Raw genomic sequence first — 57671 nt, 5'->3', positions numbered from 1 at the left:
ATCTGGTCTTTAATTTAAGAAATAGAAACCCTATAGTTACTTATGAGAATTTTCACGATAAAAAGAAATCTTTATCTCATGGTTGCCTAAAAATAGTAGCAAATACTATTTTTTTGTTTCTGATCATCTAATAGGAGGTGAAGTGAATGAAAAAACAGCAAGTAATCTATTCATTGCTTTTTGTGTGTTTCATTTTATTTGGCACAACGAGTCAAATACGTGCAGCAACAACAGAGACCGTGACGCTCTCCGTTCATAAGCTCCTATTTGAAGATGGACAACTACCAGACTTGCAGACAAATGGGGGAGTACTGTCACAAGAAGATTTACCTGCTTATCGTGGCCTAAATGGTGTAACATTCTCTCTTTATGACGTTACTGACCACTATTATTCTTATGTGAAAAAAGGTTTAACGAAAGAACAAGTACGATCTAAGATAGCTAAACAAAATCCCACGCAGTATTTGACATCAGGTGTTACTGAGACGCAGCACGCTGAATCGGGAATAGTGAATTTCAATGTTCCAAAGTACAAAGCAAGTGGTTCCTATCAAGGAGAGTACGCTGTTTATTTACTTATTGAAAGCCATGCACCAGCAACCGTTAAAGAAAGAGCAGCGCCACTTGTTGTAACTTTGCCGGTCTACCAAAACGATCAAGAAGAATCAACGATCCATCTATACCCTAAAAATGAAGAAATCGCATATACAAAACCACCTTTCGAAAAACAAGTGTTGGATAAAAAGAACAGTTATGCCTATGGAGATCAGGTTTCTTATCAAATTACTACAACGATACCTGTAGACAGCTGGAATTATTCCACCTATCAAATCAGTGACCATGCAGACAAAGGCTTAGTCATGAAAGAAGGGTCTCTTCATGTGCAAGTTGGTGAACAAAAAACGATCGATTATCAGAGTTCAGTTGAAAAAAACGGGTTCACCATCCAGATTTCTCCAAAAACTCTAGCGGAATTTTCAGGAGAAAAAATGACGATCACTTATGAGATGTCATTGGGAAATGCTCAAATCGAACAAACTGATTTTACGAATACGGCGACGTTGACCCCTGGAAATCATCCAGCGATCAAAACGAAAACAACTGTCAAAAGTGGCAGACAAACATTTACTAAAGTTGATTTGAAGAACCGTAAAAAGACGTTAGCAGGGGCAGAATTTATTGTTCAAAATCAAAAAGGTCAAAGTTTGAGTCGTCTTGATGAGAAAAACAAATGGCTTGAGGTAGATAAAACACAACCAGTTGCTTCCTTAGAAAAGCAAGTAGTGATTTTAACATCAGATACAAAAGGAAATTTTAGTATAAACGGATTACCTGATGGAACGTATCAGTTGCATGAGATCAAAGCACCAACGGGATACCAACGTGCAGAAACCCCCGTTGTTTTTAACATTGATGCGATGTTCCCAAGTTCTGAGCCTTTATCGGTGATCAATCAAAAAAAGAATGTTCGATGGTTCCCTAAAACAAACGATAGCCAACAAAAAGGTCTGATTGTTTTAGGTATCCTTCTCATTTTTTTAGCAGGCGGCGTGATGGTTTTTAAATGGAAAGAAAAACGAAGGAGAAATAAATGAAAAGAACAGGTAAGGGAAGATTCAACATAGTTTTGGGGCTATTCGTTGTATTGATACCATTTCTTTTAGCAAGTACGGGAGCTGACGTATCTGCTGATGACACAACTAGCAAAGACACAACGGTCACATTGCATAAATTAGGGTATGACAAAGATCAATATCCTGATCAAGCAATTGAGAATACAGGTGACTCATTAGCAGATGACGGAACAGTTAAAGCAGGAACACCAATCAAAGGCGTGGTTTTTACTGCCTATGATCGAACAGACATTTATTGGACTGCTTATAAAGCTGCAGATGGGGATGCAGCTGCAAAAATGAAAGCAGGACAGAGTGCAGTCTTAAAAGCCAAGGTTGAACAGACAGAAGCGGGAACGGATTTTCCAGCAACAGATGAGGCGGGGCTTTCAACTGCTGATCTGGCTAACTTAGGCGGAACCAATAGCGACAATGCTGTTTATTTAGTCAAGGAAACAAAAACACCGGAGGGAGTAAGCAATCAAAAATCTGGTGATTTCGTGATTGGGTTACCAATTTTTAAGGATGAAGATATTTTAGATAAAAATATCGATATTTATCCTAAAAATATGTTTACTACAAGTACACTAGAATTTACAAAATATGGGATCGCTGTGGATTCGAAAGATGAAACAAAATTGACTCCTGCTTCACCATTAGCGGGTGCGATGTTTGTCTTAAAGGAAGAAAATGGCGATTATCTAAGCAATCAAAACAAGTTCGATGGGACAACTGCTGCGGATGCACAAAAATTCACATCAGATAAGTCGGGGGAAGTCAGCGTACCAGATATTTCATTAACGAGCGGAAAAACATATGAGTTTTACGAAGTGGACTCAACGATTTCAAAGAGCGCAAATGCAGATAAATACCATTACCTTGCAAATCGGGCACCTATCAAAGTAACGGCGAAACGAGGAGCCGCAGACAGCAAGATGGTGTTGACTTATACGTATATAGAACAAGATTCAAAAACAGAAACTACAGTCATTGGTACTCCAGATAAAGATGGAAAGTATGCATATACGTCAGCAACAGGAGCTAAAACGAATGAAGCAAAAGCATACAACACGGAAGTACCAGAACCAGATAAAACTGTAGATGACAGTGATGTGGATATTGATGAGAATTTGACTTATAAGATCAGTCAGCTTGTTCCGAATGATATTGCAGACTATCAGGAGTTCTCTTTGGTCGACACGTATGATCCACAGTTAGCGCTACTAGCGTCAGACAAAGATATTTTAGCAACCGTCACGATCGCTGGAAAGCCAGTATCAGATGTAGCGGGTACTTTTATTGATGATGCGACGCACAATCAATTTACAGTAAACTTTACACCAGCTGAACTAGAAAAATATGCGGGAAAAACGATTCAATTCACCGTGAAAATGAAAGTGAAACCTGGTGCAAAACTGGCTGCAGGGATTGATAATAAAGTAACATTCAACAATGACTTTACACCGAAAGAACACAAAGCAACTGTTAAAACATACGGCAAACAATTCGTTAAGACGGAGTGGCTGTCAGGGAAGCAATTAGGTGCCGCAGAATTTATTGTTCAAAGAGGAAACAGCTATTTGCAATATGTATCCAAAGGGCAACCCGTTGCCAAAATAACCGGCTATACCGATACTTCAAAAGATGATCTAGTCTGGGTGACTGATAAAGATCAAGCAACCAAATTGATCTCAGATGATAATGGTCAGTTTGGCGTACAAGGATTAGCACAAGCTGAAGCAGGACAACCAATCGATTATCAGTTGATTGAAACCAAAGCGCCTGAAGGACATGTCATCTTAAAAGATGCAGTGGTATTCAATGCGGATAACGGCACTGAAAAACTTGCCCAAAAAGTAGTGAACCATTCGAAAGGGATCTTACCCCATACAGGAGGAAAAGGAATCATCATCTTTATTGCTACTGGCTGTATGCTGATCCTAGTGTCAATCATCTATTTCAAAAAAAGAAATGGACAAACTGTTTAAGTCTAGGCATTCATTGAATGATCATATCAAATAATAATGAATCGTTAACAAATGGATCATTGGAGAAATCAACTGAGATGGTCAATGTTAAAAGAAGATCGTGGGACAAAAGTAAGAAACACTTTGGTCCCATACTTTAAAAACGAATAAACGGTGGGAGCAGAAGCAACTCCTCGGAAATAAGCCAAAATTCACAAAAATTTGAAAAAGCAATTTTCATTAATTTCTTCTTATTTCTCGGAGTTAAACACTTCTGTTCCAACCTCATTTGTTTTTTACAACATCGTACCAAGCACATAATAAAAATTCTTTTCGAAGAAGTCCGTGTCCTTTTATTGGTAATGCGCTAAGGAAGAATGGCAAGATCCTACCAGCAATTTAGCAAAAATTTGCACGGTTTTTTCGGCTACATACCAAAAAAAGGAGGCTTTCAAAATGAAAAAGCCGCCAAGAAAGCGTAAGACTGTTCGAGTAATGGATATCCTTATGCTTTTATTTTTAACAATTGGTGTTTTGTTACTCGCCTATCCTTTTGTTAGTGATGCGTTGAATAATTTCTTAGATCAGCAACTGATCACCGTATATCAACATCAAGCAAACAAAGAAAACCAAGCTGTAGTTCAAAAAGTGATCAAAAAAATGAATGAGAAAAACGCTGAACTAGTTAAAAACAAGGCGGAGCCTGGAATGGATCAGTACGATCAGGCTATCCAAAAAAAAGAAAAACGCAAAGTAGATAAAACCTACTATCAAGAACACACAATTGCTGTGTTGGAGATACCTAAAATCAATCTTTCATTACCGATTTTTGATGAAACGAATGAATACTTTTTACAAAAAGGGACCTCGTTACTAGAAGGAACAAGTTATCCTACAGGTGGCAAAAACACACATGCGGTTTTATCTGGCCATAGAGGGCTTTCTACTGCCAGGTTATTTACTGATTTACCAAAATTAGCAATCGGTGATACTTTCTACATTGAGATCAATAAGCAACACCATACGTATAAAGTCGATAATATACAGACGATTGAACCAACGAACACAGAACCTTTGAAAATACAAGCAAATAAAGACTTAGTCACTTTGATGACATGTACACCTTATATGATCAACACGCATCGCTTACTTGTGAGAGGGCATCGAGTCCCTTACAAAGAAACGAATGAAACAACGAAAATGAAGCGAATCTCCTTCATACAAGCGCATTTGATCTACTTATGGGGGCTGCTAGGGATCATAGGCAGCTGTTTGATTATCTGGATACTTTGGCATTGGACTATTTTAGGTATGTGGGAAAAACGGCAGTATGCTCTGCGGTTTTCATTGATTGACCGAGTCGGCTTACCTTTAAACGAAGTACTGATCACAGTCTATGATTCCCACAAAAAGAAGATCATTACTAGAACGCAAGAAGAAATATCGGATGTAACCAATCAGAATGGATTTATTGACTTAGGAGAATTACCTGGGAAATACTATCAGGTGAAAATTTCTCTTTCTCCTACACATTCATTTTTTGTAAAAATACGTCCTAAAAGCAGAACAGAGAACTATTTTATTTTTCGTAAAAATCGATACATCCGAATGATTGGGACAAAGGATCGCCAGTTGGATAGCCCGATCATTCAAATTAGGAGAAAGGATAAGTCATGAAAAAAGCAAGTAACTTTATTATTCTATTATTGATGATCATTCATACGATTATCCCTAGTAGTGCATTTGCCGAACAGACAGCAGAAACGTATCAAACCTATTATGAGAGGCATCCCGGTCAGGAAGATGACTTTTTAGGCGCAGCACAGCATTTCAATGTATTTGCCCGCAATGTCCATATAACAACAGATATAAATGGAAATGTCGCTGCACAAAATTTATATTCTACGCAGCAATCCTTTGATATTTGGCGTGGGCGAGAAAAAATGGATCTGATCAAAAATGATGATGACTATATCCAAAATATTTTGGCGGCTGATGGGACCCCTGCACCTATGGGAACTGGAATCCCAGCGAATACGGGAAACAATCAGACAACTTATTTGGCATTAGGAGAGGGCATTGATTACCAGGCGGTTGGAACCGACGGCAAACCAACGATCAATGGGGTAAAAAATGATCAAACAACTGCAAAACAAATTGTTCAAGATCAAAATGGACAAACGTTTATTGATTTTGACAGCGAGTTTACTCATTTGAGAAGTGCCAATGATGAGTTAGCAAAAAATGCGCAATCTGCGGATATCGTGGTGGAAAGTGATGATCAATTTCTCAAGGGTACTAAAGGAAAAGATGCAGTCTATACAGCTAGTGGGGATTTGAACAATCGAGTGATCGATGTATCGCAAATTGATAAAGAAGCTGTTGTTATCAAATTGAACGCAGCAGTTTTAGCGGATACTTACACACTGGATATCGTAGGCCTAGAGGCTGCAAATGCCAGTGATACAAATAAAGAAGTATTCATTGTCGTTGATGGCGAAGGTAGTGACAGTGTTACTATCAATGGAAAAATCAAACTGTATTATAAAGCAGGAGAAAATCCTGCAGATGTTACAGGTAATACATTCGTTGATAATCAAGGAAATACGGAACAGGAACGTCTAGAAACTGAGTTGATGGATTTTGCAGATAGTACGGTTTTATGGTCTTTTACAAATACGACCCAAGTGTCTGGAAAACTTTCAATTGGTAAGATGAAAAATATCGAACTCCATTCCCCGTGGATCGGCAGTATACTGGCACCAGATGCTACTGTAGACGGGACAGGGGTCAATATTCAAGGATCTGTAATCGCAGATACCTATCTGGGATCAGGCTCGTTATACCGATGGGATTGGCAAGGAGAATTCTCACCGAACAAAACCAATGGGGAAAAAGTAATGGTCGAAAAGTATGATGGCCATACAAAAGAAAAACTCACAGATGAAAAACTCATGGATACGTTGACTTATACAGTAACGAATTTAGCAAGTAAGCAAACAACTGAGCTGACAGAGAAAAATAACTGGGAGGCTTCTTTTGTACCAGGCGATTATCAAATCGTTGAAACAAATGCGCCTGAAGGGTATGCAGTAGATGCGACCCCGATCAACTTTACCATCGACCAAAAAATGCAAGTGACAAGTGGTAGTCAACTCGTTGATAGCGTTGAGCCAACCTCGAGTGGCCTTTATCTAAAAGACAATCAGCTTGTTTTTCGGCAATTCGATGAACCAAAACAGGCAACTGTCAAAAAGAACATCCACCTATTGAAATATGACCAAACAACAAAAAAAGAAGTGGCAGATCTATCAGGCTTAACGTTTAAACTAACGAGCTACCAAGATGAAGCCAGACAACAAGTAAAAGAGCAGATCCCTTTAACAAAAGACTATCAAGCTGAACTAGAACCAGGATTTTATGGTGTCCAAGAAGAAACAGCGCCAACAGGATATGCACTAGAAAATAGTGAATATTATTTTACTATTGATTCAACTGGAGCAGTGAAAGGGGCCGATTCTTCAGCAATCGCCACGTGGAGTGATGGTTATTTGATACAATCTCCTGGATCAGCAGATACGTTATATCAATCAGCGGACCAACTCTATTTCCAGAAGTTTGACCAAAAACAAAAGCAGGCGAAGGAATTCAATTTACAATTATTGAAATATGACAAGTCTACAAAAAAACAAGTTAGTGATCTCTCTGGACTAAGCTTCCAATTGACGCAGTACCAAGCCGGAGAACACAAGCAGGTAATTGAGCAACAAATGATCACAGGTAATCAAATCAGTGACTTTACGATCAAGTTAAACCCAGGTTATGATTATACGATCAAAGAAGTCACAGCACCAGATGGGTATGAACTAAGTAATAGTAATTTTGATTTCAAGATTACCGAAGATGGGCAATTGTCCTCTGAAAAATCGGTGGGGGTACCACAGTGGAATCCATCTTTTGAGACAAAAGCAGAAACGAATCAAGATCTTTTATATCAAGATGGCAAGCAACTGTATTACCAAAAATTTGATAAAAAAATAGCACAAACTGTGACGAAAAAAATCAAATTATTGAAATATGATAAAACTACTCGTACACCGATTGGAACACTGACTGGCTTGAAGTTTACGATTACTCAGTATAGTGATGAGAAGTATACAAAAACCAGTCGAGTAATCGATGTAGCGCAGGATTACACTGCTGAATTGACTCCAGGACATTACAGTATCACGGAAACTAGTGCACCAACTGGTTTTTCCGTCGAACATACGCCTTATTATTTTACGATTAAAGCAGATGGAGGAGTGAAGGTGCTTCATGGTAGTTTGAAAGAATGGTCTGCTGGCTATCTTGTAGTAGCAAATACAAATGAAGACCAACTTTATCAAAACAAAGATCATCTATATTTTGAAAAGTTCGATACAACGCAAATGGATCAGCTACAACTTCATCTGTTGAAATATGATGGGCAAACACAAAAAATAATCAAAAATATCAGTAAATTAAAATTTCAAGTAACGCAATATCAACAAGCTGATCCTACGAAAGTAGTTAAGGTCCAACAGCTCTCTGGAGAAAAAGCCAGCGACTTTACAATGACGGTAAAAGAAAGCAGCATTTATAAGATCCAAGAAATCAGTGCGCCAGAAGGCTACCAGTTAGACGACAGTACCTTTGAATTTACAGTAGATGCAAATGGAACGTTCCACTTGAAGGGCGGTCAAGCGGCTCCTCAATGGCAATCAAAGGATGAAGCAGTTGCTTCTGCAAAGGTGGACCAGTTGTATCAGCAAAAGAGTGAAGCTTATTTTCAAAAAATGGATAAGAAAAAAGCAGTGCCTATCTTGCCGCAAACGGGTGGACATGGAACGCTTGGATTTTATCTGAGTGCAAGTCTTTTCATCGTATTGGCTGGGATTCTCTATAAAAAAAGAGCAAAAAATTAAACAAGCAAAACAGGGTTAGGCAAAAGTGATTTACTTTTGTCTAACCCTGTTTTGCTTGCTTAAATGCTAAGAACTCTTTTTCAGTTTATTTCTTGGTGCTTAACGATTCTTTTGTCCTGTTTAGTTTTATCCTTTTTGTAAGATACGAGATAAAAATTCTTTTGTTCGTTCCTCTTTCGGATGAACAAAGATGTCTTCTGAAGTTCCTTCTTCTGCAATCACACCTTTATCCATAAAGATCACCCGATCAGAAACATCTTTGGCAAATTCCATTTCGTGGGTCACGATGATCATCGTCAAACCGGTATGAGCCAAATCCTTGATCGTGCTTAATACTTCACCGACCATTTCAGGATCAAGAGCAGAGGTTGGTTCATCAAAGAGCATGACATCGGGATTCATCGATAACGCACGGGCGATCGCTACCCGTTGCTTTTGTCCACCAGATAGTTGTGAAGGTTTTGCTTCGATATAACGCTCCATACCAACTTTCTCTAAGTTTTCAAGAGCAACTTTTCGAGCTTCCTCTTTGCTTCGTTTCAACACAGTTGTTTGTCCAGAGATACAATTTTCTAAAACATTCATATTGTTAAAAAGATTGAATGATTGGAATACCATTCCAACGTTTGTTCGATACTTAGGTAAATTATATTTAGGTGATAGAATATTGTCACCGTTATAGACGATTTCGCCACCAGTTGGTTTTTCTAATAGATTGATACAACGCAGCAAAGTAGATTTACCAGAACCGGAAGAACCGATGATCGTGACAACTTCCCCTTTATTGATCGTCATACTGATATCTTTTAATACTTCGTTTTCACCAAAGCTTTTTCTTAAATGGTTGATTTCAATGATTTTTTCGCTCATGATGCTTCCTCCTTATTCCTGCAAGTTTGAATTGTCGATTTCTTCGATCTTTGTATAGGCTGAAGGGCCATCGATTTTCTTCTCAACAAAGCGCAGGATTCTTGTGATAGTGAAAGTCATGATCAAGTAAATGATACCAACGATCGTAAATGTTTGGAAGAACTGGAAGTTCGCACCAGCAGCTGAATTTCCTTGGAAGAACAAGTCAGCAACTCCGATAACACTCAAGACAGCTGTATCTTTGATATTGATAACAAATTCATTTCCTGTGGCTGGCAAGATATTACGCAAGACTTGTGGAACAACTACTTTACGCATCGTTTGACCATGTGTCATCCCGATAGCTTGTGCTGCTTCAAATTGTCCAGGATCGACTGCGAAGATCCCCCCACGAACGATTTCAGTCATATACGCACCTGTGTTGATCGAAACGATGAATAGGGCAGCGATCGTTCGATCCAGTGAGATCCCAAAGGCTAATGCTAAGCCATAGAAGACGACCATTGCTTGAACCATCATTGGAGTTCCACGGAAGACTTCTATATAAATAGAAAGTAATAGGTTTGCTAATTTCTGGAAGAAACGAGTAACTGCATTGTCTGACTCAGGAATCGAACGGAAGACACCGATCAATAAACCAAGAGTTGTACCAACGATCGTACCGATCAAGGCAATGAATAACGTTAGTCCTGCACCGCGCAAGAACATGTTTCCATATTGATCCCAGATCGTTTTGAAATCATTTAACAGACCTGAGTCTTCTTCGTCGTCTTCAGTAGAAGCTGGTTGATCTTTAATTGCTTGATCCATGATAGTTGTACGTTCTTTACTTGAGATTCCACCAAGTATTTGATTCACTTTTTGGATGTCAGGGTCGCCTTTGCGCATCCCAACTGCAATTTGAACATCCTCAGGCTTCGTTTGGAAGCCATTTTCGCCTTTTAGTTCAAGCATTTTTAAATCTTTATTGACGCTTGTTGCAGTTACTCCTTCAGGTCGTTCACTGATATAGCCATCGATCATACCAGAAGTTAACGCTGTACGCATTGCAGAAAAGTTGTCCATTGCCTGTTGTTTATCTACTCCAGGGATCTGATCGATCACATCATAATGGAAAGTATTTAGTTGAGCAGTGATCTTTGCTCCAGAAAGATCAGCTAAACTTTTGGCATTTGCATATTTTCCGTCTTTTTGTACCACGACAACAAGTTGAGATTCATAATAAGGATCGGTAAAGTCGATTTCTTTTTTACGTTCCGCAGTAGGACTCATACCGGCGATGATCGCATCGATTTTACCAGATTGAAGGGCAGGGGCTAAACCATCCCATTTTGTTTGGATAATGACTAATTTTTTTCCTAGACCATCTGCTACTTTTTTGGCGATTTGAACATCATAACCACCAGCATAGCTTTTTTGACCTTGGATCGGTAATCCATTGTTCGCATCGGTTTGCTGTGACCAGTTGAACGGTGCATAACCTGCTTCCATACCTACACGAAATTCATCGTTCGGTGTTTTTTCATCTGCACTTACTAAGTTTCCGATACTGAAAAATGAAAAGATAAATGCAAATAATAGGGTGAGTGTAACTGAACTTTTTTTCATATTCTTTCTCCTTTTCTTTTCACACGCATGAATCAGGATCTTCCAAATAGAAAACCATGAGCCACTTCGTTAGAAAGAACCGCTGAATGGGGAACTTTCTAATCTGTTACGCATAATTTTTGCACGAGCGGTCAAATAAATGCGTTGCAATAGCTTATCAGGAGGAAATAAAAAACGACCACTTCGAGGATATGAAGGGGCCGCTAAATTTCATAGAGTGATAAACCTCTCACAAAACATAGCGCAACTTAGCATCACTGCTAAGACAGTCCATAAGCTCTTAACTTATGTCCCAACGTAAACTTTAAGCAAAAAAGAGTACATTTCGGCGATCCTCCCTAGTCCTGCTTCGACATGTTTGCTTCACTCCACAGGGTTAATGATTCTCGCGACCTCTACCTCATTGATTGAGGTAACTCGTATTCAGTTATTTATACAAAAACAGTTTACGATAGCCAAGATGCTTTGTCAATCCATAACTTGTCTTTTTCATAAAAACACTGACTAAACATAGAAAATTTTCATTCGTTTTCATTTTTACCATGATTTTTTGGCGTTTTCCCTTTGATTTTAAAAGAATAAATATTCACTCTAAATCGAAATTGGTCAAAAAAAAAACCTTCCGCAAAAAAATCTTACAGAAGGTAAAAAAGCAGTGGTATTCAGAAAAAAACTTTGTTTGCCACCATGATCGTTACTGGCTAAAGAAACCAGCAGCAACGATCAAGCCGCTTTGTTCACAACCTTTGGCTCGCGGCCTAAGATTGCTTGTAGAATAACTGTTACACCATATATTGCTAATACTAAATAGATCAAACTTGAATATTGTGTGATGCCCCAACCCCAAGTTCGGTAAACAACTAAAGTAATGGCTAAAACGATAGCGGCTAGTACATTGAAAAATGCAAAAGCCCAAAGATTCCCGTTTTCTTTACGTACAAGATAAAAAATCGAGAAATAAATACTTAATGCTAACCAAGCGATACAAGCTAAAATAACGCCCCAATAAATAATGAATGGTACCATGTCAATTCACCTCACTTTGATCTTGTCTGTTTGGTCTAACGAATAAATCTCAGGTTAGTCCCAATGAATACAGCAGTATTGTAGCACGTTTTCATTTTTTTGTCAGTTAAGATTGTGATTTATTTCTCAAAAAATGAAATCGTTTGAAAGTGTATTTCTGCCAGAAGAAATAGGAACAAAAGTGTGCGTGGGGCATATTTTCGATTATAATAGAACTGAGGTGACAAAATATGAAAAAGGTAACTGTAGCAGAAGCAGCACAAGCAATCAACGAAAGTAAAAGCATCACCTTTTTGACCGGTGCAGGAGTCTCAACACCTTCAGGAATCCCAGATTATCGCTCTTTGAAGGGAATCTATCAAGGAATTGAGCAACCCGAGTATTTATTAAGTCACGAAGCAATGGTTCACGAACCGCAGAAATTCTATTCATTTGTTAAAAAAATTTACCATCCGAATGCACAGCCCAATGTCATTCACACAGAAATCGCACGATTAGAAAAACATAAAAAAGTCTGGACGGTGTCCCAAAATATTGATGGGTTACATGAAAAAGCCGGCAGTCAACAACTTGTCAATTTTCATGGAACACTTTATCATTGTTATTGTAGAAAATGTGGAAAAGAAGTCGCTTGGCAAAGCTATTTGCATAGTGATACGCACGAAAACTGCGGTGGTCAAGTCCGCCCAGCCATTGTTTTATATGGCGAAGGATTTCAAGAAGAAGTATTGGAACAGGCTACATTTGCGGTTAGCCAAGCTGAGCTGGTAGTGATCGTAGGAACGAGTTTCCAAGTACATCCTTTCTGTGATCTGATCCAATTTCGCGCCCCACGCGCAAAAATCTTAGTCATCAATCAGAGTCCGATCTATCTGGATCAGGAATATGACTTTGTCCAGACCGATGGGGTGACGGTGTTCGATAAAATAAAAGAATTAGGAGCAAATTATGACGATTAAATCTGAGAAAGAAAAAATGATAGCAGGCGAATTATACTTTGCGAATGACCCCGAGTTAGTAGCAGATCGCCAATTTGCAAGAAGCCAAAGCCAAATCATCAATCAAGCTGAAACAACAGAACTACGCGCGCAACTCTTGAAAGAAACATTCGGAAAGACGGGCGAAAAAATTTATATAGAACCGATGATCAATTTTGATTATGGGTATAATATTTTTGTCGGCGAAAACTTTTATGCGAACTTTAACTGTACTTTTTTAGATGTAAGTACAATTGAAATCGGAGATAATTGTATGTTTGCCCCAAATGTCCAACTGTATACGGCCACTCATCCGCTTCATCCAGTAAAACGAAATAGTGGACTTGAATATGCAAAGCCGATCAAAATCGGAAACAATGTCTGGCTAGGTGGCGGAGTGATTATCACTCCCGGTGTAACATTAGGGGATAACGTGGTTGTTGGTGCAGGTTCCGTCGTGACCAAATCATTTCCAGATAATGTGGTCATCGCAGGCAACCCCGCACGTATCATCAAAATGGTCGAGGAGGAACAACCGCAAGAAACCCTCGAATCATTGAGACAAACAATCGATAGTCTGGACCAGCAACTGGTGAAACTGTTAGAAAAACGGATGCTGACTGTGACAAAAATCGGTCGAGTCAAAAAAGCAACGAATCATGCGATTTATGACGAAACACGGGAAAAGCAAGTTCTAGATAAAGTAGCAAAATGGGTGGATGATTCTGACTACACGGAAACCATTGTTGCGACCTACCAAGATTTGATGAAACATTCTCGTGATTACCAAAAACAAATGGATAAGGAGAATTCAGATGATTGATGGAGAAACCCGAAGAAAGCAAATCCTTCATACCTTATTGAATGAAGAAAAGCCAGTCAGTGCCAGTAATTTTGCCAAGCGATTTGGTGTCAGTCGGCAGATCATCGTCGGGGATATCGCACTTCTCAGAGCTGCGGGAGAAACTGTTGTCGCAACTGCTAGAGGTTACATTTTAGAAACAAGTGAGTCTACGACTGGTTTAGTTAGTAAAATCGCCGTCCAACACGGACGCGAGCAAACTGAAGAAGAGTTGCGCCTGATTGTTGAAAATGGCGGGGAAGTGCTCGATGTGGTGGTTGAACATCCTCTATATGGAGAACTAACAGGAATGTTACACATCCAAACTGAAAAAGATATCCACTCATTTATGAAACGTTATCAAAAAAGTAATGCTTCTTTGTTATCTGAACTAACAGGTGGTATTCATTTACATACCATCCGCTATCCTGACACGATCACTTTGAAACAAATCAAGCAAAAGTTATTGGAAGCAGGTATTCTATACGAAGGCTAGGTAACAGAATTAGCGAAACAACCAGGACTATGTCCGAAAAAAACTAAATAGCATAGCAGATAACTGGGCGAAAAAAACGATTATACGTTTCCCCAGTTATTTTATTTACCAGAAAAATGGAAACCGCTTCATCAATCTAGTTGATATAAACTAAAAGTTAATGATGGAATAGACTAGAACATTCTGTTTCTCATAAAAAGTTAGGAGTGGAAGAGCATGAATGTAGAACTAGGATTACTTTATAAAAGTCCAAGAAGTGAGTTTAGGAATGATGGTATATTTCCTTTGGTTGAGTCAACAAAAGACTATATCGATGCAATTGTACAAGCCATAGTAGTAAACAAGCAAAAACTTACTGAAAAAGATTTTAGGACACAATTTTTCAATAACCGATTTACTGAACTGGCAAATGCAAAGGATTTGAGTTTATGGAATGAATTTCAACAAGTAAGTCAAAATAGTGCTGTGTTTTCATTGGAAAATATTTTGGCAGAGATCGACTTTGAAGAGGGCGGATTCTCAGAGAAGGACTTGTTCAACCGTTTAGAGGACCCAATCAGTAAACTGGCAATTGAAGTCGTCAAACAAACAGCAACTGTTCAGATGCTCTGTTCCTATGATTATGATCCTCGAGTAGCTTTGTCTGAGCGTATTTATACACGTAAGGTAGTCAAACTGATTGAGAAATTTGATAGTTGGGAGGAGGACGTACGTGAGCAACATAAAATTTATATAAAAGAGAGTAAAGAAATTCCCATCTACGATCTATATAGGGAAAAAGAGGCTTTGAAAGAAAAGATTGTATTATTTGATGCTCAGTCAACTTGTTCCCATCAGTTACCTTGGCAAAAGCAAGAAACCGTGGAAAATAATCAAACAATATATCGCATAAAAGAACCTACCTTTAACGAAAAAACACGTAAACTACTTTGTACAACTAACCCACGACTAGCTGTTGAAGGCGCAGAAAAAATTTCTGATTATACAAAGGTACTTGTTCAGTTTATGAAAGAAAATGAACAAGCGTTAACTAATCCTTTGTTTCGACAAGATTTTTTTGAAAATTTTTCTTTGTATATCTCTTTTAAAGAAAAAAATTTATCGTTGGAAAAGGAATTTCAGCAAGTAAGTAGGGCATTTAAAGAATTTCATTTTGAACATATTTTTCAAAAAATCGATTTTAGCCAAGGAACACTTGAACCCGCAACTTTAACGAAATTATTGAATCACGAAATGAAACGGTTGGCAGTAGAAGTGGCAAAAAAAGACCCTAATGTTGCCCTCTTTTATCGGTATGATCAACAGCTATTCAAACATCTTGCATTTGAAGTTTTCTCGGATGATCAACATGACTATTCTTCAGAGGACCTAGTGGAATTTTTAGATGGATGGAAGGATTTAGTGCGCGAAGAAGAAGAAGGGTTTAGTGCGGATCGGGAAACAAAACTACATGATCTATATCACAGTCGACATGAAATTGAAAAGCAAGTCTTTTTTTTGGATAATAAAAACCAGTTCGTTCGAGCACCATGGGAAAGAGAATTTGATTGGGAAGAATGCTCAAAGCGCTCGCTAACAGAGGCAAGTCTTGCGAAGGTGGATTATCAGGTGTCTAGTTACTCCGAAGAAAAACTGAAACAATTGGTGGATTACATAACGAGGAAAAAAAATTATTTAGTGGATAGGATTTCTGAACAACGTGATGAGGTAGAAAAATCAAGTTTGGTACAAACGATGAATGAATTACAGGAACTACAAGAAAAACTCGTAAATGAACGCGTATTACGGAATAAGAAGGAGCTAGATAAAGTTTTAGCTAAGTTGGATACATATTCTCACACGGAACTTCAGAGCAATATACTTTTGATGAAGGAAAAACTAAATGCAGAATCAGCGAATCCCTACACAAAAGAGGTAATGATAGAGCAATTGAAAACTGCCTTGGAAAAGCTTCAAGTAGAAGCAATATTTTGTCAAAATATAGAGCAGTTAATCAGGAATAGTAGGGACTATTCCCTGAGGCATACTTGTGAATTGATTACGTATGTAGAGGAAAAAACAACCAAATTAGCGAGCCAATCCTTAACTGAAGGGGACTTAATCATCGACCGAGTGAACTATTGGCAGAAGATGCAAGAACAAATGAAGATAGTTATAAGAGTAAAAGAAGAAATTGAACCCATAAAAAAGCTCGTAAACCAAGCTATGCCTAAGAAAAATACTCTTCAAAACGCAGCTCTAAAGGTGGGAGAAGGTATAAGTAAAATAGCCAATCAAGTACCTGAAGCTGATAAATTCTTAGTGTATAACGAATGGAACAAGATAGAATCTGCTATTCGTACTATAATGGAACACTACACGGGTATAGACTTAAATAAGAAAGTAAAACAGTTACTGAGGGATAGTAGAGGCTATGAACTAAATGATGTTTACAGATTTTTTATACAAGTTAGGGATAAAGTAAGTCGATTAGCGAAGCAACCCTCGAATGAAGGAACTTCTATAACAGATCAAGTGAGTTACTGGCAAGGTATGCAAGAGCAAGTGGAAATAATTCTGAGAGTAAAAGAAGAAATAGCACCCATAAGTTGCCTCATAAGTCAAGACTCTCCTGATGAGAGGGAGCTTCAAAACGCACTTCTAAAAATAAAAGAAGCAATAAAGAGAATGAACCGATTGCCCGCAGCCTATCGACCGTTAGTGGATAAAGAGTGGCAAACAATCGAAATTTCTGTCAATCAAGCTATATCGTGGGCTCATTATAAGAAGAATGCTCAAAAAAAACAATCGCTATTTACTAGACTGAGAAAGCTGATATGTAGAAAAAGCCCTCATTCTGCTCAACTGGATAACCACAGCTTGCCTGTTGATCAAAGTGCGTCAAGCACTATCCACAAGGAAGATTTTTCAAAAGAACCATCACTATTTAGTAGGCTGCAAAAGTTGACAAGGGGAGAAAACTCTCGTTCACCTCAAACAAATAAACAAAGATCAGGTGAAAAGGGAGAACGTTGCTGAAATACAGTGATGCTTTACCATCGAGTATATCTTTTTGAGAATTATTTGGGGTGGTTGGTACATAACGGATAGATAGTGGAAATATTAAAAAAGAATATGGAGCAAAAGTAAGAAATACTTTTACCTCACATTCTAAGTATAAACAAATGGCCCAACGGCGAAAACTCGGAAATAAGCCAAGACTCACACAAATTTGAAAAGAAATTTCTGTGAGTCTCTTCTTATTCTTCGAGTCGAGCACTTTTGTCCCGATTTCTTTTTGGGGGCTACTTGTTGAAGTCCATCATATTCGCTTATTCGATCACCAATACGCCTTCTTTAAGGGCGAATGGATTTTGATCATTGATATGGTCATAGAACATGACACCGTTGATATGGTCGATCTCATGTTGGACAACGATCGATTCATAATTTTTCAAACGAATCTTGTGTTTTTCGCCATTCATATCATAGTAAGAAACAGTGATCTTAGCATGTCGGACGACATAGCCTGGAACTTCACGATCGACAGATAGACACCCTTCGCCTTCACCCAAGCAAGCATCTTGTACAGAATGGCTCAAAATTTTTGGATTATACATCACAGTACTCAATGTTGGTTCAGTTGCTTCTGGATCAGGACTTGGTACGTGAACAGCAATAATGCGCTTGGAAATATCAAGTTGGGGCGCTGCTAAACCAACACCACCACGTAGATTTAATTCTTCTGCCTTCACAGGATCTTGGCTGTTTTTTAAAAATTCAAGCATTTCTTTTCCTAGTGAGATATCTTCTTCACTTAATGGGAGGGAAACTTCCTCGGCGATTTCGCGCAACGTTGGGTTTCCTTCACGAATGATATTATCCATTGTAATCATGGAATATGTACCCCTTTCTTCTAAAACGATTCATCAGTCTGTTTTCGGATTATAGTTTAACATAAATTTTAAAAAGTAGTAGTAGGATTGTTTGATAAACTAAATTTTCTTAATGATTCTTCACTTGATTTCTAACGTATATTCAGGTAAAGTATAGCTGTGTGCTCAAGGCATACCGCCTGTCACTTGGTTAAGCGAATCACCAACGTTTTACTCAGTCACAGGGGAATAATCGAAAGAGGTGAAAGAAATGGCAATTTCAAAAGAACGTAAAAATGAAATCATCACAGACTATGCACGCCATGAAGGAGATACTGGTTCTCCAGAAGTACAAATCGCTGTATTAACTGAAGAAATCAACCACTTGAACGAACATGCACGTGTGCATAAAAAAGATCATCATTCATACCGCGGCCTAATGAAAAAAGTTGGTCACCGTCGTAACTTGTTAGCTTACTTACGTAAAACTGACGTTCAACGTTACCGCGAATTGATCAAACGTTTAGGTCTACGTCGTTAATTTTAACAAAAAGAGTGGGGTTCAAACGAATCTCACTTTTTTTACTGTGATACCTCAATCAACCATTTCGTGAAAAAGCATGATGGACTCCTACTAACCAAATGAAAGCTATCAAGCTGCGTTTGGCGGTTTTCATTTGTTTAGTAGCGTCTTGCTTTCACGGGAAAGAAAAGGAGTAATTATGTCAGAAAAACAAGTATTCAAAACGACATGGGGTGGCCGTCCCCTACAAATCGAAGTCGGTCAATTAGCAAAACAAGCCAATGGAGCAGTATTAGTCCGTTATGGCGATACAGTGGTCTTAAGTGCGGCTGTAGCATCAAAAGAAGCAAAAGATACAGATTTCTTCCCATTGACAATCAACTATGAAGAAAAAATGTATGCGGCTGGGAAAATCCCTGGTGGTTTCATCAAACGTGAAGGACGTCCAAGTACAGAAGCTACTTTGACTGCTCGTTTGATCGACCGTCCGATCCGTCCGATGTTTGCGGATGGCTTCCGTAATGAAGTCCAAGTAACAAATATCGTGATGAGTGTTGAAACAGATTGTTCACCAGCAATGGCTGCTATGCTAGGTTCTTCACTTGCGTTATCGATTTCTGATATCCCATTTGACGGACCGATTGCTGGGGTAGAAGTTGGCCGTGTCAACGGTGAATATGTCTTGAATCCGACTGTTGAACAATCAGAACAAACAGATATCGAACTAAGTGTTGCGGGAACAAAACAAGCAATCAACATGGTTGAAAGTGGCGCTAAAGAAGTATCTGAAGAAGACATGTTAGGCGCATTGCTTTTTGGTTTTGACGCAATCAAAGAATTAGTGGCTTTCCAAGAAGAAATCGTTCAAGCAGTGGGCAAAGAAAAAATGGAAGTTTCTTTACTACAAGTAGATGCTGGCTTGAAAAAAGAAATTTTTGATGCTTCATACGGTACGATGAAAACTGCCGTTATGACTGAAGAAAAATTGGCTCGTGAAGACAACATCGAACAAGTGAAGATCGATATTCGTGAAGCGTATGCAGAAAAATTTGCTGGACACGAAGAAGAAGATCACTTATTGAAAGAAGTCAAACAAATCACGGAAGACCTTGAAAAAGATGTGGTACGTGAATTGATCACGATCGATAAAATCCGTCCTGATGGTCGTAAACTAGACGAAATCCGTCCATTGTCTTCTGAAACAGGCTTGTTGCCACGTGTCCATGGTTCTGGGTTGTTTACTCGTGGACAAACACAAGCATTATCTGCATGTACTCTTGCACCATTAGGAGAACACCAAATCATTGATGGACTTGGTGTGGAAGTCAGCAAACGATTTATCCACCATTACAATTTCCCTCAATTCTCTGTAGGTTCAACTGGTCGTGCTGGTTCGCCAGGCCGTCGTGAAATCGGTCATGGAGCATTAGGCGAACGTGCATTAGCACAAGTGATCCCTTCAGAAGAAGACTTTCCTTATACAATCCGTTTAGTAGCGGAAGTATTGGAATCAAATGGTTCTTCTTCACAAGCAAGTATCTGTGCGGGTACATTAGCATTGATGGATGCAGGTGTTCCTATCAAAGCACCAGTAGCAGGTATTGCTATGGGACTTGTATCAGATGGCGAAAACTATACGATTTTAACGGATATTCAAGGATTAGAAGATCATCTAGGCGACATGGACTTCAAAGTAGCTGGAACAAAAGAAGGTATCACAGCACTTCAAATGGATATCAAAATCCAAGGAATCACGGAACAAATCTTAAAAGAAGCATTGACACAAGCAAAACAAGCACGGATGGAAATCTTAGAAGAATTGACTTCAACGATTGCTGCACCACGTGAAGAATTAAGCCAATATGCACCGAAGATCGAAATGATCCAAATCGATCCAGCGAAAATCAAAGATGTGATCGGTAAAGGTGGAGACACTATCAACGGTATCATCGAAGAAACTGGTGTAAAAATCGATATCGATCAAGATGGTAAAGTAAGTATTGCTTCTTCGGATAAAGAAATGATCCAAAAAGCAATTAAAATCATTGAAGACTTGACTAAAGAAGTGAAAGTCGGCGAAGTTTACCTTGGTAAAGTCGTTCGAATTGAAAAATTTGGGGCTTTCGTCAACTTGATCAAAGGAAAAGATGGACTTGTCCATATCTCTCAACTAGCAAACGAACGTGTGAATAAAGTAGAAGATGTTCTTAAACTTGGAGATGAAGTACTTGTAAAAGTTACTGAAATCGACAAACAAGGACGAGTAAATCTTTCAAGAAAAGCAATGCTAGCTGAAGATGGTACTGAAAAAACAACAAACTAATCGAAGAAATTTAGATTCAATGTTTTTTCTAATGAATATGTCTGGAGCAACAGATGGGGAAGAACCTCAATAAATAAGTGGACTTTGCGGGATTTGTTTTTCAAATTTTTGAGAAGACCGATTTTTTGAGAGTAATTCTCACTGTCCACTCCAAACGAAAGAACGAGAGAAAAGTATGTTTACTTTTCTCTCGTTCTTTTTTTTCTGAGCAAAACTATCTGAAACCAACAGTCACATAGCCAACTTTAATAATTATTGTATCGTGCGCCTACTTTTTTCGGCGTGAAATTCAGCGTTACGTGAAGTGCGGTATTCGCTCATCGTTTGCCCTGTTTCGCGTTTGAATTTTTTATAGAGTACAGAAGGATTGGTGTAACCTAATTTTTCGGCAATCGAGCAAGTCGTCTCATTGGTAAAAGCCAATAATTTTTTGGTATTGGCGATTTTTAGCTGAGTATAATAAGCGGAAAAACTTAGATTCAAATCGCGTTGGAACAGCTTCTTCAAGGTGCTGATCGAACAGTTCAACTCTTGGGCTAATTCTGATAACCGATAGACTTTGTCAGTGTGGTCATTTAAGATGGCGGTCGCGCAGTCGATTAGAGTCACATCAAGTTCATTTACAGGTGGTAGGGCATCAACAAATGTGGCTTGGTACTCGCCAAGTTTGATTTTATCCTCCAGTTGGGTAGTGATCAATTGTACAATGGATTCACCGTGACGCACGAGCAAAGTGATTTTTTCATCTTCTGACAGTGGATGCTGATGGTAAAATTGAATCAATTGAGGAGTGAATTGTTCAACTTCTTTTTTCTGAGTGGCCACAACAGACGGAATCAATGTGTAGTTTTGTTGATTTTGCTGTTTCAATTGACCGATAAAAAGGGTGCCGACATGCCGTCCATCAATGTAAATCGGGAAAACGATGTTCACGAATTGATAGGGACAACGATAAATCAAATGCGATTTTTTTTGTTGGATACAGTGAGTAGCAGCGCGGCGATCAGATTGCAAACAAACCTCTTTTGAACGGGCGGCTTCACAAAAAAGACAAGCGTTGGTGATTTCCGTTACTGGTTCACCTTGACTATCAATCAATAAGAGTGAGACGCCTAATAATTTGGTGGTTGTTTCTTGGAGAGTTTGCCAAGTCTTTAAATCCTTTTTCAATTGCCATAACATATGATCACCTCCCTTTTTTAATGAAACTATGTATCGAATACAGAACTTTGTAATTTTTCGCTTTGTTTTTGTATTTCTTCATATTACAAATAATGAAGGCTTTCATCTTTGTTGTGAATATTTTATACTAATACTGATAGTGGTAGTTATTGTTGCATCGTAGTGAATTAGTCCTTTATGTGATATTATCCTACAATGATGGAACTAGTTCCCAAATGTTATCATCAACTGCGTATAAGTACATACTATCCCCCTCCTCGCTTTTGATAACTTCATTATGTAGGAGGAATTCATCTTCTTCTTAGAAAAGTATGGTATTTCGTCATAAAAAGGAGATGTGATCATGAACCATTCGAGTTTAATCAAAAAGTTAAGACTGGAACGAGGACTATCGCAAGAAAAATTAGCGCAAGGTATTTCACAAAGAAGCACGTTAGCTTCATTTGAAAATAATGCGACAAAAATATCTTATAATATTTAGACCGAATGAATGTCACCTTAGAAGAATACCAATTTATGCTTGATGACAATAATTTGAGTGAAAAAAGAAAGTTATCAAAAGTTTTTTTTGACAAGCTTCGTCGACCATATGACTCAGAATTTGCCAAATTCCTGAATGAGCAATATTATTCGACGGATGATTATTATTACAAACTTTTGCATGCTAGCTATGTTCTGATTAGGAAAAGAGAAAACGATGCTATTCAAGTCGATTCTATAGATGCTCAAAAAATCATTAAGGATTATCTTGATTCCATCGAAAATTGGGGCAGGTTCGAACTATCGATTTTTATCAATACGTTATTTTGTTTTAGTGATGAGTATATTTTCGACCACTCGAAATGCTCGGTCAAAAAAATGAAAACGTATGTTGATGACCTATATTTTAATCGCGATATGGCATCTTTTTTGATTAATGGAACGCAGTTGGCTTTTGAACGAGGTTCAACTGAACTTTTCACTTATTTCTTTAGAGAACTAAAACAGTTTTCTGACAAATTTAATAGCACGGATGCAAAAATTGCATGGAAAGTTTTCTCTTTTTTATCGACGGATGATATTTACGATCAACAGAAAAAGGCGGAACTGGTTTTTGCTTTACATTTTTGGGAGAAGGATAATTATGTACGCTATGTAGAAGAAAAAATCAATTTGCTGGGTTAAAATGAAGGGACAGACAAATGTTCAGCTAACAAAGTAATAAGTCTCAATTCTTTTGATACATAAAAATGCCTAAAAAGTATAAATATCAGTGACGAAATTCAGTTGGTGTAAATTTGGTGAATTGTACCTAGAATTCGATATCCTTGCAAGTATATTATGGTATGTTTAGGTATTATTGATAGTTCATCGAGATTGAAAATGTACAAATACCCCAAATGGAAGCGAAGAGTATCTCTAAAAACATACCAATTCGTTCTTTTTTGCGATATCATAAATGTATTCCAAAAAAATTTTAAGAATGAGTAGACACTAAATTATCTGAATTATCAGAAAAAACTCCGAGGATTTTTTTATTGTCGAACAACAGTATCCATACAAAGTAAATGAAGTATTTCGAAATATATAATTTTAAAAATTGAGTCGAGCAACGAAAGAAAATCGTATCGCAACTTGGATAAATCATAAATTGGTAAATATCTAAGTTTGCTGATGTACAAATAGTAGTATGGAAATAGGGGGTAGAAGAAATGAAAAAAATGGGCTATCTCTTTAGTGGCTTAATGGCGCTTGAACCAGTTTTTACTTCATGGGCGTTCTCAAGAGTTTTTGTCTTGGTTTCAGGACATTCTTATCAAACAATTGTCCAATTTATTGGTTTGGTCTTAGCTTTCTTTGTTTTATTTGCTGGGATAAAGGCGGCTAGAACATGGTTTGTCAATCAATATGTCAAAGAAGTAAACGCGGACATCAAGCATTCGGTACTGATGCAAGAATATGAGAATCAAATAAAGCACGAGACAGAAATTACCCCTGGTAGAGTTGAAAAAACGATTTCCTTTATCCAGAATGACTGTAAACAATATGAAGAAAAAAACTTGATGCTTCGGTTTGACGTTGTCAGATTAGGGACGACAGCTGTCTTTTCCATTCTTTTTGCTGTGTACAATAGTGCTTTATTAGCTGTTATTTTTGTTGCATTTTCTTTTTTGCCGATAATTGTCCAACATTTTACGAAAGATAAAGTAAAAAATGCGACTCAAGCATGGACGAAGCAGGCGAAAGAATTTTATTTAGCGATGACTGAATTTTTAAAAGGCCTACCTGCTTTTTATCAGTACGGAGCGATTGGCGAAAATGAAAAAGTGCTCCAAGGGGAAATTGATAAAATCGAAACAAAAAACAAAAATATGAAAACGACGTTATCTTTGGCTGGAGTAATGATTGAATTGATTGGCTATATTGCTTTTTTCATTCCGATCGGCTTTGGGATTGTTTTTGTGAATGCTCAGATGATTACGTTAGCAGCTTTTATGGCTGTTCTTAACGTGAACAATGGCATCATCAATTCGATCATCAGCTTAATGAATATCAAAAATTCGATTGATAGTGTGTCAGCTATCGAAACCGAGATAAAAGATACAACGAGTACTAAGCTGTCACCAGTTATTGATTTGTCATCGAAAAGCAATCAGTTTGAATCACTGAAATTGGAGGGCGTTCAATTTCAGTATAATGGCAAAGAAATCTTGTCCGCCGTTGATTTGCAGATAAATAGTGGAGAAAGAATTTTGATTCAAGGAAAATCTGGCGCAGGTAAATCAACATTACTAAAAATCATTGAAGGGCGGATCATACCAGATGCCGGTCGTTTGACGATGAATGGGACTTTTGCATCAACATCTGATGTGAACCATCTATTTGGTATCATTCATCAAAAACCTATCATTTTTAAAAATACATTGCTTTATAACTTGACGCTAGGAAAAACGGTCGACTTAAAAATAATCGAAGAGGCATGTGAAAAGGCAAATCTGACAGAACTCGTTGCCAGATTTGGTTTAACTGGGAATCAACGTCTTGACCCTGATTCAAATCTTTCAGGAGGAGAGATGAAACGAATCGAAATCGCTAGATCACTGGTTTTTGATCGACCGATTCTAATCGTTGATGAAGGAACGGCTTCTTTAGACGAACAAACTTCAGCAGAAATACACGAGAATCTATTCTCGTTAGGGCGCACGATCATCGAGGTAGATCACCACATTCCGCAGAATTTATTGAATCACTATAGTCAACGGTTGGTGCTGGAATCTGGTAAGTTGAGCAAAGAGATATAGATCTATTTTTGGGGTAATCTCATTCTTTTATGAAAGTAACACAGTAAAAAGGAAGAAATATTTAGCTCATGGTGGTTTCATCATGATGCTTTTTTGTTTCTCATGATTAGCTAATTGATTCTCTCTACAAAATTGGGACTAATCTCTATGGATACCAGATAAAAATCGAACCGCTTAATACTTGGTCGATTCCCTAAATCAGCGTAAAATAGGCATATAATCAGTTTTTAGAAAAAGGAGGGACGGAGATGCTGCACTTTTTACTGACATTGATTGTTGGAGGCATATTAGGACTTATTGCCAGCTTGATATTGAATGAAGAAGTACCAGGAGGTGCAACAGGCATGGTATTGATCGGGTTCTTGGGTAGTTGGCTTGGCGAATCCATTCTTGGAGAGTTGGGTCCTTCTATCAGCGGCTTCTATCTTGTTCCTTCCTTGTTGGGGGCACTTTTTTGTCTAGGTGTTTATACGTTTTTAGCCGATTATATTCGCCGACATTATTGGAAATAAAAAATAGCTGAAATGATTGACACATTAGAATCTTCCTAAGATAATGAGGAGACACTTAGAAAAAATCTGAACAAAGGCAGACTTTCAGGAGTGAATGTTAGAGGAAATGAGGAAGAAAGTTGACAACAAAACATAATACTAAGAAGATTTCAATGGCCGGTCTTTTAGTGGCAATGGGCGTTGTATATGGAGATATCGGTACCAGTCCATTGTATGTAATGAAAGCCATCGTCGAAGACAACGGCGGACTACGCGGAATCAATCCGGATTTTGTGATCGGTTCTGTATCATTGATTTTCTGGACGCTGACGTTGCTTACTACAGTCAAATACGTGGTGATTGCATTGAACGCAGATAACCACGGTGAAGGAGGAATCTTTTCTTTATATACCTTGGTAAGAAAAGGTGGCAAGTATCTGATTATTCCTGCGATGATCGGTGGTGCGGCTTTACTAGCAGATGGTGTGTTGACCCCTGCGGTAACTGTCACAACGGCAATCGAGGGGTTACGAGGGATTCCACAATTTTTTGATCGTTTTGGGAACGATCAAAATATTATTGTTATTATTACTTTAGTGATTATCTTAGTGTTGTTTATGGTTCAACGTTTTGGGTCAGAAGTTGTTGGTAAGGCGTTTGGACCAGTCATGTTTTTATGGTTTACTTTTTTAGGTGTGATGGGATTGGTGAATTTCAGTCAAGATTGGACAGTGATCCGCGCATTGAATCCTTATTATGCAGTCCAATTGCTGTTAAGTCCGGATAACAAACTAGGATTATTTATCTTAGGGAATATCTTTCTAGCAACAACAGGGGCAGAAGCGCTATATTCAGATCTAGGACACGTAGGAAAATTGAATATTCGCTTAAGTTGGCCATATGTCAAAATATGTCTGGTATTGAATTATTTCGGACAAGCTGCTTGGTTGCTGACTGTGTACCAAAATCCAGAGATGCAGCAGATCAAGAATCTGAATCCATTTTTCCAAATGTTACCGAATGGCTGGTTGATCATTGGAGTAGCGTTCGCGACTATTGCCGCAGTTATTGCTTCACAAGCTTTGATCACAGGCTCATTTACGTTAGTTTCTGAAGCGATTAAATTGAAACTATTGCCGCGATTGAAAATCATGTATCCAGGTAGCAGTATTGGGCAAATGTACATTCCAGCAGTCAACTTGATTTTATGGCTTGCCTGTTCATTAGTTGTTGTAACCTTTAGGACTTCCCATCATATGGAAGCAGCGTATGGTCTGTCGATCACGGTTACGATGCTGATGACTACAGCATTGCTCTATTTCTATTTGATCCAAAATGGGTATTCTAAATGGTTTGCGCATATTGTGACTTTCTTTTTTGGTGTAATCGAGATCGTCTTTTTCATCTCAAGTATCGTAAAATTCTTCCACGGCGGCTTTGTTGCAGTCTTGATCGCATTAGTAATTTTAGCGGTCATGTTTATTTGGGAGCGTGGGAATATCATTCGCGAATCTGTAGCGGAAGATGTTGCATTGAAAGAATACATTCCACAACTGGCTAAATTGCGCGATGATAGATCGTTGCCACTTTATCAGACAAATATCGTGTTATTGGTACCTGATATGGCTGAAGGAAAAGTGGGTAGACAATTCGTTTATTCGATCCTTGATAAACGACCAAAACGAGCACGTGTCTATTGGTTTGTCCATGTGGAAGTAACTGATGAACCGTATACAAAAGAATATCAGATCGACATGATGGATACGGATTTTATTGTACAAGTCAATTTATTCTTAGGTTTTAGAGTCCAACAAGAAATCAATGTGTATGTTCGTCAGATCATCCATGATTTAATGAAACAAGGACGTCTTCCTAAGCAACCACAAACATACTCTTTGACGCCAGGTAGAGAAGTCGGTGATTTTCAGTTTATCTTGATTGATGAAGTTGTTTCAAATGTCACAACGTTGAATAAATGGGATCGCCAAATCATGCAGGCAAAACTTGCAATCAAAAAATACGCAACGACCCCAGAAACATGGTTTGGTCTGGAATACAGCGAAGTCAAGCACGAAACAGTTCCATTGTTGATTGGTTTGACCAGAAAAACGTGGTTAAAAGAACGAAAAAAAATAACTGAAAAATCTCAATAAAAGTTGGGATAAAAAATGAATGAACTACCTGAATGAGGTTGGGACAGAAGTGTTTAACTCCGAGAAATAAGCCGAAATTCACGAAAATTGCTTTTCAAATTTTTGTGAATTTCGGCTTATTTAAGAAGGAGTTGCTTCTGCTCCCACGCTCATTCGGGTAGTTCTTTTGTCTTAGTTTTATTGTCTACTATCTGTGGTGGGATGTATCTTTGTTTTTACTTGTTACAACAGAGGGACTGTTCGAAGGTAGTGTACGAATATTAGCTTTTTCTTTTACTTGTCTGAGGTACATTTTATCAAGATAGGTTTCGATATCATTTGGTTCTTGTTGAATTTGTTTTATGTAGTTTGGTACACTGATTTGAAGTTGTTCCATTTTGTCATTTAGTGTTTTTTTATTTAGATCAGCCTGCACATCTCGTCCGATAGCTTCTTGTGTTTTTACAATGGCCTCTTTTTTTAATACTTTCACATCATTTTCAGGTAAATCAAAACTATAGATAAGGTTCGTTAATGTATGTAAGTCTAGCTTTTTTTCTGCTAGATCCGGTAGGTCTTTTTTGAACTTCGAAATAACATTCTTGTTTGTACTTTCGATTATTCTTTTTGCTTCAGTTGCTCGGTCCATTGTTTCAGGAAAAGGAAGATTTGCGACGATAAGTTTGATGCTTTTAGCTCTATAACTTGTTTTAGACAAAGATACTAATGTTTCGTTTAGTCCTTGATTTTTAGACCGCATCAGCCATTTGTTCATGATACCGATCAATTTCGCGTTCGTAGTGAAATCTGAGCTATATCCTTCTTTAGTGTTTTTAATGAGTTTTTCTGCTTCAATCGATTTATCGATTGATTTAGGTAAACGGAGATTGGCTGTAAGAAATTTGATGCTCTGATGGTTATAGTTGCAAGTGGCTAGAAAAGTCAACGTTTCATTTGGTCCATATACGTCTAACATTTTATTTAAATAGGTAACGGTATAGAGCAGATTTTGATTAGATAGAAAATCTGTGTTTGTTTTTATTGGTATTTTTTTTATGATCTTTTCTGCTTCAACTGCTCGATTCAGTGATTTCGGTAAGTGGATGTTAGCGGTAAGAAATTTGATGCTTCCTTTGCTGTAGTTGCAAGAAGCAAGAAAGTCTAACGTCTCTTTAGGTCCGTGTACACCCAGCATTTTATCCAAGTATTTAATGGTGGTCAGTAAATTTTGATTACCTATGAGATCTGTGGCCATTCCCCTGTTTTTGTTTTTAATGATGTTTTCTGCTGCGATTACAGGATTTATTGATGATGGCAACTCAAGGTTCGCTATCAGGAATTGGATGGTCTTAGCGCTATAATTACGTAGAGATAAAAAAGCCAATGTTTCATTTGGACCGTGGATGTTCAACATCGCATTCCAAGCATTGATCGTATTTAGAAGCTCCTGATTGGTTTTGAAGTCGTTGAATACTTGACTCTTATCAAGCTTAAATAATTCTTTGACTATTTTTGCACGGTCTAGTGAACTTGGCAAATCAAGGTTATTGATAATAAATGCAAGGCCCTCAAGACTATAGTTGAATTTAGCTAAAAATGTTAAGGTATCAGGCGGTCCGTAGGTTTTACACATGTTATTCCAGGCTTTAACGCTATGTTCCAGAATAATCTTTTTTTTGTCCACTTGTTTATTAGGCATGATGGATTCTCCTTTTCATCGTTTTTTTCTGTTTTATTGTAGGGGATTATTTTGGGTAGGAGGGATTGCTTTTTTCTAAGGCAAGAATTTTTCGGTTACCGCTAAGAAATTGCTTGATGAAATACTCACTTTATACAGAAGGTAGAGAAAGTCTATTCTATTTTTATCAAAAATTTTTAGAAAAGAGGTACAATGGAGATGGAAAAGAGAGGCGGGAATTTATGGTACTTAATTTTGTCATCTTATTTTTGATGATTGCAATTACTTCATTTTTTGTAGCAAGTGAATTTGCATTAGTAAAGATACGGCGTTCACGTTTAGAGCAACTAGAAAAGGAAAACGTAAAAAATGCGAAACTAGCACTTCATGTCACACATCATTTAGATAACTATTTATCTGCAAGTCAATTAGGAATCACGTTAACAGGATTGATTATTGGGTGGGTTGGAGAAGGCTCTGTAGCTGCTTTGTTAGAACCATGGCTTGGCAAGTTGCCTTTTAGTTCCGCATTAAGTGGTACGATCTCTGTTGCTTTAGGATTTATTATCGTTACCTATATCGATGTCGTGATCGGTGAACTTTTGCCAAAAAGTTATAGTATCGCCAATACAGAGCAGGTCGTTTTATTTGTGGTAAGACCATTACATTACTTTTATAAACTCATGTTTCCTTTTATTTGGATACTCAATCACTCAGCGGCAGGTCTTGGAAAATTATTAGGCGTGAAATTGGTATCTGAAGGGGAAGAAACCTTGTCACAAGAAGAACTAACTTTAGTTGCATTGAATTCTTATGAAAAAGGGGAATTAACGAAGGAAGAATACCATTACTTAGAAAATGTCTTTGAATTTGATGACACGCTTGCAAGAGATATCCAAGTGGATCGAACATCGATGCAAGTATTTGAAGCAAGTGATACAGTGAAACAAGCAATCCAAGAATCAATCAAACAAGGACATACGCGATACCCTGTCATTTTAGAATCAAAGGATAATATTATCGGGTATGTGACGTTGCCAGATTTAATCAAACAATCGTATAAAGATGATCAGTTGCCAGTAGAACAGTTGATTGAAGAACCAATTGTGACGACTGAAACGATCCCAATCAAAAAATTATTGACGATTATGCGTAAAAAAGGCAAACACATTGCAATTTTAAAAGATGAATATGGTGGAACAAGCGGGTTAGTGACGATCGAAGATATTTTAGAAGAAATCGTCGGAGAAATTCGTGACGAAACGGATTTGGATGAAGCTCTTGTGGCAAAACAAGCAGATGGCAGTTACATTGTTTCAGGAAAACTGACATTAGATGATTTCGAACGTTACTTTGATGTTTCGATCCCGGCATTTGTTGACTCGCCCTTTATCACATTAGCGGGTTTCATGTCTCACTACGAAAAAAATATCGAAGCAGGTAAGGTGATCTTACTTGAAAGTTTTCAATTCACTGTTTTAGAATACAACCATGCACACATCGACTATTTCAAAGTCATAAAAAAACCAGTTAAAGAAGATAAAAAAGAGCAAAAAGAGCAATAGAACAAGAATAGAGGGTAGAATCAGCGATCGCTGGTTCTACCCTCTATTTTCTTTAAGTTTATTTCTCGGAGTCAGACGCTTTTGTGCCGAACTTTTTCTAATCTTGGATCAGTGGACACTGTCATAACGGACTTCAGCATCATCCAATGAGAAATGTTGTTCGTTGTCCAATTGTTTCAGTTGTTTCATTGAACGAAGGTAAGAGTACAATAGGACAGCAACAGAACCAGCCCATGCAAGTGGAGAAGCAGCTGCGGCACCGGCATATCCCAACATACCTGTCAAAATAATTGCTGCAAATGAACGCATCAGCAATTCCATCATCCCTGCGATAGTCGGTATTTTGCTTTGTCCAAGTCCTTGTAAAGTGTAGCGCAAGATGAACAAGATCGCTAAGATCCAATACAAAGAACCATTGATGTTGAAATAGGTCTGTGCTAATTCAAATACTCTCGTTTCAGAGGATGAAACAAATAGTTTCATCAATGAATGACCAAAGAAAATCACTGTTGCTCCAGCAACAAGACTAAAGCCAATACTCATCATTAATGTTTGTTTGACACCTTTTAGGATACGACCATATTCTTTTGCTCCGTAGTTTTGAGCACTGAATGTCGCCATAGCGATCCCAAATGACATCATTGGTTGATTGGCAAATTGATCGATTCGGCTAGCTGCGGCTTGAGCAGCAACGACGTCTGTACCTAGACTATTTAAAGCTGCTTGAAGAACGATCGCTCCGATAGCAATAATCGATGATTGAAAAGCCATTGGCAAAGCAGCATTTAGATGGACACGGATTTCTTCTTTATCAAATGAAAAATCTTTTTTACGTAGTTGTAGCAATGGAATCTTCTTTTTGATATACACGAGACACAATACACTTGAGCTAACTTGGGCAATCACCGTAGCGATGGCTGCTCCTTCTACCCCCATGCCAAAGAAGATAATGAAAATCAAATCAAGCACGACATTGATAATAACTGCGATAATCAAAAAGAACAAAGGCGTTCTGCTGTCACCGAGCGCACGAATAACGTTTGAAAGCAGATTAAAACTCATAGATGCAAAAATCCCTAGTAAAATGATCGAGATAAATGTTTGTGCTTGGTCAATGATTTCAGGTGGAGTTTGCATCAATTGAAGCATCGGATGAATGAATACTAGGCTAAGGACAGTTAAAACAATAGTGACAATCAAACTTATTACAACACTTGCAGCAAAGCTTTTCTTAAGTCCGCGGTAATCTTTTGCACCATAGCGTTGGGCGGTGATGATCGCTAGTCCAGCTGTTAACCCTTGGGCAAACCCAATAATCAAAAAGGTCAAACTTCCAGTAGCGCCAACAGCGGCCAACGCGTTTTTTCCTAATGTCTGTCCAACGATGATCATATCGACCATATTGTAGAACTGTTGAAAGACATTACCAATGAGCAAAGGAACAGTGAACATTAAAATTAGCTTAGCCGGACTTCCTTTTGTTAAATCGCGCATCTTTTAAACTCCTTATTGTCTTTAAAATTTAGTTAGTAGTATATAGTGTTTATCCTAAGAATACCAATTAGAAATTAATGAAAAAACGGAGTGTTTTCTCTATTTTCTTGGAATTTTCATAATTCATTTTCAATAAACCGCACCATGAAACAAGCCAAGAAGTGAACCACTGAATGAATTCAACGAATAAATTCAAAAGATCAACTGCTTGGCCTGAACGCATGGATCAAAAAGCGACATTGTTATGTGTCAACTTCAATACTGTTTAATCTCACTTGGTAAAAGAATCGTTTCTCTTGTGCCATCATCATAAGCATAGACTTGGCTTGGAAATTGTGAAGAATACCGAAATGGTAAATCAATGTCCATTTCTACCTCACTGCCTGCTTGTGAAAAATGGATGGTTACTTTTCCATTATTCTCTATTAAATCAAAGGCTAAAATATTATCTAATGAGATGACTCCCTTAAGGTCTAGGTCAATAATAAACCAGATACTATCAATCAATTCATCTGGCAAACTCGATACAACACCTACAGAGGCATACCGGTTGCGACTGCTGTCAAAACTTTCAAACATCTGTTTAACCTCCTTTGTTTTATCGAATAGACATGTACACTTTTTCGTTTAGGATAAACGAATGATACTTACTGTAACGATGGTTCATTCTAATAAAGATTTTTAAAAAATGCAACAATAATCGCATACTTTTTTTCAAAATATAAGTTTTTTTTAAGAGAGAAAAAAATATGCCAAAAGCGCAGTTTCCAACGCTTTTGGCATGAGCAATTTTTCTGTTATTCTTCAGGTGAACCAATTACTTCTGGTTCGCTTGCTACATCAGTTGTTTCAGTTTCTTCTGCTGGAGCTACGACAGCAGCGATTTGTTCTTCACTATCCGTTACAACTTTATATTCGTTGTTTTCTGGTAGATCTGCCACAGTGATCGAATCACCTAAGTCTAAGTTTGTTACATCTACTTCGATACGTTCTGGCAAGTTATCTGGTGTAGCAGATACAAGAACTGTGTATAGGTTTTGAGCTAATACACCGCCAGATTTAGCACCTGCAGCTTCACCAATTAGAACAATTTCTGTTTCAACTTCTGTTTCTTCTGACATGTTAACAGATAAAAATTCGACATGTTCAAAATGGTTGGTAAAGGTATTTGTTTGGACTTTATGAACCAATGTGTTGACTTTGTTTCCGTCAATGTCCATTGTCACTACGGCATTCGCACCATTTTCACGTAATAATTTGCTAAATGTTTGACCATCAAACGAGATTGGTGTGCTTTCAACATTGTAGCCATAAACGATAGCTGGGACTTTACCTTCATGACGCAATTTGTTTCTTAACGAACGGGGACGTACTTCTCTTTTACTTACTTCTAATGATACTGACATAACCAAAATTCCTCCTTAAAATGTGACTGCCTGCTTTGGTAACGGGCAGATTTTATTTAAGTGAACTTTTCCGCGGCTATTCTCTTGCACATTATTGGGTAGGGGCGCTTAAAAAAGCGCAAAAGGGTAGATGCACGCATCTACCTTAGAAAGTCAGGATTCAACTTTTCTCCACCAGGTCATTACGCTGTGTATGAGAAATCCAATTCACTTTACTACTTAACCGTAGCGCTAATTTTTGATTAAGTCAAGGAATAACGCTGGTTTTATTATTTGCATGAAGAAATATTCAGGTTATAATGCTTGGTAGGATAAGAAAGGAAACACCTATGCGTTTAGATAAATTGATTGAAGATCAGCTACAAACAACACGGAAAGAAATGAAACGATTATTTGCTTCTAAGCAAGTTCGAATAGATGGAAAAATCGAGTTTAGTCAAAACCGTAATGTCGATAGTTTGCTCCACGAAATCGAAGTTTCTGGTAAGCGGTTAACTACAAATGAATCCTACTTTCTCTTGAACAAGCCGAACGGGGCGGTTACTGCTGTAAAAGATGAAGAAAAGATGACTGTAGTGGACTTGATTGCTTCAGCAGATCGGACCCAAGCTTTGTATCCTGTAGGACGCTTGGATCGTGATACGACGGGGCTGCTCTTACTGACATCGAATGGGCAGCTAGGCTATGAGATGCTACTTCCTGATAAGAAGGTATTAAAAACTTACCAAGTAACAGTCAATGCAGAATTGACGCCTGAGGATAGTCGGGCTTTTAAAGAAGGAATCGTATTCGATAGCGGGTATCGCTGTTTGCCTGCAGAACTGACGATCACAGAAGCAACCAATAAGATCAGTACAGCGACTGTCACGATTCAAGAAGGAAAGTTCCACCAAGTTAAGAAGATGTTTCTAGCTCGTGGGAAAAAAGTAGTAGAACTCAGAAGAATTAAGATGGGTCCGCTACAATTAGATGAAAAATTGCCAGTGGGCGCCTATCGGTCGTTGACGCTCACTGAATTAAAGCAACTAAAAATGTATTTTAAATAGGAGAAGATAAAATGAACTATCAAACAATATTATTTGACGTAGATGACACATTGCTTGACTTTCAATTAACCGAAGCAAAGGCCTTGAACGAATTGTTTGCAGAACAAGGAATCGAATTGACTCCTGAAGTGAGAACAAGTTACAAAGCATTGAATCATCATTTGTGGCGTGAATTTGAAAAAGGAAATATGACAAGAGAAGAAGTTACAGGCAATCGTTTTGGACTATTATTCCAACAATTTGGGAAGACTGTTGATAGCGCAGCAATGGAAAAACGCTACCGTCACTATTTGAATCAAGGACATGATTTGATCGAGGGTAGTCATGAACTGCTTCAAGCACTAGAAAATCAAGCAGACCTCTATATCGTGACCAATGGTGTATCGAAGACACAATACCAACGTTTGACTGATGCGAAGATGCTAGGATATTTCAAACAGATTTTTGTTTCTGAAGATGTCGGTGCACAAAAACCGATGAAGGCTTTCTTTGACCATGTATTCTCTCATATCCCAAATTTCGAAAAAGAAAAAACAGTGATTATCGGTGACTCGCTCACTTCTGATATTAAAGGTGGAAATGCTGCTGGGATCGATACGATTTGGTTCAACAAAAATAAATTGCCTGAGATTCCTGAAATCAAACCTACTTATCGAGTAGATTCACTAGCTGAACTTTATCCTCTTTTGGAAATAGACGTACATTAATTTTCAGAAAAATATAGCATTTTCGTGTTTTTTCGCTATAATAGATTAGAATGAAAAAACGGATATGAAAGAGGTTTTAGTCAATGACAAAAAGCAAGCCAATTATCATTGGTGTGACGGGTGGATCAGGAAGCGGAAAAACAAGTGTTAGTCGCGCAATCTTCAATAATTTTCCAGACCATTCCATCATGATGCTTGAACAAGATTCTTATTATAAAGATCAAAGCAATTTAAGCTTTGAAGAACGATTGAATACGAATTACGATCATCCCTTTGCCTTTGATAATGATCTGCTGATTCAGCATGTAGAAGAACTACTGAACTATAAAGCCATTGAAAAACCAGTCTATGATTATGTTGCACACACAAGAAGCCAAGCAACGATCATTCAAGAACCGAAAGAAGTAATTATTTTAGAAGGTATCTTAATTCTAGAAGACGAACGCTTGCGTGAGTTGATGGACATTAAAGTCTATGTTGATACAGACGATGATATTCGCATCATCCGCCGAATCAAACGAGATATGGAAGAACGTGGCAGAACATTGGATTCGGTCATCGAACAATATTTGACAGTGGTCAAACCGATGTATCATCAATTTATCGAACCGACCAAACGTTACGCAGATATCATCGTGCCTGAAGGCGGCGAAAATCACGTTGCTATCGATTTGATTACGACTAAAGTTGCTAGTTTTTTAGATCATAAATAAGTTGTAGCGAGGATAAGAACAGTTGTATGTACTGGAGCAGTGAATCTGTCAGAAATAGTTCTGATGGGTTGCTGATTGGATTTAGGATAGAGTGATAGATGACTCTCTTAAATTCTTTACCAGTCAACTGTTTTTTTATTTAGAAAAAAGTAGGATTATACTTAAGATGGTGGAGAGACTATTTATGGTAAAGAAAGCAAGTATACACAAGTACATACAGGTTATCCCGATTATCGGCTTCGTGTTTTTTCTAGTATTGGTTCTGTACGGATACCGACATGGTATTTTTCAGTCAACGGATTCTTTACAGAAATTTTTTCAACAATTTGGCCAATTCGCGGTAATCATGTTTATCTTATTCCAAGTTATCCAAGTCATTATCCCTATTCTGCCAGGCGGTATTTCTTCTGTAGCAGGAATGTTGATGTTTGGCAACGGATTTGGTCTGCTTTATAGCTGTATCGGTTTAGTGATCGGGGAGGCAATTGGTTTTTTGCTTGTTCGCTATTATGGCGTAAGTTTTGTTCAACTTATCCTTTCACCAAAAAAATACCAGAAATTTGATCAATTATTGACACGAAGAACAAAAGATATCAAAAAAGTATTGATTGTCACGCTGCTATTACCTTTTGCGCCTGACGATCTTATCTGTCTTGTCGCAGGATTGACAAAATTGACTTTCAGAGAATACATGCAGATCGTTATTCTTTTGAAGCCATGGTCTGTTGGGATCTATAGTATGATCATGCTGTTTTTATTTCATAAAGCGCAAGGCAGCTTATAAGAAGGGAAGAAAACGATGTTAGAAAAAGTCAAAGTTACGCAAAATGAACTAGAAGAACTAGTCGCAGTTATCCAAGAAGTCTGGCCGGAAGCATTCATTCCAATCATTGGACAAGAACAGGTGGACTACATGTTAGCGACCTATCAATCAAAAGCACAGATCGAAAAGGAATTAGCCACTGCTGTCAATTATTACTTGTTGAAAGATGAAGGCGAAACAGTTGGCTATACAGCATATGAAGTGATAGATGGGAAAATCTACTTGAGCAAATTGTACCTGCTAAGCAAAGTACGAGGAAAAGGACTGACATCTGCAATTTTTCGTTGGTATGAAGAATTAGCAACCGAACAAGGGCTGAATGAAATCTTTTTACGCGTAAATCAAGAAAATACCCAAGCTATTGCAGTTTATCAACACCAAGGATTTGAAATCGAAGAAGAATTGATTTCCGATATTGGCCGAGGATTTCAAATGGTGGATTACAAAATGAAAAAAACACTCGCATAAATGGTGGGGGTGTGTTAAAGTAGCTTCATGCGACGGGTCGAGAAGGCCTCTGGTTTACAGATGCGCCTGATTGATTTTGGAGGCACACGATAAGTTAATTATCACTTGCCGGAATGCAAGGGTGTCGGACAAGACTTTTGTGGAGAAGGGCTTGTCTGCTTAAAAACAGCTGTTTTTAAGCACCAGTAAGTAAAAGCCGATCAACTCAACAAAGATAAGTGCGAATTTTGAGACGTTACTGTTTCATTCATACTTATTTGAGTGATCGGCTTTTATTTTTATGTATCAAAAAGAATATACGAACGTGAGGTTGGGACAGAAGTGTTTAACTCCGAGAAATAAGAAGAAATTCACGAAAATTGCTTTTCAAATTTTTGTGAATTTCGGCTTATTTCCGAAGGAGTTGCTTCTGTTCCCACCGTTTATTCGTTTTTAAAGAATGAGACAAAAGTGTTTCCTAATTTTGTCCCACGCTCAACCTCTCAGTTCTAAGCTTAGTATCAGGACATTCTGTGGCTGAGAGCATAGTGATCGCCGTTTATTCAGAATTAAAGTCTGTAGCAAAACTGATTTTTAGATTTGTCCTACATTCTTCTATTTAAAATGAAACATAATGAATATTTTTTAATTTATAATTGTAGTTATTTAACTTTTTATTTTTAACAACGATTATGATCTTTTTTTCGACAGTTATGTTGCTTTATTTTTGGATATTGCTTAGTTTTCAAAGTTTTTTATTGCAAAATAGAAAGCTTTTTTTTATTCTCTATTTTTTAAAATAAATAGAGAGGATTTATTATTTATAAGATAATAGTAGTGTAAATAATAAAAAGAAAGGAGGATAACTAGTTGTCCGTTGCTTAGTTTAAAATAAAAGGAGCATATATGAAAAAAAGAGGAAGCTTATTTCTGTCGTTGTTGTTGCTTTTGTCATTTGTTACGAGTCCATTAGCTGTTCACTCACTTGATACTGCCACTGAAAGACAAGATACTTTGCCAAAAGAGTCACTTGTTTTTTCGCAACCACTCTCATCAGAAACTACTCCAGAAAATCGCGATGTTACTAGCGCTATCACATTATTTAATAATCTGTCTTTTTCTCAATATGCTTCTGCCTTACCGGGAGCCTTAACTTTAGGTGCTGGTTTTTTAGGAACTGTCGCTGCCCCGATCGTACTACCGGCTATTCTTGGAGCAAGCGTCGCCTATGGTAGTTTACAACTAGGTTCTCATCTGGGAGTAATGACGAATGACTTAATTAAAACATCTAATGGTCTTCGTGAATCTTTGGCTAGTGATCAAAGTTTACAGCAAGACCTTGCTGATTTTGCTCTTTCAGGGATGGACTCGACCACTGGAACCTATGATTTTTCACAGAAATTGCAAACGCGTTACGCTCAGGATCTGACTAGCCATACATTGATGAGAGAATATCTTACCGGAACTGGCGATTATGGAGCCTATGAATTCGATTGTAATGATAATCTTAATCTTGCACGTCGCTATATCAGCTATGGACTTCTTTGGTCGGAGCGAGAGCGAGCGGCCATTGTTGGTCGAGATGCTTCCGTGGCAACACAACCGTATGCCAATGATCAATTTTTTGTACTAGAGAGCCTTCGCTTAGTAGAAACTAGTCGAGGGAGTAATCAAACCAAGGTCGAGGTCGTTGGGCGTTCTTATGTTAGTGGTGGTGCATCGCAATCCTTTGTTTATGAAAAAGAGATTGCTCTACCAATGACTACTGCTTTAGAACAACTTACCACATTAGATGATTTACTTGATTACGTGCAAAAAATCACGACTTTTACGTTAGGATCCATTGCGACACCTTCAAAAGAAGTCGCAATTGAAACCGCTAAAACAATGGCTAGTACATATAAAATTCGAACACAACAAATTAGTGAAGACCTAACTAATGCATTGGCTGAGACCAATAATGGACTAGGCTTTGATCCGTCAGGAATGATTGCTACGCTATATGGGGAAACAATTGTTTTAGATCAATCAGGACAGTTTATATATGCTACTACCCAAGAAGTTGTTCCTACTTACCTTTGGGATGCCATTTCATTTTCTTATAGTGCTGAAGCTATCCCGAATGATGATTCTCTTACGATAGATGGAAAACGTGGGGTGCTGGATGAAGAAACGGGGGATATCGTTGATGATAATACAAAGGAGGTCCTTGTAAAAGGGGCCATGGGAGCTACTTGGACCTCTCTAAGCATGAAATTATTGATGGAAAAGATCCAAGAAATCAAAGCATCTGAGAACAATGGGGAAGATGAGGATGAAAACGAGTGGTATACACCAATAGATTTATATTATGACGAATACATTGCTGATGGGGGTAAAGGGCATACGGTTGCACGACATGTAGGTAAAACAAGAGCTGAGCTAGAAGCACGCCTCCCTGAGCATGGTAAGCGAAAGTATGCCTCTACGTTTGATAATATCGTCCAGGCATTAATCGCTATCAATGTAGGGATTTTTACGGCTAACCGTGACTATTTGGGGGGGAAGATAAAACTATCATTGGGGGATTGCTCTTTTGATTCCAAAATGAATCGAGTGATCTATAGTTCTGTGCAAATTATTCCTTTTGGCTGGGGACTTCATAAAAAAGCTAAAAATGAATATGATTATCATAGTTTAATTCGACGAACTAAGGTGATTATTCAGAAAAAAAATACTATCATTCGAAAAAAACGTAAATACTATATTGTTACTGCTTATCCAGACATTCAAAAGAGCCTACAGGATGGGTACTCGTTTGTGTCCACTACTAATTTTTCGATTGGCTGAGAAAGTAAAGAAGAAATAAAAACTATTATTTTTTATGTATTTCACTTTAAAACAGCTAGAGAACAAGGTCAGTTGGTTTGATCTTCTCTCTAGCTGTTCATTTTTTAGTCTATGATGAGCACGATATCCATTACGGTAAATTGTTTGTTTTCAGGGTCATAGATCGACCATAAAAATGCCCCATCGTCTTCTCTGCCATCATTATAGATATTTGTAAAGTCGTTGTTCCATTGGTAGATCACTAAATTCTTTTTATCAGGGAATAAGAGATCATTGACTTTCCAAAAGTCTTTGCGTGTTCGCTGTATACCAACGTAGCTAAGAAAAGCCGATTCATATTCTCCATCTTCCGCGAAAAAATTTTCCGGTGTGAGTGCCACAGCTTGCATCATTTGAGGATTCACGCGAATAGGGAATCCATTATAAGAATCAAAAGAGGGAACATCCATGTAGACAAGTTTTACGTCTGCGGTTAATTTATATAATTGAGGGAATTGTTTAACATCGGCTTCCCAACCTTTTCTATACCCTATTCGTTCCCGTATGATTCTTGCTCTATATTGTTGCACGGGTTCGCCATATATGGGAAAGCCTGTGGCTTCTTTTGTTATCATGTCAGCTTTAATCTGGGCATCGACCCTCATCTCTATGGCTTGCTTTATTTCAGGCGTCAAAGTGATCTCTACATCTGGTACTTGATCTAGCTTTTGTTTTAATCCTGGTACGAGCTGAGGTACTTGGATTGACCATTTCCGATTCATATACGTGAGGTAAGCCAAGACGGCTTCTTGATGGCTGGCGTACCCCTTGTAATTTTCTTCTGTAAAAAAAGCGCACTCTACAGGTTCGATTAAGCGATCATTGAAATTATAATAAAAGGATTCTTTTTCTAACAGTTCCATGTTTTCACGCTCCTTACGATTATTTACGTATCTATGCTGTTTTTTCATTTTATCATGAAGCATCGTTCAATAAAGGCAGTCTTTAAATCTCCTTTTTTCCTAAAAAAGAAATTTTTGAAAGGTATTTTTTCTATTTATACATAGGACGATTTCCTAATGTGGTTGAAGGGAGAGGCTTAAAGGCATGGAAGACGAGTGTTCGAATGAGCCAGATTCGTTCAACTTTTTTCAGTATAAAAAAGTTTGATTTCAAAACCTCGGTTGCAGTTTTGCTAGTAACAGGGTTTGATTATTTTATAAAATTGGTTTCTGCTACAATTAATGCTAGAATGATTTTAAATTATAAAATTGAATAAGTAGCTAAGGAGCTTTTTTATGTACGAAAAAATCAAACAATTCGGTCGTAATTTTACGCAAACTACGCCGTTTATTTTAAGTAATACGGTCATTTTGATTCCGTATCTTTTATTTTTAAGTTTAAGCGATGGTAATGGCTGGCTATCCATTTTACCATTTACGCTTTTTTATACGTTTCGTATGACGGGGCTGTTTTTAATCAGTAGTCTGCGGTTTGGATTAGATAGCTATACTTTATTGATGATCTCTTTACTGATGGGCGGAGCAGGCTCGCTATTAGGCATTCTAGGAGTTATCTATTTTCCTTTGTTTTATTTATCAAGTATTTTATTGGGTTTGAGTGCTTCATGGCTAGTTCCGGCAAATGTTACTGTGAATGCGCATGAAAAACATCAGGGATTTACGAATATGACAGCCAACAAATTCCCGTTTGCTATTCTGTTATTGATTTTGCTGTTTCGCTCGATTGCTCTTCCTGGTACTACGCAGATCGTTGTGACACTAGCTATATATACCTTGTTTTATATCATGGCTTACCATACGGTTAGACATTATCCGCGGTATGAATTAGATTTCAAGGACATCAAATCCAATTTAGTAGCAACCAAAGAATTTGTTCTCTTTATTGGTTTCTTCATCCTTTTGTTTTTGCTACGTAACGCGCGATTACTAGTTGATCCTGAACTGTTCGATATTGCGGTTTATGGTTTTTTATTGTTATTTGTTTTGGCAGCCTTTTATTTAGGCAGGGCGAAGAAAAACTGGAAGCTGCCAACATGGATGAATCTCTATACCTTTTTAAATGGCATGCTAGGCAATTTCTTGTTTTTATTCAGTACGATCTATGTGGGAAGAGTCTATGGTTTTGATCGCTTGGCAATTGACATGTACTTGCCATATATTGCAGGAATGATTTTAGCAAAACTTATTGGCAATAGGTTGTTACGAGGTTTCTCAGCTACACCACTTGTTGTCCAACTTGCTGGTCTCTTTCTTTCATTGCTCGTTCTTTTAGTGCCGTACGGCTTTGTTCCAGGGCTATTTTTACTCAGTTTTTGGCATGCGGTTGCTAGCAGTTGGCTGAACCACGAATACTATGAGATTGAGACAGAAATTCCAATGGATCGCAGAATCATCACAAAATTTACTACTCAAAACAAGGGAAGTGTGACGCATCAATTTTTGTTGATGGTTTGGATGTTGATCATTGCTCGCTTGATGGGTGAGCCAGTAGCTTTGCTGTTGCGATTAACAGGAAAATTAAGTGTGCCAAGTTCAAGTGTTCAATTGATGACTTATGCCAAATGGGGAAACGTGGGCCTATTGTTGTTAGGCGTTATCACAGTCTATTTACTATGGAAGCGAGATGAAAAACATGCGCCTATTCATTGATGGAGATGGATCACCAGTCAAAGAGGATGTCATTGATTTAGCCAGCAAAAAAAAGCTTGAAGTAGTGATTGTGACAAGTGTCGATCACTATACTACAAAAGAATATCCCTCAAATGTGCAACTCGTGTATGTTGATCGTGGTACAGATAGTGCAGATTTTAAAATCGTGGGTTTGATTCATCGAGGAGATTTTTTAGTCACCCAAGATTATGGTCTGGCATCACTCGTTTTGCCAAAAGGTGTACGGGTCTTTCATCAATCTGGAAAAGAATTTGATGAAAGTAACATTGGTTCACTTTTAGAGCAACGGTATCATAGTGGGAAAATGAGAAAAGCTGGTCTGAGAACTAGAGGGCCCAAACCCTTTACAAAAGAAGACCATGCAGCTTTTCGGCTTGCTTTTGAGCAAGCATTGGCGGAAAAATAGTTGGAATTAAACATGAGGTTGAGACAAAAGTCGTTTCGATTTGAGAAATTGAAGAAAAAAACGAGGTTGGGACAAAACTAAAAATCAGTTTTGCCACAGACTCTAACTCCGAATAAACGGTGGGAGCAGAAGCAACTCCTTCTTAAATAAGCCGAAATTCACAAAAATTTGAAAAGCAATTTTCGTGAATTTCGGCTTATTTCTCGGAGTTAAACACTTCTGTCCCAACCTCGTTTTTTTGTATGGAGATTATTTTTTTCTTTTCTTATACAACTGGATCAATGAATCGATGGCTAAGAAGATAATGACTAACGCGGCGATCGCATAGGTACAAATCCCTAAGATGGAGATGACATTGAAACGATCATCTGGTGCGGCTTGTACTAAAAGTGAGGCTCCTACGATCAATGCAGCAAGGATCACGCCGAAAACGATCCGATTGACCATGTTTTCTATACGACTTAATAGATCTTCTTGCTTTTTGATCTCTAAATTCACTTTTCCTTGCCCTGAGGTCCATATCTCAAGTAGATGATGCAGTTGTTGAGGAAGTTTCGGTGCAGTTTTCAATCCGCTTAATAAGTCTAATCCCGTTTTCTTCAACGTTTCTTCGATTTCTAAATGAGTGAAAAAATAATTCTGAGCAAATGGTGTGGCAATCTCCATCAATGACATTTCAGGATCTAACACACGAATCACACCTTCTAATGTACTAAAAGCTTTGAGTAATAGAGTGATATCGCGATCAAACTGTAAATTGTTTTGGTGGCAGATCACAACGATTTGAGTAAAGACCTCTTGGATCTCGATTTCTTCGATGGGAGAATCGGTATATTGTTCAAGAAAGGTAGCCAGTTCTTGATGGAAATTACTTTCATCAAAAGAACCTTCCTGTTGGCAAAGCCGTAAAACAGCCTTCTCAATACGATAATTATCTTTGGTGTATAACGCAATGACGGCTTCTGTCAAGCGTTGGCGAAGTGTCAGCGATAGTTGGCCCATCATGCCAAAATCAATATAGTTCAGCGTATAAGGGGCAGCTTGTTTCGTGACACGAGAAGTAGCTGTCACACTGATCGAATGAAATTCTTTTTGTCGTTTTTTTGTTTCGGTTGTTTGGTTGTGGCTCAACTCATCTGGGGTCAATAGATGGAATAAAATATTCCCAGGATGAGGATCTGCATGGAAAAAGCCATCATCGAATACTTGCTTCATAAAATTTTCGACTAATAATTTTGCGATGTTTTGTTTTAATTGCTGATTTTCATACCCTTCAATGAGTGGTGGTTCATCAGCTGTTATGTTCATTAAATGGTTTAAATTTTCTCCAGGCATTGCTTCCATCACGATCACTTTTTTCGAACAAAAAGCTTCATAGATTTTTGGACTGCGAATCTCTTGCCAATGGTCATTCTTTTCATAAAATAATACGCCATTCTTACTTTCTTTAAAAAAGTCCAATTCATTCGTCAACGAACGTCGTACTTCTTGCAGCACACCATTCAAATCTACTACGCTAGTTTCAGGAATGTATTTGATCAAAGGAAGAGCTCTTTCAAAAAGTTGCAGATCCAACATGATCTCTTCAGCAATATTTGGATGTTGGACTTTAACGACCACAGTGTCGCCATTTTTTAACTTTGCATGGTGTGCTTGACCCATAGAAGCTGAGGCAAAAGGAGCTTTGGTAAACTCTTCAAAAATATCTTCGATCAATAAGTCCAACTCTGATTCGATTGTTTTTTTTACGGTTAGATAGCTATCACTAGGGACACTATCCTGTAAGGTTTTGAACGTTTTTGTAAACTTAGTTGAAAGCAAGTCATCACGTACAGATAACATTTGACCGATTTTAATAAATGTTGGTCCTAATTCTTCGAAGGCAGTTTTCACCTGTTCAGGATTTTTTTGCTGGACAAAGTTAGGAACGACATTGTATTTGATAAATATTTTGATGATTTCTGCTAAACGGCTGCGAGAAGTTGATTTTGACATGTAACTCACTCCTTTCTATTATCATAACTGGAAAGGAAAAAAGGAACAACTAACTTGACGGTATATTTTACAATTCCTCAATCGGATTTTTCTAATCAGCAAATCATCACTATTAGACAAGAATCTAAAAAAAGTGAGGATCTATTTCTTGCATTTTTTCCTACGATTCAACACGAAACGCTTCTTTCACAACCATCTTTTTTGTGCTAGAATATGAAATAAATCACTGAATGATTTAGAATACAGGAGGACAATCTTTTGAAGATTACTTTACTATATGGCGGACGCAGTGAAGAACATGATGTTTCGATTCTTTCAGCGTTTTCAGTCTTGAATGCTATTTATTATGCGTATTATCAAGTGCAACTTATATTTATCAGTAAAGATGGTCAATGGGTCAAAGGACCATTGTTAACAGAAAAACCAGCCAGCAAAGATGAGTTGCATCTGACTTGGGATCCAAGTGGAAAAGTAACAGACGGCTTTACTGGAAAGGTGATCAATCCTGGAGAAATCAAAGAAGAAGGAACGATTGTTTTCCCAGTTCTGCATGGACCAAATGGAGAAGATGGCACGATCCAAGGATTTTTAGAAACATTGAATTTACCTTATGTGGGCGCGGGTGTGTTGACGAGTGCATGTGCTATGGACAAGATCATGACGAAGTACATTTTACAGGCCGGGGGAGTACCACAAGTTCCTTATGTCCCAGTATTGAAAAATCAATGGAAAGAAAATCCTAAAAAAGTTTTTGATCAATGTGAAGGCTCTTTACTTTATCCGATGTTCGTCAAACCTGCGAATATGGGATCAAGCGTAGGGATCTCCAAAGCGGAAAATCGGGAAGAATTACAAAATGCGTTAGCGACTGCATACCAATATGATTCACGTGCAATCGTTGAACAAGGGATCGAGGCTCGTGAGATCGAAGTCGCAGTCCTTGGAAATGAAGATGTACGCACCACGTTACCTGGTGAAGTAGTAAAAGATGTGGCTTTCTATGACTATGATGCAAAATACATCAATAATAAAATCGAAATGCAGATCCCTGCTGAAGTTCCAGAAGAAGTGTATCAAAAAGCACAGGAGTATGCGAAACTTGCCTATACGATGTTAGGCGGAAGTGGCTTGAGCCGTTGTGATTTCTTCTTAACAAATAAAAATGAGCTTTTCTTAAACGAATTGAATACAATGCCTGGATTTACTCAATTTAGTATGTATCCTCTACTATGGGAAAACATGGGCTTAAAATACGGAGATTTGATTGAAGAACTGATCCAACTAGGAATCAATCGCTTCAACCAACGCCAAAGTTTTTTTGAAGTAAATAAATAAAACCAGAATGAAGCTGGATCAAGTGTCAACTACGCTTGTTCTGGCTTTTATATGCGAAAAGGAAGGTTTTTATGAAATTAACGATACAAGAAATCGCACAAGCAGTCGGTAGTGGGAATGAGGAATCAGGTAAGATAACTGGAGTGGAATTTGATAGTCGTAAAATCAAAGCCGGTGATCTATTTGTTCCCTTAGCTGGAGCAAGGGACGGGCATGAATTTATTCAGCAAGCAATTGAACAAGGCGCTTCGGCTACGCTGTGGAGCAAAGAACTAGCAAAAGCTCCGCAAGAAATTCCAGTGATCATTGTAAAAGATACATTAGCAGCAATGCAAGATCTGGCAAAATACTATTTAGAGAAGGTTGGCGCGGATGTTATCGCGGTGACTGGGAGCAATGGCAAAACAACTACGAAAGATTTGACTGCATCGGTATTATCGCAAAAATTCCATACGTACAAGACACAAGGAAATTACAATAATAATATTGGTTTACCTTACACCATCTTGCATATGCCTGACGAAACAGAAAAAATCGTTTTAGAGATGGGGATGGATCATGCCAATGAGATCACTGCACTTTCTTTGTTAGCCCACCCTAAAGTTGCGGCAATCACGATGATCGGAGAAGCGCATATCGAAAACCTTGGTTCTCGAGAAGGAATCGCTAAAGCGAAGATGGAGATCGTAGATGGGCTTGCATCGGACGGTTTATTGATTATTCCAGAAGCAGAGCCGCTATTAAAACCACTCACAAAGAATTTGACACAACGTGTGCAAACATTTGGGATTGGTTCAGGAGATGTCGATGCCACTGTTGAAAAAGAAGAAAAGACAGAAACAAACTTTAAAGTAGCAAACGACCACTTTATGATCCCTCTTCCAGGTAGTTATAATGTGACCAATGCGCTGATTGCTTATACGGTAGGCCGCTTTTTTGGGTTATCTATTGAAGAAATCCGTCTTGGTTTAGCAAATGTCGCTGTGACACAAAACCGTACAGAATGGCTGACAGCAGGTAATGGTGCCTCCATTTTAAGTGATGTCTACAATGCCAATCCAACCGCCATGGGCCTGGTTCTGGATACTTTTGGTCAACTCCCTTCTGAAGGCAGACGAATCGCTGTGCTTGCAGACATGCTTGAGTTGGGACCAGATTCCTTGCAGATGCATGCAAGCATGAGTGAACATATCAAGCCCGATAAGTATGCTGTAGTCTTTTTGTATGGGCAACAAATGCGCGCACTGAAAGAAGCCTTAGAAAAACAATATCCCACATTATCAGTCGTTTATGTTGAAAAAGAAAAAGAAGAATTGATCAAAGCAATCAAAGAAGAATTGCACCCTGAGGATAGTATTCTATTAAAGGGAAGCAATAGTATGAAACTGAATGAGGTCGTTCAACAGCTATTGGAAATGAAATGATGAACTGTAAACTTGCAGAAAATGAAAAATCATGCTAAAATAACCTATTGCCGAAAGATGAAGAGAAATTGGACTGGTTTTATCATAATGTAAATTGCTAGAGCCAGATGTCATAATAATGATAAAGCTGAACGCGACCCGTTTGGCTTTTCTAATGCCTAAACTTCGCAAAGTGATTTTTCGGTGGTGCCACAGGGGCTAAGAATGGATAAAAACGTGCGTGGCCACTGTCAAAAAGAACCAAACACTTTGACCGAACAATCGACGGGGTAGCAAAAATTAAGCTACATCCTCAGTTAACAACCATATAGGAGGATTCATTTGAAATTTAAAGAACTAGAATTATCACCAGAATTATTGAAATCAGTAGAGCGTGCAGGCTTTGAAGAAGCAACACCAATCCAGTCAGAAACAATTCCTTTAGCATTGTCTGGAAAAGACGTGATCGGACAGGCACAAACAGGAACTGGTAAAACGGCTGCTTTTGGTTTGCCAATGTTAGAAAAAATCGATACAAATCGTAACGAACTACAAGGATTAGTTATTTCACCAACTCGTGAACTAGCAATCCAAACACAAGAAGAACTTTACCGTCTTGGCCGCGACAAACGCGTACGCGTGCAAGCTGTCTACGGTGGAGCAGATATCGGCCGTCAGATCCGTGGATTAAAAGATCGTCCACATATCGTTGTCGGTACACCAGGACGTATGTTAGACCACATCAACCGTCACACATTGAAATTAGGGACTGTTGAAACACTAGTATTAGACGAAGCAGACGAAATGCTGAACATGGGCTTCTTAGAAGATATCGAAAGTATCATCTCTAGAGTTCCTGACCAAAGACAAACATTATTGTTCTCAGCAACGATGCCTCCAGCGATCAAAAATATCGGCGTGAAATTCATGAAAGATCCAGTACACGTGAAAATCAAAACAAAAGAAATGACTGCTGATTTGATCGATCAATACTATGTACGTGCAAAAGAATATGAAAAATTTGACATCATGACTCGTTTGTTTGATGTACAATCACCTGAATTAACGATTGTTTTCGGGCGTACAAAACGACGTGTGGATGAATTAGCTCGTGGACTAGAAGCTCGTGGCTATCGAGCAGAAGGAATTCACGGAGATCTTTCACAACAAAAACGTATGAGTGTATTACGCTCATTCAAAAGCGGACATCTAGACATTTTAGTTGCGACAGACGTTGCGGCTCGTGGACTAGACATCTCAGGTGTGACGCACGTGTACAACTATGATATCCCTCAAGATCCAGAAAGCTATGTTCACCGTATCGGTCGTACAGGGCGTGCCGGAAAAGGCGGAATGTCAGTAACTTTTGTTACACCAAACGAGATGGATTATCTTCATGTCATTGAAAACTTAACGAAAAAACGTATGACTACATTGCGTCCTCCTACTGAAAAAGAAGCATTCAAAGGACAATTAGGCGCAGCGATTGAACAAATCGAAGCAAAACTGGAAGAAAATGGGTTAGATAAATATCTTCAAACAGCTGATAAGCTTTTAGAAGAATATTCTGCTCAAGATCTAGTAGCGTTGTTATTAAAAACAACAGCAAAAGATCCTTCAGACGCAGTCCCAGTTAAAATCACACCAGAACGTCCATTGCCTATGCAGAAAAAAGGCTATAACAAGAATGGTAAACGTGGTGGCGGCAATAACCGTAATCGCCGTGATAATGGGAATTATCGTGGAAACAAATCTAAAGGTGGATATAACAAAAACAGTAGCCACCAAAAAGATGGCGGTAAACGTCAAAACGATAAAAAACGTGGTTTTGTGATTCGCACAAATAATGATTAATAACAAAATGAAAGTTTCTCTTTTTTAAGAGAAGCTTTCATTTTTGTTATTTCTATACATATTGGTGGTAAAATAGCGAGAATTTGGTAGAATGAGAGTGTTCTAGAATTTTTGAAAAGAGAAAAGTATATGATAAAAGGAATTGGTATTGACGCAGTTGAATTACCTAGGATTGCGAAGATCATCAAAGAAAAACAAAAATTTATTGACCGTGTGCTAACGTCTAACGAAATCGCTCAATTTCGTGAATTGCCTTTTCATCGGCAAGTAGAATTTTTAGGTGGGCGATATGCTTGCAAAGAAGCATTTTCCAAAGCTTGGGGAACCGGCATTGGCAAAGTGACCTTTCAAGAAATCGAAATCTTAAAAAATGATGCAGGACAGCCCGTGGTGACAAAATCACCTTATAGTGGGAAAGTTTGGGTCAGTATCACGCATACGGATGAAGTCGCCTATGCACAAATTATTTTAGAAGAGTAGAAAGAAGGAAAAAATATGGTTGTCGCTTGGCACCGTCCTACAAGAGCAGTTATACATACAAAAGCTATTACTGAAAACGTGAAAAATGAAGTGGATCGATTACCTAAAGGGAAAGAATTATTTGCTGTTGTAAAAGCAAATGGTTATGGACATGGAGCAATCCAGACAGCTGAAGCTGCTGTTGCTGGCGGAGCTAGCGGTTTTTGTGTATCTAACCTTGATGAAGGAATCGAATTGAGAGAAGCCGGTTTTACACAGCCGATTCTAGTATTGAACATGATTCCAATCGATGCGCTGACATTAGCTGTTGCTCACGATCTATCCATTACTGTAGGAAACCAAGAATGGTTGAATGAGGCGGCAGAGTTCCTGTCTGATCGTGGAATAAACCATCCTCTTTCACTGCACCTAAAAGTAGATACTGGGATGGGCAGAATCGGCTTTACGACTCCAAAAGATGCCGTAAGCGCTGTGACGTTCATTCAGCATAGTTCTGTGCTACACTGGGAAGGAATCTATACCCATTTCTCAACAGCTGACCAAGCTGACGATACTTATTGGAAGCTACAACAAAAGAGATTTATCGAAATGATCGATGCAATGCCTGAATTACCGAGATATATCCATGTCAGCAATAGTGCCACAGCATTATGGCATGATGAACCAATCGGCAATATGATTCGTTTTGGGGTGGCGATGTATGGACTGAACCCTTCTGGTCATGCGTTGGCTGAAACATACCCTTTACAGCCTGCACTTGAATTAGTATCAGAGTTGATCCAAGTGAAACAATTGGCTAAAGGAGAAGGTATTGGTTATGGCAAGACCTATACGACTAGCGAAGCAGAGTGGATCGGAACGATCCCTATTGGTTATGCAGACGGTTGGTTGCGGAAAATGCAAGGATTTTCAGTTTTAGTAGAAGGAAATTTTTGTGAAATCGTTGGTCGTGTCTGTATGGATCAAATCATGGTGCGTTTACCTCACGAATTTTCTATTGGAACAAAAGTAACCTTGATCGGTAAGAATCATGGACAAGAAGTAACAATGCAAGCAGTGGCGGATCATATCGATACGATCCATTATGAAGTAGCCTGTGTACTAGGAACACGGATTCCTAGAGAATATCAAGATTAAGGAGAATCCTATGGTTAAAAGAGGAGATATTTATTTTGCTGATCTTTCTCCAGTCGTGGGATCAGAACAGGGCGGGACCCGTCCCGTCTTAGTCATTCAAAATAATTTAGGCAATCATTTTAGCCCTACGATTATTGTTGCGGCAATCACGGCAAAAATGGCAAAGCCTAAATTACCTACGCATATAGGGATCAAAGCAACGGGGACAGGAATTGAACGTGATTCCGTCATTTTGCTCGAGCAAATCAGAACAATCGACAAATCAAGACTGAAAGAAAAAGTCTGTCATTTGGATCGTGGGATCATGACAGATGTTGATCGTGCATTAAAAATCAGTGTAGGCATCGAAGCATTGGCGCCTGTCACTAAATAAAAGCATTACGCCTTTACATATAAAAGGATTGATGAAGCTCAGTCGTGCGTATGTTTTACCGAACGGATAAAATAAAAATAGAAGAACAAAAAGAAACCTAGATCCAAACACACGAGAAAGTGTCCTGAATCTAGGTTTCTTTGTTTACTTACTGCAAGATTGGCTTACCAACTTGCTTTTTTTACGCCAGGGATCAATCCTTGATGCGCTAATTCACGGAATTTGATCCGAGACATGCCAAACTTACGCATGTAGCCGCGTGGACGTCCATCGATCAAGTCACGATTTTTTAAGCGTTCCGGACGAGCGTCTAAAGGAAGTTGTCTTAGTCCTTCATAGTCCTTATTGGCTTTTAATTCTTGGCGTAAAGCGGCATAGCGCTCGATCGTAGCTTGTTGTTTTTTTACTTTGGCGATTTTTGATTTTTTTGCCATATTCTTTCCTCCATTTTTATAAATCGTAAAGGTTTCGTTTTCGGAAATGCAACTTTAACATAAACAGTAGATAAACGCAATTTATTTGAATTTATTCAAAATAAGGCGCATTTTTTGTCAAATGGAACGAGGGAACGTAAACTAAAAGTAAAAAGGGGTGCAAAGAAGATGGAAAGATTAGGGATTACAGGGTATGGACCAGCAATAGAAGTCTTTAAACGTATCACTGCGGAACCAAGGGAATTGACCGCAAATCATATTCGGGTAAAAATGAAAGCGTTCGGAATCAACCCTTATGATATTGCTTTGCGTTCAGGTAGCATGCAAGAAGTACGCAAATTGACGTTTCCTTATGTCTTAGGAAATGATGGTGCGGGAATCGTAACGGAAGTAGCAGCGGATGTTCAATCTTTTAAAGTGGGGGACCGAGTGGCAGTTCACCCAATATCAGGAGCGTATGGAGAAGAAATCGTCTTACCAGTGGGGAAAGCGGCTAAAATCCCAGAAAAAATGAGTTGGTCAGAAGCGGCAGCAATCGTCACACCGGGGATTACCGCCTACAATCTGATCAATCACCTGCTAGATCTTCAACCAACCGATACAGTAATGATTGAAGGGGCATCGGGAGCGGTAGGAACTAGCTTGATCCAATTACTTCATATAAGAGGAATCCGAACACTCGCCAGTGCTTCTAAAAAGAATGAAGAAAAGATACGTCAACTTGGAGTTTCTGATTTTTCTGCATATGACCAAGAAGATCCTGGGATAAAGTTCCAAAATCAGGCAGATACTGTGATCGATGCAACAAAAGGGAGCGTAAAAGGTGAATCTGGTATCCAAATCATGAAAGAGGGTGGAAGATACATCGCCTTGAATGATCTTCCTTCCCTAGAACTACGTCAAAAAAAGACAGGATTCTATGAACCTTTTATACCTAGAAAAGAATATCAGGACCAAGAAGCGTTTACTCACTTATTCAACGCATATCAAAATGGTGATTTTCATATTTTTGTGGGGAAAGAATTACCGGCTACGATAGAAAACGTGATTTGGGCACATCAACAATTAGAAGGGCACTCTACAACAGGCAAAATCATTTTGACTTTTGATTAAAATTTGCTGTTTTTAGGAATTTTATGAAAATTTGTTGATACCACCCTTAGACTTTTCATAATTCTAGTACTGTATGGCGTAAAAATATCTTTCTTCTTCAATAAATGATAAAGTAAAACATGTAAAATTTAATCATTCGTTCATTTATGCAGGAGTAGAATAGGACAATTTCAGCTATGTGTCAAAATTATTGCTGTTTTTGAAAAAAGAGAATTGAAAATTACATGATTTACATGGTAAAGTAATTCAGCTGAAAAAAAGAAAAAGGGGATATTTATGCGTTCAATCAAAAATACATTGAAGTTATACCTACTTGATTGGAAAAGGATTTTTAAAAATCCAATTGCAACAATTTTGATCATTGCGATTATGATTATCCCTTCATTGTATGCATGGTTCAATATCAAAGCATTATGGGACCCATATGGAAATACAGGGGAGCTGCCAATCGCTGTCTACAGTGCAGACAAGCCGGCAGAATTCCAAGGGAAAGAAATTGCAATTGGCAAAGAAGTCATCAAGTCACTTCATGACAATAAACAACTTGGATGGCAATTCGTTGATTCAAAAAAAGAATTAGAAGACGGTGTACGTTCAGGAGAATATTATGCAGGTATTTACCTGCCAGAAGATTTCTCTGAGGACTTATTGAGTTTTACAAGTGGCGACATCAATAAACCTAAAATCGAGTACACAGTGAACGAAAAGATCAATGCCATCGCTCCGAAAATCACAGATAAAGGAGCAACCGCGATCCAAACACAGATTTCAGATGAATTCATCAAGACAGCTAGTTCTACTTTGCTGAAAGTTTTCAATGAAATCGGCTATGACATTGATTCAAATCTTGTCAGCATCAACAAAGTAAAATCAATGATCCTGTCCACAGATGAAAATCTGGATACAATCGATGGGTATACGCAACAAGTACTTGACTTGCAAAAGCAACTACCAGACATCAAAGAAAAATTGAATAAAGCCAATGAATTCATCGATTATTTACCAAAAGTCGATGAGATGGGGCAAAAAGTCGTTGAATTAAACGGTAAAATGCCTCAGCTACAAGAGCAAGCGAAAATCATTTTAGACTTGCAACAAAAGATTCCGGAGATCCAGAATGCTGGAAAACAATTAGCTGAAATCGATGGAGACTTTTCATCGATCCAAGAAACGATGAACCAAGGAATCAATGAAGCGAAACAAGGCTTAACGATCATTCAACAAGTCCAAGATATTTTACCAGATGTCAAAAATCTGGAAGGGCAGGCCAATAACCTCGCTTCACAGACTAAAACTGGCGCAAATCAGCTAAAAGACGCGCTACCTGGTATTACCACAAGCGTCAAAACGACACTTGATTCGATTGGACAAGTAGCGACTACGACAAGTTCGTTAGCTTCAACAATCAATCAGGCAATATCGGACAATCAGCTCACAGATGATGAAAAACAAAAAATTGGTGAATTGTTAACGAATTTTGCCAATAGCATTCCAGAACAACAAAATGCGATTGATCAATTAGTATCGTTCCTAACAAAATTACAAGAAAATGCTGGGAATACAAAGCTACAAAACATTATTGATGCGTTAAATAACGCAAAACCTGTGTTAAGCATTCTGCAAGAACGCGTGACAGCATTAAATCAAGCGATTCAAAGTGGAAACATTGAAAATGTCAAAACATTATTAGGACAAGTTCAAGATGCTGCTAAAAACGTGAATAGTCTTGTATCGGCTATTGACCCAGCCCAAGCTAGTTCAACCGTTGAGTCTATCTTGAACCAAGTAATCAGTACGATCGAAACAGCACAAGGTGCATTAAGCAAAGCAGATCAAATCGACTTTGATTCATTGTTAAGTTCAACAAAAGCTACTGTGACGAATGCAGTAGCAATCTTAGAAAAATACCAAAAAGAAATGCCTGCTATCGGGCAAGAAATCCACGATGCCAATACCATGTTGAATGGCAATATGGCAACGATCGTTGATGGAATCAACAAAGGCGCAGACCTATACAACAATGATCTACCAGTACTAGCCAATAAACTAAATTTGGCTGCTGACTTCATTCAAAATGATTGGCCTACGTTGAAAAACGAAATTACCGGAACGATGTCGACAGTAAATGAAAAAATGCCTCAAGTGGAAACAGCTGTAAATGCCGCTGCTGACCTGATAACCAATGACTGGCCAAGTATCAAGGCAGGTATCCAAAAAGCCGCTGACGCGATCCGTAAAGGCGAACAAGAGGTAGATCTTGGAGAAGTAATCAAACTCTTGAAATTAGATGCAACAAAAGAGAGCGACTTCTTTACTAGTCCTGTAGAACTAAAAACCAATGCACTCTATCCAATCGCAAACAACGGTTCAGCAAGTACACCGTTTTATACAGCGTTATGTTTATGGGTCGGTGCGGTACTACTATCGAGTGTCGCTACAACAGATTATTATTTAGGGAAAAAAGATCGAAACAATTTTACAAAACGTGAACAATTTGTTGCCCGTATGTTGACATTCCTAACTATGGCGGTCGCACAAAGTTTGATCGTTACACTAGGAAATATCTTCTTATTAGGCGTAGATGTCCAAAATCCAGTTTACAGCGTCTTATTTGCTGTATTGATCGGCTTAGCCTTTATGATGATCGTCTATGTTTTAGCTGCCTTGTTCGACAATGTCGGGAAAGGATTAGCGATCATCATCTTAGTACTATCTATTTCCGGTGGTGGCGGGAACTACCCGATCCAAGTATCAGGGAAGTTCTTCCAAATGATCAATCCATTCTTGCCATTTACTCATGCGGTCAACCTATTGAGAGAATCAGCAGGAGGAATCTATTGGCCAAACGCCATCCCAGCCATTTGGATCATGATCGCACTATTCATAGTCTTTGGCATAGTAGGAACAGCCGCAGCACCATACGTACAAGAAAAAATGCTCAAATTCAAAGAAGCAGCACACAAGAGCCATATATTCCATTAGGCCGTTTCAACGCTGCTCTGCATCAAGTAATAAGCCCCGCCAGACGAAAATAGTTCCTCATATTTTTGTTTGGCGGGGCTTATTATCGTAGATGCAAGCGTTGAAACGCCGATTATCGGGGAAGATACAGGGACAGAGCAGATTGGAATTGTAGACCAGACGAAAATAGTTCCTCATATTTTTGTTTGGCGGGGCTTATTATCTATCGTAGATGCAAGCGTTGAAACGCCGATTATCGGGGAAGATACAGGGACAGAGCAGATTGGAATTGTAGGCCAGACGAAAATAGTTCCTCATAGTCTAAGAAACAGGGGCTTCGTTCAAAGAGTTGTTTCATGGATATTGATTATCAGAAACATGAAGAAAACTATTGGATTTCGAGCGAAGAAGACGGTAGTTTTCAGTTGCTTTTTCCAAATGTGATGAATGAAGAGTAGCCTAGTCATCTGTTTATTAAAAGTTAGCCATGTTACATATTTTAACAAGAAGGGTGTAACGATGTATATCAGCTGGGCGCTTTTCACTTTAAGGTACGATTGAAAAAAACTATTGATTTTTTTCTGCTTTTTTCCAATTATTTTTAATAAACTTTATTGACTTTTATATTTTGTGAGCGTACTATAACATCTTGTTTAATATAAAACTTCGA

Annotated in this window: 46 protein-coding genes and 1 riboswitch; of the genes, 34 read left to right on the top strand and 12 right to left on the bottom strand. The window is 38.2% G+C overall.

Annotated features, from left to right (window positions below; translation table 11 throughout):
- Window positions 1-146: 146 nt before the first annotated feature.
- From FGQ66_RS01080 to FGQ66_RS15340, 5 genes are all read left to right on the top strand, one after another.
- A complete protein-coding gene (locus FGQ66_RS01080) occupies window positions 147-1595 on the top strand; it encodes a SpaH/EbpB family LPXTG-anchored major pilin (RefSeq protein WP_113845147.1) in 1449 nt (482 codons plus the stop codon).
- Complete coding sequence (locus FGQ66_RS15345) at window positions 1592-3601, top strand: pilin N-terminal domain-containing protein (RefSeq protein WP_230315181.1); 2010 nt, start codon at window positions 1592-1594, stop codon at window positions 3599-3601. Before FGQ66_RS01080 ends, FGQ66_RS15345 begins: the two co-directional genes overlap by 4 nt.
- Before the next feature lie 17 nt (window positions 3602-3618).
- Complete coding sequence (locus FGQ66_RS15540; RefSeq protein WP_283205171.1) at window positions 3619-3741, top strand: hypothetical protein; 123 nt, start codon at window positions 3619-3621, stop codon at window positions 3739-3741.
- A 295-nt stretch (window positions 3742-4036) separates the two neighbouring features.
- Complete coding sequence (locus FGQ66_RS01060) at window positions 4037-5257, top strand: class C sortase (protein WP_138301428.1); 1221 nt, start codon at window positions 4037-4039, stop codon at window positions 5255-5257.
- Complete coding sequence (locus FGQ66_RS15340) at window positions 5254-8526, top strand: SpaA isopeptide-forming pilin-related protein (RefSeq protein WP_230315180.1); 3273 nt, start codon at window positions 5254-5256, stop codon at window positions 8524-8526. The genes FGQ66_RS01060 and FGQ66_RS15340 overlap by 4 nt, the downstream gene beginning before the upstream one ends.
- Window positions 8527-8652: 126 nt before the next feature.
- Here FGQ66_RS15340 and FGQ66_RS01045 read toward each other — a convergent pair whose 3' ends face one another.
- The 3 genes from FGQ66_RS01045 to FGQ66_RS01035 form a co-directional block, all read right to left on the bottom strand.
- Window positions 8653-9396 carry an amino acid ABC transporter ATP-binding protein gene (locus FGQ66_RS01045; protein ID WP_138301427.1) on the bottom strand — a complete coding sequence of 248 codons (744 nt, stop codon included), beginning with the start codon at window positions 9394-9396 and terminating at the stop codon, window positions 8653-8655.
- Between the two features lie 12 nt (window positions 9397-9408).
- Window positions 9409-11004, bottom strand: a complete 1596-nt coding sequence (locus FGQ66_RS01040; protein ID WP_005875301.1) for an ABC transporter permease subunit — start codon at window positions 11002-11004, stop codon at window positions 9409-9411.
- Between the two features lie 231 nt (window positions 11005-11235).
- Window positions 11236-11410, bottom strand: a riboswitch (Lysine riboswitch).
- Window positions 11411-11727: 317 nt separating this feature from the next.
- Window positions 11728-12030 (bottom strand): hypothetical protein, encoded by a 303-nt coding sequence (locus tag FGQ66_RS01035; protein ID WP_005875305.1) that lies wholly within the window; start codon window positions 12028-12030, stop codon window positions 11728-11730.
- Window positions 12031-12260: 230 nt separating this feature from the next.
- On the opposite strand from FGQ66_RS01035, the gene FGQ66_RS01030 reads away from it, so the two are divergent.
- The 4 genes from FGQ66_RS01030 to FGQ66_RS01015 all read left to right on the top strand — a co-directional run bounded on the left by FGQ66_RS01030 (window position 12261) and on the right by FGQ66_RS01015 (window position 17362).
- A complete protein-coding gene (locus FGQ66_RS01030) occupies window positions 12261-12989 on the top strand; it encodes an NAD-dependent protein deacylase (protein ID WP_138301426.1) in 729 nt (242 codons plus the stop codon).
- Window positions 12979-13830: a chorismate mutase gene (locus tag FGQ66_RS01025; protein WP_081133764.1), complete on the top strand. Its 852-nt coding sequence runs from the start codon at window positions 12979-12981 to the stop codon at window positions 13828-13830. Before FGQ66_RS01030 ends, FGQ66_RS01025 begins: the two co-directional genes overlap by 11 nt.
- Entirely contained in the window at window positions 13823-14344 is a 522-nt protein-coding gene (locus FGQ66_RS01020) for a transcription repressor NadR (protein WP_005875311.1), read from the top strand. The genes FGQ66_RS01025 and FGQ66_RS01020 overlap by 8 nt, the downstream gene beginning before the upstream one ends.
- A 216-nt stretch (window positions 14345-14560) precedes the next feature.
- Window positions 14561-17362 (top strand): hypothetical protein, encoded by a 2802-nt coding sequence (locus tag FGQ66_RS01015; protein ID WP_138301425.1) that lies wholly within the window; start codon window positions 14561-14563, stop codon window positions 17360-17362.
- Window positions 17363-17655: 293 nt separating this feature from the next.
- Here the strand turns inward: FGQ66_RS01015 and def are convergent, their stop codons facing one another.
- Window positions 17656-18219, bottom strand: coding sequence for a peptide deformylase (def, locus tag FGQ66_RS01010; RefSeq protein ID WP_081133766.1), 564 nt, complete (start codon window positions 18217-18219; stop codon window positions 17656-17658).
- A gap of 250 nt (window positions 18220-18469) precedes the next feature.
- Here def and rpsO point away from each other — a divergent pair, with 250 nt between their 5' ends.
- Window positions 18470-18739 (top strand): 30S ribosomal protein S15, encoded by a 270-nt coding sequence (gene rpsO, locus FGQ66_RS01005; protein ID WP_005875316.1) that lies wholly within the window; start codon window positions 18470-18472, stop codon window positions 18737-18739.
- Between the two features lie 181 nt (window positions 18740-18920).
- Entirely contained in the window at window positions 18921-21044 is a 2124-nt protein-coding gene (gene pnp, locus FGQ66_RS01000; protein WP_138301424.1) for a polyribonucleotide nucleotidyltransferase, read from the top strand.
- Window positions 21045-21296: 252 nt separating this feature from the next.
- On the opposite strand, the gene FGQ66_RS00995 is transcribed toward pnp, so the two are convergent.
- Window positions 21297-22226: a PocR ligand-binding domain-containing protein gene (locus FGQ66_RS00995; protein ID WP_138301423.1), complete on the bottom strand. Its 930-nt coding sequence runs from the start codon at window positions 22224-22226 to the stop codon at window positions 21297-21299.
- Window positions 22227-22569: 343 nt separating this feature from the next.
- On the opposite strand from FGQ66_RS00995, the gene FGQ66_RS15335 reads away from it, so the two are divergent.
- The 5 genes from FGQ66_RS15335 to FGQ66_RS00975 all read left to right on the top strand — a co-directional run bounded on the left by FGQ66_RS15335 (window position 22570) and on the right by FGQ66_RS00975 (window position 28151).
- Window positions 22570-22707, top strand: coding sequence for a helix-turn-helix domain-containing protein (locus FGQ66_RS15335; protein ID WP_227260211.1), 138 nt, complete (start codon window positions 22570-22572; stop codon window positions 22705-22707).
- A 5-nt stretch (window positions 22708-22712) separates the two neighbouring features.
- The gene (locus FGQ66_RS00990) at window positions 22713-23390 is read left to right on the top strand and encodes an Rgg family transcriptional regulator (RefSeq protein WP_232509791.1); all 678 of its coding nucleotides are present in this window, start codon (window positions 22713-22715) and stop codon (window positions 23388-23390) included.
- A 527-nt stretch (window positions 23391-23917) separates the two neighbouring features.
- Entirely contained in the window at window positions 23918-25507 is a 1590-nt protein-coding gene (locus tag FGQ66_RS00985) for an ATP-binding cassette domain-containing protein (protein WP_138301422.1), read from the top strand.
- Window positions 25508-25755: 248 nt separating this feature from the next.
- Window positions 25756-26019: a GlsB/YeaQ/YmgE family stress response membrane protein gene (locus tag FGQ66_RS00980; RefSeq protein WP_005875326.1), complete on the top strand. Its 264-nt coding sequence runs from the start codon at window positions 25756-25758 to the stop codon at window positions 26017-26019.
- Window positions 26020-26138: 119 nt separating this feature from the next.
- Window positions 26139-28151 (top strand): KUP/HAK/KT family potassium transporter, encoded by a 2013-nt coding sequence (locus tag FGQ66_RS00975; RefSeq protein WP_113845154.1) that lies wholly within the window; start codon window positions 26139-26141, stop codon window positions 28149-28151.
- Between the two features lie 187 nt (window positions 28152-28338).
- Here FGQ66_RS00975 and FGQ66_RS15330 read toward each other — a convergent pair whose 3' ends face one another.
- Window positions 28339-29829: a hypothetical protein gene (locus FGQ66_RS15330; RefSeq protein WP_230315177.1), complete on the bottom strand. Its 1491-nt coding sequence runs from the start codon at window positions 29827-29829 to the stop codon at window positions 28339-28341.
- A 221-nt stretch (window positions 29830-30050) separates the two neighbouring features.
- Between FGQ66_RS15330 and FGQ66_RS00960 the strand changes: the two genes are divergently transcribed.
- Window positions 30051-31373 (top strand): hemolysin family protein, encoded by a 1323-nt coding sequence (locus FGQ66_RS00960; protein ID WP_138301421.1) that lies wholly within the window; start codon window positions 30051-30053, stop codon window positions 31371-31373.
- A gap of 108 nt (window positions 31374-31481) precedes the next feature.
- On the opposite strand, the gene FGQ66_RS00955 is transcribed toward FGQ66_RS00960, so the two are convergent.
- From FGQ66_RS00955 to FGQ66_RS00945, 3 genes are all read right to left on the bottom strand, one after another.
- On the bottom strand, window positions 31482-32867 hold the full coding sequence (locus FGQ66_RS00955; RefSeq protein WP_138301420.1) for an MATE family efflux transporter: 1386 nt from the start codon (window positions 32865-32867) through the stop codon (window positions 31482-31484).
- Between the two features lie 255 nt (window positions 32868-33122).
- Window positions 33123-33446: a DUF960 domain-containing protein gene (locus FGQ66_RS00950; protein ID WP_005875335.1), complete on the bottom strand. Its 324-nt coding sequence runs from the start codon at window positions 33444-33446 to the stop codon at window positions 33123-33125.
- 218 nt (window positions 33447-33664) lie between these two features.
- A complete protein-coding gene (locus tag FGQ66_RS00945) occupies window positions 33665-34273 on the bottom strand; it encodes a 50S ribosomal protein L25/general stress protein Ctc (protein ID WP_005875337.1) in 609 nt (202 codons plus the stop codon).
- Window positions 34274-34602: 329 nt separating this feature from the next.
- Between FGQ66_RS00945 and FGQ66_RS00940 the strand changes: the two genes are divergently transcribed.
- From FGQ66_RS00940 to FGQ66_RS15050, 6 genes are all read left to right on the top strand, one after another.
- Window positions 34603-35319, top strand: coding sequence for a 16S rRNA pseudouridine(516) synthase (locus FGQ66_RS00940; protein WP_138301419.1), 717 nt, complete (start codon window positions 34603-34605; stop codon window positions 35317-35319).
- An 11-nt stretch (window positions 35320-35330) separates the two neighbouring features.
- Window positions 35331-36026 (top strand): YjjG family noncanonical pyrimidine nucleotidase, encoded by a 696-nt coding sequence (locus tag FGQ66_RS00935; RefSeq protein ID WP_005875340.1) that lies wholly within the window; start codon window positions 35331-35333, stop codon window positions 36024-36026.
- An 83-nt stretch (window positions 36027-36109) separates the two neighbouring features.
- A complete protein-coding gene (gene udk / locus FGQ66_RS00930; protein ID WP_005875342.1) occupies window positions 36110-36739 on the top strand; it encodes a uridine kinase in 630 nt (209 codons plus the stop codon).
- A 184-nt stretch (window positions 36740-36923) separates the two neighbouring features.
- Entirely contained in the window at window positions 36924-37523 is a 600-nt protein-coding gene (locus FGQ66_RS00925) for a TVP38/TMEM64 family protein (protein ID WP_115235016.1), read from the top strand.
- A gap of 15 nt (window positions 37524-37538) precedes the next feature.
- Entirely contained in the window at window positions 37539-38030 is a 492-nt protein-coding gene (locus tag FGQ66_RS00920) for a GNAT family N-acetyltransferase (RefSeq protein ID WP_005875345.1), read from the top strand.
- Between the two features lie 885 nt (window positions 38031-38915).
- Entirely contained in the window at window positions 38916-40838 is a 1923-nt protein-coding gene (locus FGQ66_RS15050) for an RNase A-like domain-containing protein (protein ID WP_171024539.1), read from the top strand.
- A gap of 104 nt (window positions 40839-40942) precedes the next feature.
- On the opposite strand, the gene FGQ66_RS00910 is transcribed toward FGQ66_RS15050, so the two are convergent.
- Window positions 40943-41740 carry a hypothetical protein gene (locus tag FGQ66_RS00910; protein ID WP_115236069.1) on the bottom strand — a complete coding sequence of 266 codons (798 nt, stop codon included), beginning with the start codon at window positions 41738-41740 and terminating at the stop codon, window positions 40943-40945.
- Window positions 41741-42115: 375 nt separating this feature from the next.
- Between FGQ66_RS00910 and FGQ66_RS00905 the strand changes: the two genes are divergently transcribed.
- Window positions 42116-43489 (top strand): hypothetical protein, encoded by a 1374-nt coding sequence (locus tag FGQ66_RS00905; RefSeq protein ID WP_138301418.1) that lies wholly within the window; start codon window positions 42116-42118, stop codon window positions 43487-43489.
- Window positions 43473-43916, top strand: a complete 444-nt coding sequence (locus tag FGQ66_RS00900; RefSeq protein WP_005875352.1) for a YaiI/YqxD family protein — start codon at window positions 43473-43475, stop codon at window positions 43914-43916. Before FGQ66_RS00905 ends, FGQ66_RS00900 begins: the two co-directional genes overlap by 17 nt.
- Before the next feature lie 249 nt (window positions 43917-44165).
- Here the strand turns inward: FGQ66_RS00900 and FGQ66_RS00895 are convergent, their stop codons facing one another.
- Entirely contained in the window at window positions 44166-45911 is a 1746-nt protein-coding gene (locus tag FGQ66_RS00895; protein WP_138301417.1) for an ABC1 kinase family protein, read from the bottom strand.
- 258 nt (window positions 45912-46169) lie between these two features.
- Here FGQ66_RS00895 and FGQ66_RS00890 point away from each other — a divergent pair, with 258 nt between their 5' ends.
- The 6 genes from FGQ66_RS00890 (at window position 46170) to FGQ66_RS00865 (ending at window position 52493) form a co-directional block, all read left to right on the top strand.
- Window positions 46170-47246: a D-alanine--D-alanine ligase gene (locus FGQ66_RS00890; protein WP_005875355.1), complete on the top strand. Its 1077-nt coding sequence runs from the start codon at window positions 46170-46172 to the stop codon at window positions 47244-47246.
- Between the two features lie 71 nt (window positions 47247-47317).
- Window positions 47318-48670, top strand: a complete 1353-nt coding sequence (locus tag FGQ66_RS00885) for a UDP-N-acetylmuramoyl-tripeptide--D-alanyl-D-alanine ligase (protein WP_138301416.1) — start codon at window positions 47318-47320, stop codon at window positions 48668-48670.
- A 321-nt stretch (window positions 48671-48991) separates the two neighbouring features.
- Window positions 48992-50503, top strand: a complete 1512-nt coding sequence (gene cshA, locus FGQ66_RS00880) for a degradosome RNA helicase CshA (RefSeq protein ID WP_005875359.1) — start codon at window positions 48992-48994, stop codon at window positions 50501-50503.
- A gap of 129 nt (window positions 50504-50632) precedes the next feature.
- Window positions 50633-50983, top strand: a complete 351-nt coding sequence (acpS, locus tag FGQ66_RS00875) for a holo-ACP synthase (protein WP_005875361.1) — start codon at window positions 50633-50635, stop codon at window positions 50981-50983.
- Between the two features lie 15 nt (window positions 50984-50998).
- Window positions 50999-52120 carry an alanine racemase gene (gene alr / locus FGQ66_RS00870; protein ID WP_113845162.1) on the top strand — a complete coding sequence of 374 codons (1122 nt, stop codon included), beginning with the start codon at window positions 50999-51001 and terminating at the stop codon, window positions 52118-52120.
- A gap of 10 nt (window positions 52121-52130) precedes the next feature.
- Window positions 52131-52493, top strand: coding sequence for a type II toxin-antitoxin system PemK/MazF family toxin (locus FGQ66_RS00865; protein ID WP_005875364.1), 363 nt, complete (start codon window positions 52131-52133; stop codon window positions 52491-52493).
- 164 nt (window positions 52494-52657) lie between these two features.
- On the opposite strand, the gene rpsN is transcribed toward FGQ66_RS00865, so the two are convergent.
- Window positions 52658-52927 carry a 30S ribosomal protein S14 gene (gene rpsN, locus FGQ66_RS00860; protein WP_005875366.1) on the bottom strand — a complete coding sequence of 90 codons (270 nt, stop codon included), beginning with the start codon at window positions 52925-52927 and terminating at the stop codon, window positions 52658-52660.
- 168 nt (window positions 52928-53095) lie between these two features.
- Here rpsN and FGQ66_RS00855 point away from each other — a divergent pair, with 168 nt between their 5' ends.
- From FGQ66_RS00855 to FGQ66_RS15045, 3 genes are all read left to right on the top strand, one after another.
- Window positions 53096-54040, top strand: coding sequence for an NADP-dependent oxidoreductase (locus FGQ66_RS00855; RefSeq protein ID WP_081133783.1), 945 nt, complete (start codon window positions 53096-53098; stop codon window positions 54038-54040).
- A gap of 276 nt (window positions 54041-54316) precedes the next feature.
- Window positions 54317-57022: a YhgE/Pip domain-containing protein gene (locus FGQ66_RS00850; protein ID WP_138301415.1), complete on the top strand. Its 2706-nt coding sequence runs from the start codon at window positions 54317-54319 to the stop codon at window positions 57020-57022.
- Between the two features lie 69 nt (window positions 57023-57091).
- Window positions 57092-57445, top strand: coding sequence for a hypothetical protein (locus tag FGQ66_RS15045; RefSeq protein ID WP_171024538.1), 354 nt, complete (start codon window positions 57092-57094; stop codon window positions 57443-57445).
- Window positions 57446-57671: the final 226 nt, after the last annotated feature.

This window comes from Enterococcus sp. BSD2780061688st2 D3, assembly GCF_005844145.1.
In the GTDB taxonomy this organism is placed as follows: domain Bacteria; phylum Bacillota; class Bacilli; order Lactobacillales; family Enterococcaceae; genus Enterococcus_B; species Enterococcus_B durans.
This window is presented reverse-complemented; position numbering and strand designations above follow the sequence as displayed.

What these genes read in the sequence shown, in the direction of transcription:
- FGQ66_RS01080 (WP_113845147.1), top strand. Translation starts at nt 147, where the DNA reads ATGAAAAAACAGCAAGTAATCTATTCATTGCTTTTTGTGTGTTTCATT.
- FGQ66_RS15345 (WP_230315181.1), top strand. Translation starts at nt 1,592, where the DNA reads ATGAAAAGAACAGGTAAGGGAAGATTCAACATAGTTTTGGGGCTATTC.
- FGQ66_RS15540 (WP_283205171.1), top strand. Translation starts at nt 3,619, where the DNA reads ATGATCATATCAAATAATAATGAATCGTTAACAAATGGATCATTGGAG.
- FGQ66_RS01060 (WP_138301428.1), top strand. Translation starts at nt 4,037, where the DNA reads ATGAAAAAGCCGCCAAGAAAGCGTAAGACTGTTCGAGTAATGGATATC.
- FGQ66_RS15340 (WP_230315180.1), top strand. Translation starts at nt 5,254, where the DNA reads ATGAAAAAAGCAAGTAACTTTATTATTCTATTATTGATGATCATTCAT.
- FGQ66_RS01045 (WP_138301427.1), bottom strand. Translation starts at nt 9,396, where the DNA reads ATGAGCGAAAAAATCATTGAAATCAACCATTTAAGAAAAAGCTTTGGT.
- FGQ66_RS01040 (WP_005875301.1), bottom strand. Translation starts at nt 11,004, where the DNA reads ATGAAAAAAAGTTCAGTTACACTCACCCTATTATTTGCATTTATCTTT.
- FGQ66_RS01035 (WP_005875305.1), bottom strand. Translation starts at nt 12,030, where the DNA reads ATGGTACCATTCATTATTTATTGGGGCGTTATTTTAGCTTGTATCGCT.
- FGQ66_RS01030 (WP_138301426.1), top strand. Translation starts at nt 12,261, where the DNA reads ATGAAAAAGGTAACTGTAGCAGAAGCAGCACAAGCAATCAACGAAAGT.
- FGQ66_RS01025 (WP_081133764.1), top strand. Translation starts at nt 12,979, where the DNA reads ATGACGATTAAATCTGAGAAAGAAAAAATGATAGCAGGCGAATTATAC.
- FGQ66_RS01020 (WP_005875311.1), top strand. Translation starts at nt 13,823, where the DNA reads ATGATTGATGGAGAAACCCGAAGAAAGCAAATCCTTCATACCTTATTG.
- FGQ66_RS01015 (WP_138301425.1), top strand. Translation starts at nt 14,561, where the DNA reads ATGAATGTAGAACTAGGATTACTTTATAAAAGTCCAAGAAGTGAGTTT.
- def (WP_081133766.1), bottom strand. Translation starts at nt 18,219, where the DNA reads ATGATTACAATGGATAATATCATTCGTGAAGGAAACCCAACGTTGCGC.
- rpsO (WP_005875316.1), top strand. Translation starts at nt 18,470, where the DNA reads ATGGCAATTTCAAAAGAACGTAAAAATGAAATCATCACAGACTATGCA.
- pnp (WP_138301424.1), top strand. Translation starts at nt 18,921, where the DNA reads ATGTCAGAAAAACAAGTATTCAAAACGACATGGGGTGGCCGTCCCCTA.
- FGQ66_RS00995 (WP_138301423.1), bottom strand. Translation starts at nt 22,226, where the DNA reads ATGTTATGGCAATTGAAAAAGGATTTAAAGACTTGGCAAACTCTCCAA.
- FGQ66_RS15335 (WP_227260211.1), top strand. Translation starts at nt 22,570, where the DNA reads ATGAACCATTCGAGTTTAATCAAAAAGTTAAGACTGGAACGAGGACTA.
- FGQ66_RS00990 (WP_232509791.1), top strand. Translation starts at nt 22,713, where the DNA reads ATGAATGTCACCTTAGAAGAATACCAATTTATGCTTGATGACAATAAT.
- FGQ66_RS00985 (WP_138301422.1), top strand. Translation starts at nt 23,918, where the DNA reads ATGAAAAAAATGGGCTATCTCTTTAGTGGCTTAATGGCGCTTGAACCA.
- FGQ66_RS00980 (WP_005875326.1), top strand. Translation starts at nt 25,756, where the DNA reads ATGCTGCACTTTTTACTGACATTGATTGTTGGAGGCATATTAGGACTT.
- FGQ66_RS15330 (WP_230315177.1), bottom strand. Translation starts at nt 29,829, where the DNA reads ATGCCTAATAAACAAGTGGACAAAAAAAAGATTATTCTGGAACATAGC.
- FGQ66_RS00960 (WP_138301421.1), top strand. Translation starts at nt 30,051, where the DNA reads ATGGTACTTAATTTTGTCATCTTATTTTTGATGATTGCAATTACTTCA.
- FGQ66_RS00955 (WP_138301420.1), bottom strand. Translation starts at nt 32,867, where the DNA reads ATGCGCGATTTAACAAAAGGAAGTCCGGCTAAGCTAATTTTAATGTTC.
- FGQ66_RS00950 (WP_005875335.1), bottom strand. Translation starts at nt 33,446, where the DNA reads ATGTTTGAAAGTTTTGACAGCAGTCGCAACCGGTATGCCTCTGTAGGT.
- FGQ66_RS00945 (WP_005875337.1), bottom strand. Translation starts at nt 34,273, where the DNA reads ATGTCAGTATCATTAGAAGTAAGTAAAAGAGAAGTACGTCCCCGTTCG.
- FGQ66_RS00940 (WP_138301419.1), top strand. Translation starts at nt 34,603, where the DNA reads ATGCGTTTAGATAAATTGATTGAAGATCAGCTACAAACAACACGGAAA.
- FGQ66_RS00935 (WP_005875340.1), top strand. Translation starts at nt 35,331, where the DNA reads ATGAACTATCAAACAATATTATTTGACGTAGATGACACATTGCTTGAC.
- udk (WP_005875342.1), top strand. Translation starts at nt 36,110, where the DNA reads ATGACAAAAAGCAAGCCAATTATCATTGGTGTGACGGGTGGATCAGGA.
- FGQ66_RS00925 (WP_115235016.1), top strand. Translation starts at nt 36,924, where the DNA reads ATGGTAAAGAAAGCAAGTATACACAAGTACATACAGGTTATCCCGATT.
- FGQ66_RS00920 (WP_005875345.1), top strand. Translation starts at nt 37,539, where the DNA reads ATGTTAGAAAAAGTCAAAGTTACGCAAAATGAACTAGAAGAACTAGTC.
- FGQ66_RS15050 (WP_171024539.1), top strand. Translation starts at nt 38,916, where the DNA reads ATGAAAAAAAGAGGAAGCTTATTTCTGTCGTTGTTGTTGCTTTTGTCA.
- FGQ66_RS00910 (WP_115236069.1), bottom strand. Translation starts at nt 41,740, where the DNA reads ATGGAACTGTTAGAAAAAGAATCCTTTTATTATAATTTCAATGATCGC.
- FGQ66_RS00905 (WP_138301418.1), top strand. Translation starts at nt 42,116, where the DNA reads ATGTACGAAAAAATCAAACAATTCGGTCGTAATTTTACGCAAACTACG.
- FGQ66_RS00900 (WP_005875352.1), top strand. Translation starts at nt 43,473, where the DNA reads ATGCGCCTATTCATTGATGGAGATGGATCACCAGTCAAAGAGGATGTC.
- FGQ66_RS00895 (WP_138301417.1), bottom strand. Translation starts at nt 45,911, where the DNA reads ATGTCAAAATCAACTTCTCGCAGCCGTTTAGCAGAAATCATCAAAATA.
- FGQ66_RS00885 (WP_138301416.1), top strand. Translation starts at nt 47,318, where the DNA reads ATGAAATTAACGATACAAGAAATCGCACAAGCAGTCGGTAGTGGGAAT.
- acpS (WP_005875361.1), top strand. Translation starts at nt 50,633, where the DNA reads ATGATAAAAGGAATTGGTATTGACGCAGTTGAATTACCTAGGATTGCG.
- alr (WP_113845162.1), top strand. Translation starts at nt 50,999, where the DNA reads ATGGTTGTCGCTTGGCACCGTCCTACAAGAGCAGTTATACATACAAAA.
- FGQ66_RS00865 (WP_005875364.1), top strand. Translation starts at nt 52,131, where the DNA reads ATGGTTAAAAGAGGAGATATTTATTTTGCTGATCTTTCTCCAGTCGTG.
- rpsN (WP_005875366.1), bottom strand. Translation starts at nt 52,927, where the DNA reads ATGGCAAAAAAATCAAAAATCGCCAAAGTAAAAAAACAACAAGCTACG.
- FGQ66_RS00855 (WP_081133783.1), top strand. Translation starts at nt 53,096, where the DNA reads ATGGAAAGATTAGGGATTACAGGGTATGGACCAGCAATAGAAGTCTTT.
- FGQ66_RS00850 (WP_138301415.1), top strand. Translation starts at nt 54,317, where the DNA reads ATGCGTTCAATCAAAAATACATTGAAGTTATACCTACTTGATTGGAAA.